48 protein-coding genes, 3 rRNA genes and 1 pseudogene (1 of these 52 running past the window's edge) are annotated in these 57311 nt (G+C 61.0%); 26 read left to right on the top strand and 26 right to left on the bottom strand.

The window, feature by feature from the left end; translation table 11 throughout:
• The 3 genes and pseudogenes from rpoD to rpsU form a co-directional block, all read right to left on the bottom strand.
• Positions 1 to 505 carry the 5' portion of an RNA polymerase sigma factor RpoD gene (gene rpoD, locus P0Y58_00260; GenBank protein ID WEK30658.1) on the bottom strand. 1346 nt of this gene lie to the left of the window's left edge, so 505 of the gene's 1851 nt are visible here — the first part of the coding sequence; the start codon lies at positions 503 to 505; its stop codon lies off the left edge, out of view.
• Between the two features lie 67 nt (positions 506 to 572).
• Positions 573 to 2554, bottom strand: a pseudogene (gene dnaG, locus P0Y58_00255) (DNA primase).
• A 302-nt stretch (positions 2555 to 2856) separates the two neighbouring features.
• Positions 2857 to 3072 carry a 30S ribosomal protein S21 gene (gene rpsU / locus P0Y58_00250; GenBank protein WEK30657.1) on the bottom strand — a complete coding sequence of 72 codons (216 nt, stop codon included), beginning with the start codon at positions 3070 to 3072 and terminating at the stop codon, positions 2857 to 2859.
• Between the two features lie 204 nt (positions 3073 to 3276).
• Here rpsU and tsaD point away from each other — a divergent pair, with 204 nt between their 5' ends.
• Positions 3277 to 4302 carry a tRNA (adenosine(37)-N6)-threonylcarbamoyltransferase complex transferase subunit TsaD gene (tsaD, locus tag P0Y58_00245; GenBank protein WEK30656.1) on the top strand — a complete coding sequence of 342 codons (1026 nt, stop codon included), beginning with the start codon at positions 3277 to 3279 and terminating at the stop codon, positions 4300 to 4302.
• A gap of 17 nt (positions 4303 to 4319) precedes the next feature.
• Here tsaD and plsY read toward each other — a convergent pair whose 3' ends face one another.
• A complete protein-coding gene (plsY, locus tag P0Y58_00240; protein WEK30655.1) occupies positions 4320 to 4889 on the bottom strand; it encodes a glycerol-3-phosphate 1-O-acyltransferase PlsY in 570 nt (189 codons plus the stop codon).
• Positions 4890 to 4963: 74 nt separating this feature from the next.
• Here plsY and folB point away from each other — a divergent pair, with 74 nt between their 5' ends.
• Positions 4964 to 5320: a dihydroneopterin aldolase gene (folB, locus tag P0Y58_00235; protein WEK30654.1), complete on the top strand. Its 357-nt coding sequence runs from the start codon at positions 4964 to 4966 to the stop codon at positions 5318 to 5320.
• Positions 5311 to 5820: a 2-amino-4-hydroxy-6-hydroxymethyldihydropteridine diphosphokinase gene (gene folK, locus P0Y58_00230; GenBank protein ID WEK30653.1), complete on the top strand. Its 510-nt coding sequence runs from the start codon at positions 5311 to 5313 to the stop codon at positions 5818 to 5820. The genes folB and folK overlap by 10 nt, the downstream gene beginning before the upstream one ends.
• 115 nt (positions 5821 to 5935) lie before the next feature.
• Here folK and P0Y58_00225 read toward each other — a convergent pair whose 3' ends face one another.
• The 11 genes from P0Y58_00225 to P0Y58_00175 form a co-directional block, all read right to left on the bottom strand.
• On the bottom strand, positions 5936 to 7042 hold the full coding sequence (locus tag P0Y58_00225; GenBank protein ID WEK30652.1) for a multifunctional CCA tRNA nucleotidyl transferase/2'3'-cyclic phosphodiesterase/2'nucleotidase/phosphatase: 1107 nt from the start codon (positions 7040 to 7042) through the stop codon (positions 5936 to 5938).
• A gap of 55 nt (positions 7043 to 7097) precedes the next feature.
• The gene (locus tag P0Y58_00220) at positions 7098 to 8666 is read right to left on the bottom strand and encodes a SpoVR family protein (protein ID WEK30651.1); all 1569 of its coding nucleotides are present in this window, start codon (positions 8664 to 8666) and stop codon (positions 7098 to 7100) included.
• A complete protein-coding gene (locus P0Y58_00215; protein ID WEK30650.1) occupies positions 8663 to 9937 on the bottom strand; it encodes a YeaH/YhbH family protein in 1275 nt (424 codons plus the stop codon). Before P0Y58_00215 ends, P0Y58_00220 begins: the two co-directional genes overlap by 4 nt.
• A 119-nt stretch (positions 9938 to 10056) precedes the next feature.
• Positions 10057 to 11979 carry a PrkA family serine protein kinase gene (locus P0Y58_00210; protein ID WEK30649.1) on the bottom strand — a complete coding sequence of 641 codons (1923 nt, stop codon included), beginning with the start codon at positions 11977 to 11979 and terminating at the stop codon, positions 10057 to 10059.
• 283 nt (positions 11980 to 12262) lie between these two features.
• Entirely contained in the window at positions 12263 to 12595 is a 333-nt protein-coding gene (glpE, locus tag P0Y58_00205; GenBank protein WEK30648.1) for a thiosulfate sulfurtransferase GlpE, read from the bottom strand.
• 14 nt (positions 12596 to 12609) lie between these two features.
• Positions 12610 to 13476 carry a symmetrical bis(5'-nucleosyl)-tetraphosphatase gene (locus tag P0Y58_00200; GenBank protein ID WEK30647.1) on the bottom strand — a complete coding sequence of 289 codons (867 nt, stop codon included), beginning with the start codon at positions 13474 to 13476 and terminating at the stop codon, positions 12610 to 12612.
• Complete coding sequence (apaG, locus tag P0Y58_00195; GenBank protein WEK30646.1) at positions 13476 to 13856, bottom strand: Co2+/Mg2+ efflux protein ApaG; 381 nt, start codon at positions 13854 to 13856, stop codon at positions 13476 to 13478. The genes P0Y58_00200 and apaG overlap by 1 nt, the downstream gene beginning before the upstream one ends.
• Positions 13857 to 14061: 205 nt before the next feature.
• Positions 14062 to 14862, bottom strand: coding sequence for a 16S rRNA (adenine(1518)-N(6)/adenine(1519)-N(6))-dimethyltransferase RsmA (rsmA, locus tag P0Y58_00190; protein WEK30645.1), 801 nt, complete (start codon positions 14860 to 14862; stop codon positions 14062 to 14064).
• Positions 14859 to 15848, bottom strand: a complete 990-nt coding sequence (gene pdxA / locus P0Y58_00185; protein WEK30644.1) for a 4-hydroxythreonine-4-phosphate dehydrogenase PdxA — start codon at positions 15846 to 15848, stop codon at positions 14859 to 14861. The genes rsmA and pdxA overlap by 4 nt, the downstream gene beginning before the upstream one ends.
• Positions 15845 to 17164, bottom strand: coding sequence for a peptidylprolyl isomerase SurA (surA, locus tag P0Y58_00180; GenBank protein ID WEK30643.1), 1320 nt, complete (start codon positions 17162 to 17164; stop codon positions 15845 to 15847). The genes pdxA and surA overlap by 4 nt, the downstream gene beginning before the upstream one ends.
• A complete protein-coding gene (locus P0Y58_00175) occupies positions 17145 to 19946 on the bottom strand; it encodes an LPS-assembly protein LptD (protein ID WEK30642.1) in 2802 nt (933 codons plus the stop codon). The genes surA and P0Y58_00175 overlap by 20 nt, the downstream gene beginning before the upstream one ends.
• 130 nt (positions 19947 to 20076) lie before the next feature.
• On the opposite strand from P0Y58_00175, the gene P0Y58_00170 reads away from it, so the two are divergent.
• The 3 genes from P0Y58_00170 to P0Y58_00160 are packed head-to-tail and all read left to right on the top strand — an operon-like array spanning position 20077 to position 22533.
• On the top strand, positions 20077 to 21096 hold the full coding sequence (locus P0Y58_00170; GenBank protein WEK30641.1) for a phosphotransferase: 1020 nt from the start codon (positions 20077 to 20079) through the stop codon (positions 21094 to 21096).
• Positions 21093 to 21764: a nucleotidyltransferase family protein gene (locus P0Y58_00165; GenBank protein WEK30640.1), complete on the top strand. Its 672-nt coding sequence runs from the start codon at positions 21093 to 21095 to the stop codon at positions 21762 to 21764. The genes P0Y58_00170 and P0Y58_00165 overlap by 4 nt, the downstream gene beginning before the upstream one ends.
• A gap of 1 nt (position 21765) precedes the next feature.
• Positions 21766 to 22533 carry a TerB family tellurite resistance protein gene (locus tag P0Y58_00160; protein WEK30639.1) on the top strand — a complete coding sequence of 256 codons (768 nt, stop codon included), beginning with the start codon at positions 21766 to 21768 and terminating at the stop codon, positions 22531 to 22533.
• A 35-nt stretch (positions 22534 to 22568) separates the two neighbouring features.
• Here P0Y58_00160 and P0Y58_00155 read toward each other — a convergent pair whose 3' ends face one another.
• A complete protein-coding gene (locus P0Y58_00155; protein WEK30638.1) occupies positions 22569 to 23567 on the bottom strand; it encodes an alpha/beta hydrolase family protein in 999 nt (332 codons plus the stop codon).
• A gap of 95 nt (positions 23568 to 23662) precedes the next feature.
• Here P0Y58_00155 and P0Y58_00150 point away from each other — a divergent pair, with 95 nt between their 5' ends.
• From P0Y58_00150 to trpE, 9 genes are all read left to right on the top strand, one after another.
• Entirely contained in the window at positions 23663 to 26050 is a 2388-nt protein-coding gene (locus P0Y58_00150) for a PAS domain S-box protein (GenBank protein WEK30637.1), read from the top strand.
• Between the two features lie 7 nt (positions 26051 to 26057).
• Positions 26058 to 26690: a response regulator transcription factor gene (locus tag P0Y58_00145; GenBank protein ID WEK33245.1), complete on the top strand. Its 633-nt coding sequence runs from the start codon at positions 26058 to 26060 to the stop codon at positions 26688 to 26690.
• Positions 26691 to 26985: 295 nt separating this feature from the next.
• On the top strand, positions 26986 to 28110 hold the full coding sequence (locus P0Y58_00140) for an ABC transporter ATP-binding protein (protein WEK30636.1): 1125 nt from the start codon (positions 26986 to 26988) through the stop codon (positions 28108 to 28110).
• Positions 28111 to 28150: 40 nt separating this feature from the next.
• Positions 28151 to 29185: an ABC transporter substrate-binding protein gene (locus P0Y58_00135; GenBank protein ID WEK30635.1), complete on the top strand. Its 1035-nt coding sequence runs from the start codon at positions 28151 to 28153 to the stop codon at positions 29183 to 29185.
• 60 nt (positions 29186 to 29245) lie between these two features.
• A complete protein-coding gene (locus P0Y58_00130) occupies positions 29246 to 30493 on the top strand; it encodes an ABC transporter permease (protein ID WEK30634.1) in 1248 nt (415 codons plus the stop codon).
• Positions 30494 to 30504: 11 nt separating this feature from the next.
• Positions 30505 to 31332, top strand: coding sequence for an ABC transporter permease (locus P0Y58_00125; GenBank protein ID WEK30633.1), 828 nt, complete (start codon positions 30505 to 30507; stop codon positions 31330 to 31332).
• A gap of 217 nt (positions 31333 to 31549) precedes the next feature.
• On the top strand, positions 31550 to 32224 hold the full coding sequence (rpe, locus tag P0Y58_00120; GenBank protein ID WEK30632.1) for a ribulose-phosphate 3-epimerase: 675 nt from the start codon (positions 31550 to 31552) through the stop codon (positions 32222 to 32224).
• Positions 32221 to 33039, top strand: a complete 819-nt coding sequence (locus tag P0Y58_00115; protein WEK30631.1) for a phosphoglycolate phosphatase — start codon at positions 32221 to 32223, stop codon at positions 33037 to 33039. The genes rpe and P0Y58_00115 overlap by 4 nt, the downstream gene beginning before the upstream one ends.
• Before the next feature lie 69 nt (positions 33040 to 33108).
• Positions 33109 to 34590, top strand: a complete 1482-nt coding sequence (trpE, locus tag P0Y58_00110; protein WEK30630.1) for an anthranilate synthase component I — start codon at positions 33109 to 33111, stop codon at positions 34588 to 34590.
• Between the two features lie 131 nt (positions 34591 to 34721).
• Here the strand turns inward: trpE and P0Y58_00105 are convergent, their stop codons facing one another.
• Positions 34722 to 36611 carry an autotransporter domain-containing protein gene (locus P0Y58_00105; GenBank protein WEK30629.1) on the bottom strand — a complete coding sequence of 630 codons (1890 nt, stop codon included), beginning with the start codon at positions 36609 to 36611 and terminating at the stop codon, positions 34722 to 34724.
• A 368-nt stretch (positions 36612 to 36979) separates the two neighbouring features.
• On the opposite strand from P0Y58_00105, the gene P0Y58_00100 reads away from it, so the two are divergent.
• From P0Y58_00100 to P0Y58_00085, 4 genes are all read left to right on the top strand, one after another.
• Positions 36980 to 37573 carry an aminodeoxychorismate/anthranilate synthase component II gene (locus tag P0Y58_00100; protein ID WEK30628.1) on the top strand — a complete coding sequence of 198 codons (594 nt, stop codon included), beginning with the start codon at positions 36980 to 36982 and terminating at the stop codon, positions 37571 to 37573.
• Positions 37574 to 37582: 9 nt separating this feature from the next.
• On the top strand, positions 37583 to 38632 hold the full coding sequence (trpD, locus tag P0Y58_00095) for an anthranilate phosphoribosyltransferase (protein WEK30627.1): 1050 nt from the start codon (positions 37583 to 37585) through the stop codon (positions 38630 to 38632).
• Positions 38629 to 39462: an indole-3-glycerol phosphate synthase TrpC gene (trpC, locus tag P0Y58_00090; protein WEK30626.1), complete on the top strand. Its 834-nt coding sequence runs from the start codon at positions 38629 to 38631 to the stop codon at positions 39460 to 39462. Before trpD ends, trpC begins: the two co-directional genes overlap by 4 nt.
• Positions 39463 to 39630: 168 nt before the next feature.
• Positions 39631 to 40335 (top strand): lipoate--protein ligase family protein, encoded by a 705-nt coding sequence (locus tag P0Y58_00085; protein WEK30625.1) that lies wholly within the window; start codon positions 39631 to 39633, stop codon positions 40333 to 40335.
• On the opposite strand, the gene crp is transcribed toward P0Y58_00085, so the two are convergent.
• Positions 40332 to 40976: a cAMP-activated global transcriptional regulator CRP gene (crp, locus tag P0Y58_00080; protein ID WEK30624.1), complete on the bottom strand. Its 645-nt coding sequence runs from the start codon at positions 40974 to 40976 to the stop codon at positions 40332 to 40334. The genes P0Y58_00085 and crp overlap by 4 nt on opposite strands.
• Before the next feature lie 190 nt (positions 40977 to 41166).
• Here crp and P0Y58_00075 point away from each other — a divergent pair, with 190 nt between their 5' ends.
• A complete protein-coding gene (locus P0Y58_00075) occupies positions 41167 to 41589 on the top strand; it encodes an OsmC family protein (protein WEK30623.1) in 423 nt (140 codons plus the stop codon).
• 38 nt (positions 41590 to 41627) lie between these two features.
• Here the strand turns inward: P0Y58_00075 and P0Y58_00070 are convergent, their stop codons facing one another.
• The 6 genes from P0Y58_00070 to hemJ all read right to left on the bottom strand — a co-directional run bounded on the left by P0Y58_00070 (position 41628) and on the right by hemJ (position 46054).
• Positions 41628 to 42668: a DUF2157 domain-containing protein gene (locus P0Y58_00070; GenBank protein WEK30622.1), complete on the bottom strand. Its 1041-nt coding sequence runs from the start codon at positions 42666 to 42668 to the stop codon at positions 41628 to 41630.
• 10 nt (positions 42669 to 42678) lie between these two features.
• Positions 42679 to 43326, bottom strand: coding sequence for a 2-polyprenyl-3-methyl-6-methoxy-1,4-benzoquinone monooxygenase (gene coq7 / locus P0Y58_00065; GenBank protein WEK30621.1), 648 nt, complete (start codon positions 43324 to 43326; stop codon positions 42679 to 42681).
• Positions 43327 to 43391: 65 nt separating this feature from the next.
• Positions 43392 to 43730, bottom strand: coding sequence for a histidine triad nucleotide-binding protein (locus tag P0Y58_00060; GenBank protein WEK30620.1), 339 nt, complete (start codon positions 43728 to 43730; stop codon positions 43392 to 43394).
• A 63-nt stretch (positions 43731 to 43793) separates the two neighbouring features.
• Positions 43794 to 44576, bottom strand: coding sequence for an SDR family oxidoreductase (locus tag P0Y58_00055; protein WEK30619.1), 783 nt, complete (start codon positions 44574 to 44576; stop codon positions 43794 to 43796).
• A 67-nt stretch (positions 44577 to 44643) separates the two neighbouring features.
• Entirely contained in the window at positions 44644 to 45600 is a 957-nt protein-coding gene (locus P0Y58_00050) for a nitronate monooxygenase family protein (GenBank protein ID WEK30618.1), read from the bottom strand.
• Between the two features lie 28 nt (positions 45601 to 45628).
• A complete protein-coding gene (gene hemJ / locus P0Y58_00045; GenBank protein WEK30617.1) occupies positions 45629 to 46054 on the bottom strand; it encodes a protoporphyrinogen oxidase HemJ in 426 nt (141 codons plus the stop codon).
• A 142-nt stretch (positions 46055 to 46196) separates the two neighbouring features.
• On the opposite strand from hemJ, the gene argC reads away from it, so the two are divergent.
• Both argC and erpA read left to right on the top strand, forming a co-directional pair.
• Positions 46197 to 47231 (top strand): N-acetyl-gamma-glutamyl-phosphate reductase, encoded by a 1035-nt coding sequence (argC, locus tag P0Y58_00040; GenBank protein WEK30616.1) that lies wholly within the window; start codon positions 46197 to 46199, stop codon positions 47229 to 47231.
• A gap of 148 nt (positions 47232 to 47379) precedes the next feature.
• Positions 47380 to 47730: an iron-sulfur cluster insertion protein ErpA gene (erpA, locus tag P0Y58_00035; protein WEK30615.1), complete on the top strand. Its 351-nt coding sequence runs from the start codon at positions 47380 to 47382 to the stop codon at positions 47728 to 47730.
• Positions 47731 to 47789: 59 nt separating this feature from the next.
• Here erpA and P0Y58_00030 read toward each other — a convergent pair whose 3' ends face one another.
• Together P0Y58_00030 and P0Y58_00025 are read right to left on the bottom strand one after the other, a co-directional pair.
• Complete coding sequence (locus P0Y58_00030; GenBank protein WEK30614.1) at positions 47790 to 48881, bottom strand: anhydro-N-acetylmuramic acid kinase; 1092 nt, start codon at positions 48879 to 48881, stop codon at positions 47790 to 47792.
• 3 nt (positions 48882 to 48884) lie between these two features.
• The gene (locus P0Y58_00025; protein ID WEK30613.1) at positions 48885 to 50306 is read right to left on the bottom strand and encodes a peptidoglycan DD-metalloendopeptidase family protein; all 1422 of its coding nucleotides are present in this window, start codon (positions 50304 to 50306) and stop codon (positions 48885 to 48887) included.
• 213 nt (positions 50307 to 50519) lie between these two features.
• Between P0Y58_00025 and tyrS the strand changes: the two genes are divergently transcribed.
• The 4 genes from tyrS to rrf all read left to right on the top strand — a co-directional run bounded on the left by tyrS (position 50520) and on the right by rrf (position 57267).
• The gene (gene tyrS / locus P0Y58_00020; GenBank protein ID WEK30612.1) at positions 50520 to 51719 is read left to right on the top strand and encodes a tyrosine--tRNA ligase; all 1200 of its coding nucleotides are present in this window, start codon (positions 50520 to 50522) and stop codon (positions 51717 to 51719) included.
• Positions 51720 to 52291: 572 nt separating this feature from the next.
• Positions 52292 to 53828: ribosomal RNA gene (locus P0Y58_00015) — 16S ribosomal RNA — on the top strand.
• Between the two features lie 278 nt (positions 53829 to 54106).
• Positions 54107 to 56999, top strand: a 23S ribosomal RNA gene (locus P0Y58_00010).
• A 152-nt stretch (positions 57000 to 57151) separates the two neighbouring features.
• Positions 57152 to 57267 (top strand): 5S ribosomal RNA (gene rrf / locus P0Y58_00005).
• Together the 16S, 23S and 5S rRNA genes form the textbook arrangement of a ribosomal RNA operon.
• Positions 57268 to 57311 lie beyond the last annotated feature (44 nt).

The following is a 57311-nucleotide window of genomic DNA, read 5'->3' as shown; positions in this document are numbered from 1 at the left end:
CGATGTAACCGCTGAGCACGTCGGACAGACGCCCACCCTCGGTGGTGACGCGGTCATATTCGCCGAGAATGTAATCGACAGTGCCCGGGAAGTGGGCGATAGCGCCCATCACTTCACGAATGCCTTCCTCGATACGCTTGGCGATTTCGATCTCGCCTTCGCGGGTCAGCAGCTCGACGGTACCCATTTCGCGCATGTACATGCGCACCGGGTCGGTCGTGCGGCCGATATCGGTTTCAACTGCCGCCAACGCAGCAGCGGCTTCTTCGGCCGCGGCTTCGTCGGTGTCGGCTTCCGCCAACAGAAGGGCATCCGCATCCGGAGCACTCTCGAATACGTTGATCCCCATGTCGTTGATCATGCGGATGATGTCTTCCACCTGTTCAGGATCTGAAATATCCTCAGGCAGGTGGTCGTTGACCTCCGCGTAAGTCAGGTAGCCCTGCTCACGACCGCGGGTGATCAACTCTTTGATACGAGACTGCTGTTGCGCTTTTCCGGACATAACACCCTATCCACTGAAGGTCTTGGCGGGCAAAAAACAAGCCGAGGATTATACCCGAGCATGGGCCTCACGCGCCAGATGAGGTCGGCGTTTGTGCGGGAACTATCGGCTCAGCAGGGCGAGGAGCTGGGTTTTTTCCTCGCTGGTCAATTCACTTTGACGTGATTTCCTGAGCAGTTGTTCCAGGCTGCGCTCGCGTTGGCGGGCGGACAAGCTAGTTATAGTGTCGAAAAACTGTTGTTCAAGGTTATCGGCCACGATCAGCCATTCCTTTTCTGCCAGGGCCCGTAGCAGGCGGCCCTGTTCGGTGCCGTGCCAACGTGCGATCAACTGCATTGAGCTTAGCCCAGGATTCTTCTGCGCGGCTTCGATCAGTGCGACCAGCAGCTGGCTGTACAGGTGTTGTTCGTCGGCGAAGTGGCTGGCATCTTCCACCTTGCCGGCCAGTAACGGGTGGTGCAGCAGTGTGCGCAGGGCAGCCAGGGTGGGTGGTTCGACCGGTGCCGGCACGCGTGGCGGTGCTTCGTCACGTTGCTGCCAGGGCTTGCCGCCCTTGCGGTTCTTGTCCCAGGGCTTGTCGCTCCACTGCTTCTTGCCGCCGCCCTTGTTCGGCTTCCACTCCTGTTCCTGGTGAACGGGGGCGAAGTCGTGCTGCGGCATGTCGCCGTAGTCGGGGGTGTAGCTGGCCATGGCGTCGTAGTCATAACCAGGGTCGTAGTCTGGCACGCTACTGGCCGCTGGCGCCTGTTGCGCCAACTGCTCGACCTGCTGGGGGTCGAGGCCGGTAATTTCCCTCAGGCGGTTGCGCATCAGCTGGCGCAAGTTGGCGCCGGGGACTTTTTCGATCAACGGCGCGGCCAGGGTGGCCATGTGCGCCTTGCCTTCCAGCGAGCGTGGATCGGCTTCTACGCTCAGTTGCTCGAAGAAGTAGTCCGCCAGCGGCTGAGCGTGCTGGTGGATACGGGCCCTGAAGGCATCGGTACCTTCGGCACGCACCAGGCTGTCCGGGTCTTCGCCCTCAGGCAGAAACAGGAAGCGCGCGCGTCGGCCGTCCTGCAGGTTCGACAAGGTCGATTCCAGTGCGCGCCAGGCAGCCTTGCGCCCGGCTTGGTCGCCGTCGAAGCAGAACAGCACGTTGGGCACCACGCGGAACAGGCGCTTGAGGTGCTCTTCGCTGGTGGCAGTGCCGAGGGTGGCCACGGCATTGCGCAGGCCTTGCTGGGCCAGGGCGATGACGTCCATATAACCCTCGACGACAATGATTTCGTCGAGGTTGCGGTTGTGCTTGCGCGCCTCGTACAGCCCGTACAGTTCCTGGCCCTTGTGAAACACCGGGGTTTCTGGGGAGTTCAGGTACTTGGGCTTGTCATCGCCGAGCACTCGGCCGCCGAAGGCGATGATGCGCCCGCGGCTGTCGCGGATCGGGAACATCACCCGGTCGCGGAAGCGGTCGTAGCGCTTGCCGCTTTCGGCGTTCTCGATCAGCAGGCCGGCGTCAATCATCACCTTTTGCTGCAAGGTGTCGGCGCCCAGGTGCTTGAGCAGGTTGTCCCAGCCGGGCGGGGCAAAGCCCAGGCAGAAATCGCGGGCGATCTCCCCGGTCAAGCCGCGGCCCTTGAGGTAGTCCACCGCGGCCTTGCGGGTCGGGTGGCTGCGCAGGGCCTGGCGGTAGAACTCCGAGGCGGCGTCCAGCAGCGGGTATAGCGGCGAGTCGGTTGGCTGGCGAGGCTTTTGGTCGCGCCGGCCTTGCTCGCGTGGCACTTCCATGCCAGCGGCGCGGGCCAGTTCTTCGACAGCCTGGGGGAAGTCCAGGTTGTCGTGGTCCATGACGAAACCCAGCGCGTTGCCGCCGGCACCGCAGCCGAAGCAGTAATAGAACTGCTTGTCGGGGCTGACCGTAAAGGAAGGACTCTTTTCCTTGTGGAACGGGCAGCACGCGGAGTAGTTTTTGCCGGTTTTTTTCAGCTGGACGCGCGAACTCACCACGTCGACGATGTCGAGGCGGTTGATCAGGTCGTCAATGAAACTCTGGGGAATCAGCCCGGCCATGGCAGTCTCGTCATCTGGCAACTGGCAAGTCTAATCGCTCACGCGCCGAATGGGGCGGGTGATGCTTGGGGAAGTGCGAGGGAGTGTGTGCTCGTCGCCAGCCCGTGAGGGCTCGTCAGTCGGACGTGCACGCCTGGTCATACAGCAAGAAAGACCAGCTCTGACGTTTCAGGCAGGTTGCCCATGTGCAGTTCGCGTAAGCTTGTGCCGGGCCTTGAGCTAGCTGCTCAAGTGTGAAGCGACCGCTGCCATTGCCCGGCGGTTAGCCGGGCAGGGCAGAAGCTTTGCGTAGAACGTCTGTATTAGTACAGACGAACGGCGCGGCGCTGTTCGCGCTGAACTTTCTTGGCGTGACGCTTAACAGCAGCAGCTGCTTTGCGCTTACGCTCGGCGGTCGGCTTCTCGTAAAACTCGCGGCTACGAACTTCAGCCAGTACACCGGCTTTTTCGCAGGAGCGCTTGAAACGACGCAGAGCTACGTCGAAGGGTTCGTTCTCTTTAACTTTGACGGCTGGCATCCAGAGCTACCTTAATTCATTACCGGGGTAGACGTGCTCCTGGCAAAACAAAGGTGTGCTGGAGAACGTCGGTTTTCAAGGGTTGCGGATGTTAACCTTTAGCAAGCCGGAATGCAAAGCCTCTGATCGAAAACCGCTGGTCGGCGTCCGACACGGGGACTATCATGCGCGCCTTCGAATTCAGCCCCCACAAGGGACGAGCCCATGCTAGTACTGGGATTGGAAACATCCTGCGACGAAACTGGCGTCGCATTATACGACAGCGAGCGCGGTTTGTTGGCCGACGCACTGTTCAGCCAGATTGACCTGCACCGCGTGTTTGGCGGTGTAGTGCCCGAGCTTGCCTCGCGTGACCACGTGAAGCGCATGTTGCCGCTCATCCGCCAGGTGCTGGAGGAGGCGGGCTGCGTTGCTACCGAGATCGACGCCATTGCCTATACCGCGGGCCCTGGCCTGGTCGGCGCATTGCTGGTGGGCGCCTCCTGCGCCCAGGCGCTGGCCTTTGCCTGGGACATTCCGGCGATTGGCGTGCACCACATGGAAGGCCATTTGCTGGCGCCCATGCTGGAACAGAACCCACCTGAGTTTCCGTTCGTCGCTTTGTTGGTTTCTGGCGGCCACACCCAACTGGTTCGGGTCGACGGGATCGGTCAGTACGAGTTGCTGGGCGAGAGCCTGGATGATGCCGCCGGCGAAGCGTTCGACAAGACCGCCAAGCTGATCGGCCTCAACTACCCGGGAGGCCCGGAAATCGCGCGTCTGGCAGAGCAGGGCGTGCCTGGCCGTTTCGTGTTCCCTCGGCCGATGACCGATCGCCCGGGCCTGGAGTTCAGCTTCAGTGGCCTCAAGACTTTCGCCCTGAACACCTGGCAGCAGTGCAAGAACGCTGGCGACGACGGTGAGCAAACCCGTTGCGACGTGTCCCTGGCATTCCAGCACGCGGTGGTGGAGACTTTGACCATCAAGTGCAAGCGGGCGCTCAAGCAGACAGGCCTGAAACGCCTGGTCATCGCGGGTGGCGTGAGTGCCAACAAGGCCTTGCGCGCGTCCCTTGAGGACATGCTCGGCAGCATCAAGGGCAACGTGTACTACGCGCGCCCGCAGTTCTGTACCGACAACGGCGCGATGATCGCTTACGCCGGTTGCCAGCGCCTGTTGGCCGGGCAGCAGCAGGACCTGGCGATCAGCGTGCAGGCACGCTGGCCGATGGAGCAGCTACCGCCGCTGTAAGGTCTGGGGCAGAGCGTTCAGAAATGCCGTTCGCGCCCGGCGAACAAGTCGCGCAGGTTGTTGCGGTGGCGCCACACGATCATCACTGTCAGCACGGTGATCGGCAGCAGGGCTTCGGGCTCGCGCCAGGCCAGCAATGGCAAGGTCAGTGGGGTGGCAATCAGCGCCGCCAGCGAGCTGGTACGGGTGAGGTAGAAGGTCAGCAGCCAGGCGCCGATGGCCAGTAGCGCGGCCGGGAAGTACAGGCCCATGAGCATGCCGGCAGCCGTCGCCACGCCCTTGCCGCCCTGAAAGCGGAAGTACAGCGGGAACAGGTGGCCCAGCACCGCGCAGACGCCCACCCAGGCTTGCGCCTGCAGGTCCAGCCCGGCAAGGCGAGCGAGCAATAGCGGCACAAGGCCCTTGCACAGGTCGCCAAGCAGGGTCAGGATCGCCAGTTTGCGGCCTGCCAGGCGTAGCATGTTGGTGGCGCCGGCATTGCCTGAGCCGCTGGAACGCGGGTCCGGGCTGCCCGAAAGGCGGCTGAGGAGAATGGCAAAGGACAGTGAGCCGAGCAGGTAGGCGAACAGCGCCAGTAACCAAAACATGCTAACTATTCCGGGCGAGGACGCCCTGATTCTAACGGCGCCAGTCGCCCTTGTCGTGCTGTGGAGAGAAGTGCTTGGACAGAGTGTTCATCGAAGGCCTGGAAGTCGATACCGTCATCGGTGCCTATGACTGGGAGCGGGATATTCGCCAGTGCTTGCGCCTGGACCTCAGCTTTGCCTGGGATAACCGCCCGGCTGCAGCAGGTGACGACCTTAGCCTGGCGCTGGACTACGCCAGCGTGTCGGCCCGTATCCAGGCGTTTGCCGAGCAGGCCCGTTTCGAGTTGGTGGAAACCTTTGCCGAGCGCCTGGTGGCAACCTTGATGGAAGAATTCCGTATCCCATGGGTGCGGTTGAAACTGACCAAGCCGGGCGCGGTACCGGCGGCCCGTGGCGGTGTTGGCGTGGAGATCGAGCGCGGATGTCTCTGAGCACGGTTTACCTGGGCCTTGGCAGCAACATCGACCGTGAAGCGCATTTGTGCGCCGGGCTCGATGCGTTGGCGGGCATCCTGACCGACATGCGCTGCTCGCCGGCGTTCGAAAGCCAGGCGGTGGGGATCAAGAGCGGGCCGTTCATCAATTTCGTAGTGACCGGTAAAACCGCGCTGCCGTTGATCGAACTGGACCGCCGGTTGAAGTTCATCGAGGCCGAGAATGGCCGTTATGCGCCGGACCGCAAAGGGCTGCCGCTGGATATCGACGTGCTGATGTATGACGATCTGCACGGTACCTTCGATGGGCTTGTGCTGCCCCGGGCCGAGATCCTGAAGAACGCTTTTGTGCTGTGGCCGCTGTCGTTGCTGGCCCCTGAACTGGTTCATCCGGGGGTGGGCAAGACCATGGCACAGGTATGGCAGGAGGCGCGAATCGACCAGGTCCTGGCCCCGGTCGCCTTTGAGTGGCGTGGGTTGCAGCTAACTCCGGCCTGACGGGCTTTCGCGGTCACTGTGGGAGCGGGCGTGCCCGCGAACACCGGCAAAGCCGGTGCCATCCATCGCGTCGGATTCTTCGCGGGCATGCCCGCCCCCACAGGTATTGTGTTGGTCAGGTAGGTTTGTAAGCCTCAAGCGCTTTCAGTCGCTCAGCTTTGAGCGCTTCACCCAGTGCCTGGCCAGTCAGCCCTGTCTGCACCAACGGTTTCACATCCACCGCTCGCGCCGCCGCTGCTGCGCCACGCAGATATTCGGCCTGTGGATAACCCGCTTTGCCCAGGCCCAGCGCAGTCATTTCACAAGCGCTGAGGAAATCCTCAAACCGCTGCGGCCGCCGGTACACATCAAACTTCTGCAGCAGCTCAAGCAGTGCCGTGGCGGGCAGCTCCAGCGCCTGACTCGCCAGTGCCAGACATTCTCCCGTCAACAGCGCCAGTTCCTGGCATTCCCGCGGCGCCTTGAGGCGCTGATTGACCACTTTGATTGCGGAGGGGGGCAACTGGTGCAACAGGCAGGCCCAGCGCACGTGCAGAGGCTGTTCGTGCGCAGCTGCTTGCTCCAGTGCTGCCAGTGCCTGGGTATCGTCATCAAGCTCAGGCAGCAGCTCCTGCAAAGCCCCACAGGCACGCAGTACCTGGAAGAATGCCTGCGGTTGCGCTTCCATCAGCGCGCGCTCGATTTCCTTCCAGCTGCGCTCGGCGGTCAGTGCTTGAAGCTCGCCCGAGGCGCTGATCTGGCGCATCAGTACAAGTGTTTCTTCGGCAACTCGGAAGCCCAACGGTGCGTAACGGGCAGCAAAGCGCGCAACACGCAATACGCGCAACGGATCTTCGGCAAATGCCTGAGAAACATGGCGTAAAAGGCGCCTTTCGAGATCATCTTTGCCGTGGTAGGGGTCGTACACATTGCCCGCTTCGTCCTCGGCCATCGCGTTGATGGTCAGGTCACGGCGGATCAGGTCTTCTTCCAGGGTCACGTCAGGGCTGGCGTGAAAAGTGAACCCGCCATAACCACGCCCGCTTTTGCGTTCAGTGCGTGCCAAGGCATATTCCTCGCCGGTTTTCGGGTGCAGAAACACCGGAAAATCAGCGCCCACCGGCCGATAACCGTTGGCGTGCATTTCTTCGACGGTAGCGCCCACCACCAGCCAGTCGATATCGCTGACAGGAAGGCCGAGCAGGCGGTCGCGCACGGCGCCGCCGACTTTGTAGATGTGCATGTGCAGCTCTCCATAACTGCCGACAGGATAACCCGTCGGCTGTTATGGCGTTGCACTAGAGGTGGTGAATGACAGCCAGATCCATGCGCCCGTAGTCGGCGCTTTCGCCGTGCTCGCCACGGGGTGGCATGTGGTGAGTTTTCATCACTTGCTCGCCCTGCACGGTCTCCAGGTGGATATCGAAGCCCCACAGGCGGTGCAGGTGCTTGAGCACTTCATCGGTGGACTCGCCCAGCGGTTTGCGGTTGTGTTGCTGGTGGCGCAGGGTCAGCGAGCGGTCACCACGCCGGTCGACGCTCCAGATCTGCACGTTCGGTTCACGGTTGCCCAGGTTGTACTGCGCGGCCAGCAGTTCACGAATGACCCGGTAGCCGGCTTCATCATGAATGGCAGGTACGAGCAAGTCGTCACGCTGATCGTCATCGAGGATGCTGAACAGCTTGAGGTCGCGCATCACTTTGGGCGAAAGGTATTGCAGGATGAAGCTTTCGTCCTTGAAGCTACTCATGGCGAACTTGATGGTAGAAAGCCAATCACTGCCGGCAACGTCTGGGAACCAGTGGCGATCTTCCTCGGTCGGGTTTTCGCACATGCGGCGGATGTCGGTGTACATCGCAAAGCCCAGTGCATAGGGGTTGATGCCGTTGTAATAGGGGCTGTCGAAGCCGGGCTGGAACACCACGCTGGTGTGCGACTGCAAAAACTCCATCATGAAGCCTTCAGTAATCAGCCCTTCGTCGTACAGGTCGTTCATCAGCGTGTAATGCCAGAAGGTTGCCCAGCCTTCATTCATCACCTGGGTCTGGCGCTGCGGGTAGAAGTACTGGGCGATCTTGCGCACGATGCGCACCACTTCGCGCTGCCAGGGCTCGAGCAGTGGGGCATTTTTCTCGATGAAATACAGGATGTTCTCCTGAGGCTCGGCGGGGAAGCGCCCTTCATCGCGTTCGTTACCTTTTTCTGCGCTTTTCGGGATCGTGCGCCACAAATCGTTGATCTGGCGTTGCAGATGCTCCTCGCGTTCTTTCTGGCGGCGGCGCTCTTCTTCTGCAGAGATAGGGTAGGGGCGCTTGTAGCGGTCCACGCCGTAGTTCATGAGGGCGTGGCAGGAGTCGATCAGGTCTTCCACGGCGTCGATGCCATGGCGCTCTTCGCACTGGGCGATGTACTGCTTGGCAAACACCAGGTAATCGATGATGGAACTGGCGTCGGTCCAGGTGCGGAACAGGTAGTTACCTTTGAAGAAACTGTTGTGGCCATAGCAGGCGTGGGCAATTACCAGTGCCTGCATGCACATAGTGTTTTCTTCCATCAGGTACGCGATGCAGGGGTCTGAGTTGATCACGATTTCATAGGCCAGGCCCATCTGGCCGCGGCTGTATGACTTTTCCGTGCTGAGGAATTGCTTGCCGTAGGACCAGTGGTGGTAACCCAGCGGCATGCCGACCGAGGCATAGGCGTCCATCATCTGCTCGGCAGTGATCACCTCGATCTGGTTGGGATAAGTGTCCAGAGCGTAACGCTCGGCCAGGCGGCTGATTTCCCGGTCGTAGGTCTGGATCAGCTCGAACGTCCACTCGGACCCGGTGGAAATGGGTTGGCGTCTCTGTGCTCTGGCGGTCATGTGGCTAACCTGCGCTGGAAGAGTTCACGGAAGACCGGGTAGATGTCGCCGGCCGAAACCAACTGCTGCTGGGCGAACGTGTCAGGGAAACCCTCGCCGATGCGCTCGTATTCGTACCACAGCGCCTGATGCTCACGGGGGGTAATCTCGACGTAAGTGTAGTACTGCACATGCGGCATGATCTGTTTGGACAGGATCTCGCGACAGATCGGCGAGTCGTCGTTCCAGTTGTCGCCGTCGGAGGCCTGGGCGGCGTAGATGTTCCAGTCGCTGGCCGGGTAACGTTCGGCCATGATCTCCTGCATCAGCTTGAGTGCGCTGGAGACAATGGTGCCGCCGGTTTCCCGGGAGTAGAAAAACTCTTCTTCGTCCACTTCGCGGGCACTGGTGTGGTGGCGGATGAACACCACTTCGATGCGGTCGTAGTTACGCTTGAGGAACAGGTACAACAGGATGAAGAAGCGTTTGGCGATGTCCTTGGTGGCTTGTGTCATCGAGCCGGATACGTCCATCAGGCAGAACATCACCGCCTTGGAGCTTGGGTTGGGCTGTTTGACCAGCAGGTTGTACTTCAGGTCGAAGGTGTCGAGGAAGGGCAGGCGGTTGATGCGAGCTTTCAGGCGTTCAATTTCCTGCTCGACCTCCTGGATGTCGGTAAAATTCGCTGGCTCTTCAACCTTCAACCGGGCCAGTTCCTTTTGCGCTTCACGCAGCAATGCGCGGCTGCTGCCGGTGAGGGCGATACGCCGGGCATGCGCTGAACGCAGGGTGCGCACAATATTGATGCGTGACGGGTTGCCTTCGTTGGCGATACCCGCGCGCACGGTCTTGAACGTGTCGGTACCGGTAATGTGGCGTTTGACCAGGTTAGGCAATTCAAGGTCCTCGAACATGAATTCGAGAAACTCTTCCTGGGTGATCTGAAACACGAACTCATCCATGCCTTCGCCGGAATTGCCCGCTTTGCCACGGCCACCGCCGCCGCCACCACCACCTTGTGGCCTGGCGATGTGTTCGCCGGCAGTGAATTCCTTGTTGCCTGGGTGCACGACGGTCTGTTTGCCGCCCCGGCCGTGATGAAGCACCGGTTCATCGATGTCCCGTCCCGGAATGCTGATCTGCTCGCCATGTTCCATGTCCATGATGGAGCGGCGGCTCACGGCCTCTTCGACGGCCTTCTTGATATGTTCACGGTAACGCCGCAGAAAACGCTGGCGGTTGACCGTGCTTTTGTTCTTGCCGTTCAGGCGTCGGTCTATAACGTAGCTCATGGTCCCTCCGGTAGCTGGGAACAGCTGCACGCTTCAAGCTACGAGCTGCACGTAACAACAGCTGCCGTCGCCTGCGGCTGAAAGGCCAGCCCCAGGCGAACGGCGTGTAGCTTGCCGCTTTATTGCGATTTCCTGACCCGCAGGTACCATTCCGACAGCAGACGAACCTGTTTGTCGGTGTAGCCACGCTCCACCATCCGGGTGACGAAGTCGTTGTGTTTCTTCTGGTCCTCTTTGCTGGCCTTGGCGTTGAAGCTGATGACCGGCAGCAGATCTTCGGTGTTGGAGAACATTTTCTTCTCGATCACCACCCGCAGCTTCTCGTAGCTCAGCCAGCTTGGGTTCTTGCCATTATTGTTGGCGCGTGCGCGCAGTACGAAGTTGACGATCTCGTTACGGAAGTCTTTCGGATTGCTGATGCCCGCAGGCTTCTCGATCTTCTCCAGCTCTTCGTTGAGGGCGATGCGGTTGAGGATTTCGCCGGTTTCCGGGTCGCGGTATTCCTGGTCCTGAATCCAGAAGTCGGCGTACAGCACGTAGCGGTCGAAGATGTTCTGGCCGTATTCGCTGTAAGACTCCAGGTAAGCGGTCTGGATTTCCTTGCCGATAAACTCGATGTAACGCGGTGCCAGGTATTCCTTGAGGTAGCGCAGGTAGCGTTCACGCACTTCGGCAGGGAATTGTTCCTGTTCGATCTGTTGCTCCAGCACATACAGCAGATGTACCGGGTTGGCGGCAATTTCGTGCGGGTCGAAGTTGAATACCTTGGACAGAATCTTGAAGGCAAAGCGGGTAGAGAGGCCGTTCATGCCCTCGTCGACGCCTGCCGAGTCCCGGTACTCCTGCATCGATTTGGCTTTCGGATCGGTATCCTTGAGGTTTTCGCCGTCGTAGACGCGCATCTTCGAGTAGATGTTGGAGTTTTCCGGCTCTTTGAGGCGCGAGAGCACGGTGAACTGGGCCAGCATCTTCAGCGTGTCTGGCGCGCAATGGGCCTTGGACAGCGAACTGTTGACCAGCAGTTTGTCGTAGATCTTGATTTCGTCGCTGACCCGCAAGCAGTACGGCACCTTGACGATGTAAATCCGGTCGATGAACGCTTCGTTGTTCTTGTTGTTGCGGAAGGTGTGCCACTCCGATTCGTTGGAGTGAGCCAGCAGAATGCCGGTGTAGGGGATCGCGCCCAACCCTTCAGTACTGTTGTAGTTACCTTCCTGGGTGGCGGTAAGCAGTGGGTGCAGCACCTTGATCGGTGCCTTGAACATTTCGACGAACTCCATCAAGCCCTGGTTGGCCCGGCACAGTGCGCCCGAATAGCTGTAGGCATCGGCGTCGTTCTGCGGGAATTCCTCGAGCTTACGGATATCGACCTTGCCGACCAGCGCAGAAATGTCCTGGTTGTTTTCATCGCCGGGTTCGGTCTTGGCAATGGCAATCTGGTTGAGAATCGAAGGGTAAAGTTTGACCACTTTGAACTTGGAAATGTCACCGCCAAATTCTTGCAGGCGCTTGGTGGCCCATGGCGACATGATGGTATTCAGGTAGCGCCGTGAGATCCCAAACTCTTCCTCGAGTATGGCCCCATCTTCGGTGGCGTTGAACAAGCCCAATGGTGACTCGAATACTGGCGAGCCCTTGATGGCATAAAACGGCACTTTCTCCATCAGCTGCTTGAGTTTCTCGGCCAGCGACGACTTGCCGCCGCCTACCGGGCCCAGCAGATAGAGGATCTGTTTCTTCTCTTCCAGGCCTTGGGCGGCGTGGCGGAAGTACGACACGATCTGGTCGATGCACTCTTCCATGCCATGGAAGTCGGCAAAGGCCGGATAGCGGCGGATAACCTTGTTGGAGAAGATTCGCGACAGCCTGGAGTTGGTAGAGGTGTCGATCAGCTCTGGCTCACCGATGGCCAGCAACAGCCGTTCGGCCGCCGATGCGTAGGCACTGCGATCCCCTTTGCACAGCTCGAGGTACTCCTGCAGCGAGAGTTCTTCCTGGCGCGTGGACTCGAAACGTTGTTGGAAGTGGCTAAAAATACTCATGACGTCACCTCGCTCGATACGTGGAGACGACGCCGGATCAGTCAGCTGATGCTGGCATGCAACCGGGTTCACCGATTGCTGTATACCCCCCAGAACACCCTGTAACGCTACCGATGACCCGCACGCCGGTGTACCGGCTCTCCCCTTTTTTGGATGGCCTGTGCTTAAGCGTAGTTGGTTATCTGCAAGGTCAAGGGCGAGGGAGGGAAGAAGTTGCGAACGACCGTTCGTCAGATAAGCCGCAAGCCCGCACGGGGCGCGGGCTGCAGTATTGATGAAAAAATTATTCTGCGGCGCCTTGGGCGGTCTCGGCGGGGAAGGTGTTGCGCCACAGTTCAAAGCCGCCGTCCACGCTGTACACGTCGGAGAAACCCTGGCCTACCAGGTACGCAGCAGCGCTCTGGCTGGAATTGCCGTGGTAGCAGACCACCAGCGTGGGGGCGTCGAGGTCGGCGCTGCGGATGAAGTCGGCAACCGAATGGTTGTCCAGGTGCCGGGCGCCGGTGATGTGGCCGGCGGCGAAGGCTTGCGAGTCACGAATGTCGACGACGACCGCACCTTCTTGCTTGCGAAGCTCCAAGGCCTGCTCGGGAGGGATGCGCTTGAATTCGCTCATGGGTACTACTTCCTTCAGGTGTGGTCATTGAGTGTAGTGGGTTGTGCCGGCTGGCGCAGGGTGCCGTCGTCGGCGCAGTCGCAGCGCTGGTATTCGCCGGTGTCGACGTTATACAGGGTCATGGCGCCGCCCCACACGCAGCCGGTGTCCAGGGCGATTACACCTGGCTCGTCGACGCGGCCTTCGAGGGCGGCCCAATGGCCGAAGATGATCTTGACGTGGCGCGAGCGGCGGTCCTTGTGTGCAAACCAGGGCTTGTACCCCTTGGGAGCGGTACCCAGGCCTTCCTTGCTCTTGAGGTCGAGCTTGCCCTCGGCAGTGCAGAAACGCATGCGTGTGAAGTAGTTGGTAATGACCCGCAGGCGTTCGATGCCGGTGAGGTTTTTACTCCACTTGTTCGGCTCGTTGCCGTACATGCCGTCGAGGTACAGCTTCAGGCGGCCATCGTCGCGCAGTACTTCTTCCACCTCCGCTGCAAGGCCAAGTGCCTGGCCGAGAGTCCACTGTGGCGGGATGCCGGCGTGCGCCATGGCAATGCCACGTGCCTCGTCGTAATGCAGCAGCTTCTGCTGGCGCAGCCAGTGGAACAGCAGGTCGGCGTCCGGTGCTTCGATAATCTCGCGCAGCGTGTCGCTTTTCTTCAGGCGCTCGACGTTGTGCCAGGCGGCCAGCAGGTGCAGGTCATGGTTGCCCAGCACGCAGACCAGCGACTGGCGGATCGAATACAGAAAGCGCAGGGTTTCCAGTGATTCGGGCCCGCGGTTGACCAGGTCGCCGACCAGCCACAGGCGGTCGGCGGCAGGGTTGAACCTGACCCGCTCTAGCAGGCACTTGAGCGGCTGCAGGCAGCCCTGCAGGTCACCGACGGCGTAGGTAGCCATCAGTGCAGCGCGCCGGGTACCGCCAGGCGGAACGGGGCGATCTCGGCGTCGAAGCGTTTGCCGTCTTCGGCGAACATCTGGTAACTGCCCTGCATGGTGCCCACGCGGGTAGTGATTACCGCGCCGCTGCTATAGGTGTGGCTCTGGCCCGGGTCGATGTTAGGTTGTTGGCCAACCACGCCGGAGCCGCGCACTTCCTCGACCTCGCCATCACCATTGGTGATCAGCCAGTGGCGTGACAGCAGCTTGGCCTTGAGCGAGCCGCTGTTGTGCACGGTGATGGTGTAAGCGAAGGCGAAACGACTGTTTTCGGGGTCGGATTGTTCTTTGAGGTAGCGGGTCACGACGCTGACGTCGATCAGATAGCGGGGATCGGACATGCAATGGCCTTGGGCGAGCTGACGCAATAATGCAGTCTAGGCCATTGGCAGGGGGAAGGGCTAGCGGTGTAGAGGGGGAGGATTTGTGTTGTCTGAACTGGCCTCTTCGCGGGCTCGCCCGCTCCCACAGGATTTCACCACATTTGCAGGGGGTGATTAACCTGTGGGAGCGGGCGAGCCCGCGAAGAGGCTGGCTCAGGCGAAATCAGGCTTGCTGGTCTGCCAACTGGTCGGCCAGGCGCACGAAGGCTGCCAGGTCGAGCTGTTCAGGGCGCAGGCTGCCGTCCACACCTGCGGCTTCGATAGCCGCGCTGTCGAGCAGACCTTTCAAGGTGTTGCGCAGGGTCTTGCGGCGCTGGTTGAAGGCTTCGCGAACGACGCGCTCCAGCAGCAGGTGATCCTTGGCCGGGAACGGCAGCACTTCGTGCGGCACCAGGCGAACGATCGCCGAGTCCACCTTTGGCGGCGGGTTGAAAGCACCAGGGCCAACGTTGAACAGGTGCTCCACGCGGCAGTGGTACTGCACCATGATCGACAAACGGCCCCAGTCACCACCGCCAGGGCCAGCGGCCATGCGCTCGACCACTTCCTTTTGCAGCATGAAGTGCATGTCGCGGATCAGCCCGGCGTGGCTGAGCAGGTGGAAGATCAGTGGGGTGGAAATGTTGTAGGGCAGGTTGCCCACCACCTTGAGGCTGCGCGGTGGCACGCCCAGCTGGTGGAAATCGAACTTCAGGGCGTCGCCCTGGTGCAGGCGGAAGTTGCTGTAATCAGCAAACTTGTGCTGCAGGATCGGCACCAGGTCCTTGTCCAGTTCCACGACGTCAAGCTGCGCACCACTGCTCAGCAGGCCTTCGGTCAGGGCGCCTTGGCCCGGGCCGATTTCCAGCAGGTGTTCGCCGGGCTTGGCGTGGATGGCACGCAGGATGCGGTCGATGATGCCGGCGTCGTGCAGGAAGTTCTGGCCGAAGCGCTTGCGCGCCCGGTGTTGGTATTGCTCGTTCATGGTCGGTTCTCGGCCATCTGGTAGGCGGTTTCCAGCGCGACGCGCAGGCTGCCGGTGTCAACGTTGCCGGTGCCGGCGAGGTCCAGGGCGGTGCCGTGGTCTACCGACGTGCGGATGATCGGCAGGCCCAGGGTCACGTTGACGGCGGCGCCGAAGCCTTTGTACTTGAGTACAGGCAGGCCTTGGTCGTGGTACATCGCCAGCACCGCGTCGCAGTGCTCCAGATATTTGGGGGTAAACAGGGTATCGGCCGGCAGCGGCCCGCGCAGGTCCATGCCTTCGGTGCGCAGGCGGGCCAGGGTCGGTTCGATGATGTCGATTTCTTCGCGGCCCAGGTGGCCGCCCTCGCCCGCGTGCGGGTTGAGGCCGCACACCAGTATGCGCGGGTTGGCAATGCCGAACTTGTCGCGCATGTCGGCATGCAGGATACGGGTTACACGTTCGACGCGCTCGGCAGTGATGGCGTCGGCAATATCACGCAGCGGCAGGTGCGTGGTCACCAGGGCCACGCGCAGGCCGCGGGTGGCCAGCATCATTACCACTTGCGCGGTGTGGGTCAGCTCAGCAAGGAACTCGGTATGCCCGGAGAAGGCGATACCGCTTTCGTTGATCACGCCCTTGTGCACAGGGGCGGTGATCATCCCGGCGAAATGCCCGTCCAGGCAGCCCTGCCCGGCGCGGGTCAGGGTTTCCAGCACGAACGCTGCGTTGGCTTTGTCGAGCTGGCCTGACGTTACAGGCACTGCCAGGGGGGTATCCCAGACGTACAGGCTACCCGCAGGTGCTGGCCGGTCAGGCCATTGGCCCGGGGCTACCGGCAGCAGGTTGACGGCCAGCCCCAGCTGCGTGGCCCGCTCGGCGAGCAGGTCACGGCTGGTGATGGCGATCAGGGGGTGCGGCTGGGCGTCTGCGGCGAGCAGCAGGCACAGGTCGGGACCTATGCCGGCTGGCTCGCCGGGGGTAACGGCGAAGCGCTGGGGCTTCACTGGGCGGCCTGGTCAGCGCCAGGCAGCTTGATTTCAACGTAGGCTTCGTCGCGAATCTGGCGCAGCCAGGTTTGCAGCTCCTCGTCGTACTTGCGGTTGCGCAGAACGCTCTGGGCCTGTTGCTCACGTGCCTGTTCGGTGCTGTCGGTGGCACGGCGGCCCAGCACTTCCAGAACGTGCCAGCCGTACTGGGTCTTGAACGGCTTGGTCACCACGCCTTGCTGGGCGTTGGCCATCTGTTCGCGGAACTCCGGTACCAGGCTGTTCGGGTCGATCCAGTTGAGGTCGCCGCCGTTAAGCGCCGAACCCGGGTCTTCCGAGAAGCTCTTGGCCAGGGTGGCGAAGTCTTCACCGTTGTTGATCCGCTCGTAGAGCTTCTCGGCCAACTGCTCGGTGGCGGCTTCGCTGCGTACTTCACTTGGCTTGATCAGGATGTGGCGTACATGCACTTCGTCACGCAGCACGTTCTCGCTGCCACCGCGCTTCTCCTCAAGCTTGAGGATGATGAAGCCGTTGGGAATGCGGATGGGCTGAGTGATTTCACCGACCGGCATGCTGCTGAGCATCTTGGCGAAGTCTGGTGGCAACTGGCCGGCTTTACGCCAGCCCATCTCGCCCCCTTCCAGGGCATTTTCGCTGGCAGAGCGGGCAATGGCCAGCTGGCCGAAGTCCGCACCTTGCTTGAGCTGTTGGTACACATCGCCAACCTGGCGTGCTGCCTTCTGGATGTCTTCCGAGCTGGCCGCTTCCGGGGTTGGAATCAGGATGTTGGCCAGGCGGTACTCTTCCGACATCTGCATCTTGCCCATGTCAGAGTTGAGGAAGTTCTTCACTTCCTGCTCCGACACCTGGATGCGTTCGGCCACGCGGCGCTGACGTACGCGGCTGATGATCATCTCGCGCTTGACCTGCTCGCGAGCGTCGTCGAACGACAGGCCGTCATGGGCCAGGGCAGCGCGGAACTGGTCCAGCGACATGCCATTGCGCTGGGCAATGGTGCCGATGGCCTGGTTCAGCTCTTCGTCGGTGATGCGGATGCCGGAACGCTCGCCGATCTGCAGTTGCAGGTTTTCGACGATCAGGCGTTCCAGTACCTGCTGTTCCAGGGCACCGGTCGGCGGCACGCCGCCGCCGCGTTTGGCGATGGTTTGCTGCACCTCGTGGACGCGCTGGTCCAGCTGGCTTTGCATGACCACGTCGTTGTCGACGATGGCCACCACGCGATCAAGAGGTTGTACCGCGGCATGCACCGCGCCACTCAGCAAAGCGGCACCCAGCAACACTGGGCGCAGACGATCAATAAGCTTGGTCTTCACGTTCACGGTAACCTTGAATGCCTTGGTCGAGGAAAGATTCGACCTTGTTGCCCACTACGCCACCGAGGCCTTTCAGAACGATCTGAAGGAAGATGCCGTGGTCGCCTTTTTCGTTCGCCGGAAGTGCCTGGCTGAAGTCGTCGTAATCAATCCAGTAACGGTTGATCAGGCGCAGCTTCCAGCAGCAGTTGTCGTACTCGAAACCACCCATGGCTTCCAGGGTGCGGTTACGGTTGTAGTCATGCTGCCAGCGGGCGATGACGTTCCACTGCGGAACGATCGGCCAGATGACCGAGAAGTCATGCTGCTGGATCTTGTAGTAGTCCTTGATGTAGTTCGCGCTGCCCGGGGTGCCGTAGTCACCACCGCCAACTCGCCACTGACCGGTAGTGGAGTCGTAGGAAATGGTGTCGTTACGGTAGCGGTAACCGAGGTTGACGATCTTGTTCGGATTGTCTTCAGGCTGGTAGTGGAACATCGCGCTGCCCGAACGGGTGCTGCGGCTGTCCGGGTCCCAGTTGAAGTCCGAATTGAAGCGCCAGTCGCGGTTGAAGTAGTAGTTGTACAGCAAGGCGTATGGCGACACGTCGGACTGCGAGTCGGTACGGGTGCGGTAGTTGATACCCGGCAACTGGACCTTGCGATCTTTGAAGTAATACGCCTGGCCAATACTGAAGTTCTGGCGCTCGAAGCCGTTGTCTTCGATCCAGCGGGTCGTCACGCCCAGCGAGAGCTTGTTCTCGTCGCCGATACGGTCGGTGCCACTGAAGCGGTTGTCGCGGAACAGCGAGTCGTAGCTGAACAGGGTTTCGCCCGAGTCGAACAGCGGGATGTCTCTCTGGTCCTTGTATGGGACGTTGAGATAGAACAGGCGCGGCTCAAGAGTCTGCTTGTAGTTGGTGCCGAACATCGACGTGTTGCGGTCGAAGTAAAGCCCACTGTCCACGCTGAAGATCGGGATGTCGCGGTTTAGCGAGCTGTTGTAGCTGCCATACGCCGGATTGGCAGATTGCGTGATCGCCTGCGCCTTGCCCTGGCTGTCCAGGTCGAGGTCGTAGTGGGTATACGCATATTTCAGTTTAGGGGTCAGGTAGCCATAACTGGCTTCCATCGGCAGGCTGATCGACGGTGCGACATTGAAGCGGTTGCCGTTGGCACGGGCAATGCCGCTGACGTTCTGGTCCAGGCGGCGGCCAGCTGCACCGGCGGAGAAGTCAGGATTGCCATCCTTGTCCCGCACGAAATCGTCCTTCAGGTCACGATCGAAGCGTACCGCTTCACTCTCGTAACCCATAACCAGACCACCCGGGTTGTAAGGCAGTACGCCATTGAGCGTAATCTGCGGCAGACGATCATACGGCGTGATCTGCGAGATGGTCGCCATCTCGTAGGCATGTACGTTCAACCGCGCGGTGTAGCTGTCGCCACGGTAAGTCAACGCACCTTGCTGGTTCAGGAAGTCCCGGCTTTCCACGCCGATCTGGTCGGACTCCAGGTCCTGGAAGTAGAACGGGTCGCTGATGTCGGTGTAATCCACCTCGGCCATCAGGCGCTCGTCCAGGCCGCCCTTGTGCTGCCAGTTGACCATCCAGCGCTGCTCTTTGTAGTCAGTCTGGTCTTTGCGGTCGTCGTTCTTGTCGTTCAGGTACGCGCCGCCGAACTGGCCTTCGCTCGAAGGCGTCAGGTAGCGGAACTCGCCTTCCATCAGCAGGCCGCGTTTGGTCATGTAACGCGGGTACAACGTGGCGTCGTAGTTGGGCGCCAGGTTGAAGTAGTACGGCGTGACCAGCATGAAGCCGGTGTCGCTGCTGCTGCTGAACGATGGCGGCAGGAAGCCGGACTGGCGACGGTCGTCGATCGGGAAGTAGATGTACGGTGTGTAGAACACCGGGAAATCCTTGACCCGCAGCGTAACGTTGGTCGCCGTACCGAAACCGGTGGCCGGGTTCAGGGTGATGTTGTTGCCCTTCAGCTGCCAGGCGTTGCTGCCCGGTTCGCAGGTGGTGTACGTACCGTCCTTGAGGCGGATGATGGCGTTTTCACCACGCTTGGCATACAGGGCACTGCCGCGGATGTGCGACTTGTGCATCACGTATTCGGCGTTGTCGACCTGGGCTTCGCCCGTGTCGAGCTGGATCTGTGCCTCGTCACCGACCACCAGCGAACCGTTGTCACGGATCTTGACGTTGCCCTTGAGCTCGCCACGGTTTTCGGTCTGGTAGAGGTTGGCCTCGTCGGCTTCGGCCTGCATGCTGCCCTGGCGCATTACCACGTCACCGGCGAGGGTAGCGATCTGCTGCTCCTGCTGGTACTTGGACACCTTGGCGTTGATGTAGGTCGGCGACTCGTCCTTGGGCGTGGTGTCGGCCATGCCCGGGCGGGGTGGCTCGACATACGCGCCACCGCAATACGGGCCGGTTTCGGCCAACTGCGCGGCAGTCAGCTTGTCACGCGGTACCCAGTCCAGGTGGCTGTAGTCTTCGCTGCGCGACTTCAGGCCACGGCCCTTGGCCTCGGTGACCAGCATCGGCTGGTCCGCGGTTTCGGCGTCGCTCGCGGCTTCTGTGCCGGAGCTGACGGCCGCACCCTCGTGCACCGGGCGCGGCGGCAGGTTGTTGACTGGCGCTTTGGGCTTGCAGTCCCAACCACCGGAGGCGGACACTTGGCAGTCGAATTGTTCGGCTGCCACTACGTATGAGGTGGCCAGAGGTTGCAGGGCCAGCAGACCGCCGGTTACCAGCAACGGAAACTTTCTACGAAACGCGGGGGATTTCAATGCCATCTTATTAGTCCGGGCTTCCTGCGTGCCATCTGCCCGCGTGTGGGGCCGCACGCCTCTCGATGGTCTGAAAAAGATGCTGGATAATAAAGCATGACCCGCTTGACGGCTAGGGCCGTCGGAGACCCTTGTAATGCCTGAACACGATGTACGCTTGCAACAACTGACGGTCTGGCTCGCTGAGCAGCTCAAAGATCTTTTCCTGAACAACGGCTGGGGCGAAGTGCCCGCAGGCAGCCTGACCGCGGCCAGCAGCGACGCAAGCTTCCGCCGCTACTTCCGCTGGCAGGGCGCTGGCCACAGCTTTGTGATCATGGATGCGCCCCCCCCGCAGGAGAACTGCCGACCGTTCGTCGCCATCGACCACCTGCTGGCCAGCGCTGGCGTGCATGTGCCGCTGATCCATGCTGAAGACCTGGAGCGCGGTTTCCTGCTGCTGGGTGATCTGGGCCACCAGACATACCTTGATGTGATTGATGCAGGCAACGCCGATAGCCTGTTCGCCGACGCCATCGAGGCCTTGCTGGCCTTCCAGCACCTGCCAATGGAAGCGCCGCTGCCCAGATACGACGATGCCCTGCTGCGCCGTGAGGTAGAGCTTTTTCCCGAGTGGTACGTGGGCCGTGAGCTTGGCGTGGCCTTGAGCGAAGCGCAGAAAGCCACCTGGCAGCGCGTCAGCCAGCTGCTGATCGACAGCGCCCTGGCCCAGCCCAAGGTGCTGGTGCACCGTGACTACATGCCACGCAATCTGATGCAGAGCACCCCCAACCCCGGCGTACTGGACTTCCAGGACGCGGTGTACGGCCCGGTCACCTACGACATCACCTGCCTGTTCAAGGACGCCTTTCTCAGCTGGCCGCAGGCACGGGTTGAAGGCTGGCTGCGAGACTATTGGCAGCAGGCCAAGGCTGCGGGCATCCCGGTGCAGGACGACTTTGATGAATTCCAGCGTGCCAGTGACCTGATGGGCGTGCAGCGCCACCTGAAGGTCATCGGCATTTTCGCCCGCATCTGCCACCGTGATGGCAAACCGCGCTACCTGGGCGACGTGCCGCGTTTCTTCGCCTATATAGAAGAAGTGATCGGCCGCCGGCCCGAATTGTCGGAGCTGGGTGAGCTGATTGCCGAGTTGCAGGCCGGAGCGCGTGCATGAAGGCAATGATCCTGGCAGCGGGCAAGGGCGAGCGCATGCGCCCATTGACCCTGCATACCCCCAAGCCACTGATTCCGGTGGCCGGCCAGCCGCTGATCGAGTACCACCTGCACGCCCTGTCGGCGGCGGGGGTTAGCGAGGTGGTGATCAACCATGCCTGGCTCGGCCAGCAGATCGAAGATCACTTGGGCGATGGCAGCCGGTTCGGGCTGAGTATTCATTACTCACCCGAGGGCGAGCCGCTGGAAACCGGTGGAGGCATCTTCAAGGCCCTGCCATTGCTGGGTGACGCGCCGTTCCTGCTGGTTAACGGCGACGTCTGGAGCGACTACGACTTCACCTGTCTGCTGGCCCCCTTGCAAGGCCTTGCCCACCTGGTGCTGGTCGACAACCCTGGCCATCACGGCCGTGGTGACTTCCGCCTGCTGGGCGAGCAGGTCGTCGATGGTGATGATGCACCCGGCACGCTGACCTTCAGTGGCCTTTCGGTGCTGCACCCGGCACTGTTCGACGGTTCTCAGCCCGGCGCCTTCAAGTTGGCGCCGCTGCTGCGCCAGGCCATGGCGGCCGGCAAGGTCACCGGTGAGCACTACCGTGGGCACTGGGTGGATGTTGGCACGCTTGAGCGCGTGGCCGAGGCTGAGCGTTTGATTGGCGAGCGCGCCTGACATGTGGTGGCCAGGCACGCTGATTGGTGTGGGGGCCGGTTTTGCTGTGGCCAGCATTCCGGGGGCATTACTTGGTGGGTTGCTTGGGCAGGCCATGGACCGCCGCCTGCGCTTGCAGGGCTGGGAAGACATGCGCGAACGCCTGGGCGGTCGCTCGGCCTTGCGCGACGATGAGTTGCTGTTCGTGATGCTCGGGCGCCTGGCCAAGTGCGATGGCCGGGTGGCCGAGCAGCATATCCGGCAGGCCCGCCAGGAGATGGTGCGCCTGGACCTGGCCGAAGCGGCCCGGCTGCGGGCGATTGCCGCGTTCAACCGCGGCAAGGCGGGCAAGGACCGGCTGGGCAGCCATTTGCGCCGCATTCGCGAGCAACCGCATGCGGCGGAAGGCACCCTGCGTGCCTGCTGGCGCATGGTCTGGGCCGACGGCAAGATGGGCAACAAGGAACGTGAACTGCTGCTGGACTGGGGGCACAAGCTGGGGCTGAGCCGCCGGCAGGTGCAAGCCATGTCGCTTGAGTATGAGCCGCGCAAGGCAACCGGAACGGAAGGGGTGGCCATGACCTATGCCGCTGCGTTGCGCTTGCTGGCGGTTGAAGCGGACACCGAGACGGATAGGGTCAAGCAGGCTTATCGCCGGCTGGTCAGCCGGCATCACCCGGACAAGCTGGCGGGCACTGGTGCCAGTGAGGCACAGGTGCGTGAAGCCACCGAGCGTACCCGTGAGTTGCACCAGGCCTATGCCATGATCCGCAAGCGGCGCGGCCTGTAACAGCGGGGCCGCGTTGCGCCCCCGGCGATCTCGGATCAGCCCTGTGGGCTCATCCACCCCCGGACCCGACGGAACAGTTGCTCCTGCTCGGCGGCTTTGTTACCCGGCATGGCAATCAGCGACAACTGCCGGTACTGGTTGTCTTTCTGCCGCTTGCTGGCCTGCAGGCGCTGCTCGGCCGCGTTGCGGTCGCTGCTACGGGTGACGTAGTAGATATCGGCAGTGGGCACCTTCAAGGTCGGCGCCAGGCTTTCCAGATCATGCTCAACCCGCGCCGGCGTCTGTGCGGCAACCATCACCAGTTTTTGAACCTGTGGCGGCTGCTTCTCGCTCAGGTAGCGGGCCGCCCAATACGCACCGCTCCCATGGCCGATCAGCACAATGCTGCGGGCGTTGCGTTGCTGGGCGAATGCCACTGCGGCATCCAGGCGGGCGAAGATGCGTTCGGCATCCGCCGGGTCGGCCTGCTCGCTGGCCTGTTCAGCGTCAGTGCTTTCTGCCACGTCGGCATCGGCCGCTGTGGCCTGGGCCACGTTGGCGTTGGCGTCGGCCGGTACATCCTTGGCCGGTGCGCTTTCGCCCTTGTCCTTCACAGGCTCGGCAGGCGGTGTGGCCTCAATTCTTGCTTGCGGGCTATCGGCGAGCAGGTCGGGCAGGCTGACGCTCAGGCTGTGCCAGCCAACATCGGGGAATTTCTGCCGCAGTGGGCCTACCGCGTTTGGCCAGTCGGCAGTCTCGCCTGCACCTGGAATGATGATAACGGCCCCTCGCGGGTCGTTGTCGTTGGCCGGTTTCCACAGGGCCAGGAAACTGTCGGCACCGGCCTGCAAGGTCTGCTGCTCGGCTTTCGGCACCAGCCGCTCCAGCGCCTGGGCATCTTCCTGGCTGCGCTCCAGCAGGGGCGGGCGCGGGGCTTCGGCGGCTGGAGCCTCGGTGGGGGTGGGTGGTGTTTCGGCATCGGCAGCCAAGGCGCCGAGTGGAAGGAGTGAGGCCAGGCAGCACATTGCCAGCGTCGTGCGATAAAGTGTGGACATGAGTCAACCCAAGGCCAGAATGATACCGGCAGCCTAATAGTATTTGCCCGTGACGGCCATGCTGCATGGCCGCCTTTGCCAAGACGAGCGTGTAGATGAAGCGAGTGCGTCGCCTGTTGGTTATCGGCTGCTTGTGGCTGCCCTTGATTGCACTGGCCAGACCCGAGGTGGTGCCCAGCGTTACGCTGGAGCCTGCGCAGCAGCAGTGGCTGGACACGCACCGCAGCTTGCGCGTAGGCCTGGTGCTGCAGGCGCCATACGCCCAGTTCGACCGGCGCCTGCAGCAACTGTATGGAGCCAACGTAGAACTGGTGGACAGCCTGGCGCAGGCACTGCGGCTGGACCTGACCTGGCGTAACTTCACCGACCAGGCCAGCCTGGAGCACGCCTTGCTGGCCGGGGAAATCGACTTCGCCCCGGGCCTTACCCAGACACCCGCCAGCCTGCGCCTTTGGTTGTTCAGCGACCCGTACATGCGCGTGCCGCAACTGGTGGTGGGGCCGCGCACCGGGGCCATGGCTGTGGAGCTGGAAAAGCTTGAGCCCGAGCAGCGGGTGGCGGTGCGCATGCCCAGCCAGCTGGCCGACTACCTGCGCGGCAACTACAGCAACCTCAACCTGCAGGGGGTGCCCAACGAGCGGGAGGCCTTGCAATTGGTAATAGGTGGCCAGGCCAGTTTCGCGGTGCTGGATGAAGCCCAGCTCAGCCGCCTGTCGCGCGAAAGTGAGTTCAGTGAGCTGGCGGTGGTCGGTGATATCGGCCTGCCGCAGCTGCTGCGCATCGGCTCGCGACGTGACTGGCCGCTGCTTGCCGATGTGCTCGAACGCGGCCTGCAAGCACTGCCGGCGAAGGCGCTGGAGCAGATGCACCAACGGTGGTTGCAGCCGAAATACCCACGCCTGAGCGAGTCACCTGGCTTTTGGCAGAACCTGGCCTTGCTGTTCGGTATGTTGCTGTTGTGTGCCTTGGCCACGCTGGTGTGGCAACGCCGGCAGCAGCGCCAGCTGGAGCGCAGGCTGCTGACCACGCGGGAAAGCCTGGTAGAGCGACAAGTACGTGAAGAAGCCCTGCGCCTGAGCCAGTTCGCCATCGACCAGAGCACGGTGGGCATTCTCTGGGTCAACTGGGACAGCCACGTACGCTACGCCAATCACGCCGCCGAGCGCATGCTCGGTTATGGCGACGGCGAACTGCTGGAGCGGCCGTTGAGCACCTTCGAGCCGAGCCTGAACATGGACCGCTGGCTGGATCTGTGGAAAGGCGCTCGCACGGGGGAGGGCGGTGTCGGCCAGTTCGAGGCACAGTGCCGGCGGGCCGATCACAGCCTTCTGCCGGTCGAGCTATCGCTGAGCTTTCTGCGCTTTCGTGATTCTGAATACCTGGTGGTCTACCTCGCCGATGTCACTGAGCGCCACCGTGCCCTGGCGGCATTGCGCGAGAGCGAGGCCCGGCTCAAGGGCATTGCCGGCAACGTGCCGGGGCTGGTCTTTCGCCTGGAGCGAGACCCGGGCGAGGGCGAGCTGGAGTTCCCCTACATCAGTGAGGGCAGCGAGGCCTTGGTGGGCTATGCGCCTGCCGAGATCCAGCACCCGCAGATGGGCCTGCGCAACCTGGTTCACCCCGAAGACCGCGCCGATTACCACCGGGTCCAGGACCTGGCCCTGGCCAGCGACCAGGACTGGTCCTGGCAGGGGCGCATCCTGACCCGTCAGGGTGACCAACGCTGGGCCGACATCAAGGCCAGCACCCGGCGCCTGGCCAACGGCCAGGTGGTGTGGGACGGTGTGGTATGGGACATCACCCAGGGCAAGCGGGCAGAGCTGGCACTGGCCCGATCCCAGGAACAGCTGCGCGAGCTGTCGGCCCACCTGGAAAGCGTGCGTGAGGAAGAAAAGGCCCGCATCGCCCGGGAAGTGCATGACGAGTTGGGGCAGATGCTGACTGTGCTCAAGCTGGAAGTGTCGATGTGCGAGCTGGCGTTTGCCGAACTGGACCCCGGCCTGAATGAGCGCCTGGCAAGCATGAAGCGCTTGATTGCCCAACTGTTCCAGCTGGTGCGTGATGTGGCCACGGCCTTGCGCCCGCCGATCCTCGATGCCGGCATTGCTTCGGCCATTGAATGGCAGGCACGGCGCTTTGAAGCCCGCACGCAGATCCCCTGCCTGGTACAAGTGCCGGATAATCTGCCAGCATTGAGCGATGCCAAGGCCACCGGCCTGTTCCGTATCCTGCAGGAGGCACTGACCAACGTGATGCGTCACGCCCAGGCGCACAGTGTAGTGATCGAACTGGTGCAAGAAGACGGGCAATTGCGTATGACGGTCAGTGATGATGGCCAAGGCTTTTGCCGCGAGCAGGCCCGGCCCACGTCATTTGGCCTGGTGGGTGTACGCGAGCGTGTGCTGATGCTGGGGGGCAGCATGGCGCTGGACAGTGAACCGGGCGAAGGCACCAGCCTGAGCGTGGCCATTCCGTTGGAGTAGGAGAGCAATCGTGATTCGAGTACTGGTGGCCGAAGACCACACCATTGTCCGTGAAGGCATCAAGCAGTTGATTGGCCTGGCCAAGGACATGCAGGTGGTGGGGGAGGCCGGCAATGGCGAGCAGTTGCTCGAAACCTTGCGCCACACGCCGTGCGAAGTGGTGCTGCTGGATATCTCGATGCCGGGCGTGAACGGGCTGGAGGCGATCCCGCGGATCCGCGCGCTGCACGATGCGCCGGCAATCCTGATGCTGTCGATGCACGACGAGGCGCAGATGGCGGCGCGGGCGCTGAAGGCCGGTGCGGCGGGCTATGCCACCAAAGACAGTGACCCGGCGCTGCTGCTGACCGCGATCCGCCGGGTGGCGGGCGGCGGGCGTTATATCGACCCGTCGCTGGCCGACCGCATGGTATTCGAGGTAGGCCTGACCGAGTCCCGGCCATTGCACACACTGCTGTCGGAGCGGGAATTTTCGGTGTTCGAGCGCCTGGCCCAGGGCGCCAACGTCAACGACATCGCCCAACAGCTGGCGCTGTCGAGCAAAACCATCAGTACCCACAAAGCGCGCTTGATGCAAAAGCTGAAAGTGAACTCGCTGGCGGAGTTGGTGAAGTACGCCATGGAGCACAAGCTGGTCTGATTGCGACATACACAATCGGTGAAGCTGTCGAGGTCCTTGTGGGAGCGGGCGTGCCCGCGAAAGGGCCTGACCTGCTGATCTCTATGGCTGCGCCGGCCTCTTCGCGGGCATGCCCGCTCCCACAGGTTTGGTGGAATACTCGGGCGGGCATTCCAATCCCGTCATCTTTGTAGGGGGATCCCTACAAGCAATCTTCCATCCGGATGATGGCATTCTCTCAGCACCCCCGATTTCCGGGCGCTTGCGCCTCTTCTACTCTTTTGCCTACGCAGTCATCCAACAAAAAGGTGCAGGCATGAGCGAGGCGAAGTCGAACGCTGCAACCAGCGAAACGCTGGTCAGCTTCCGTGGTGTGCAGAAGAGCTACGACGGCGAGTCGCTGATCGTCAAAGACCTCAACCTGGAAATCCGCAAGGGTGAGTTCCTCACACTGCTCGGCCCCTCCGGCTCGGGCAAGACCACCAGCCTGATGATGCTGGCCGGCTTCGAAACCCCCACCGCCGGTGAAATCCAGCTGGCCGGTCGCTCGATCAACAACGTGCCGCCGCACAAGCGGGACATTGGCATGGTGTTCCAGAACTACGCGCTGTTCCCGCACATGACCGTGGCCGAGAACCTGGCCTTTCCGCTGACCGTGCGCAACCTGAGCAAGACCGACGTCAGCGAGCGGGTCAAACGCGTGCTGAACATGGTCCAGCTCGATGCCTTCGCCAAACGCTACCCAGGCCAGCTGTCCGGCGGCCAGCAGCAACGTGTGGCCTTGGCCCGTGCACTGGTGTTCGAACCACAGCTGGTGCTGATGGACGAACCACTCGGCGCGCTGGACAAGCAACTGCGTGAACACATGCAGATGGAGATCAAGCACATTCACCAGCGCCTTGGCGTGACCGTGGTGTACGTGACCCACGATCAGGGCGAAGCGCTGACCATGTCCGACCGGGTAGCGGTGTTCCACCAGGGCGAAATCCAGCAGATCGCCGACCCGCGCACCCTGTACGAAGAACCCTGCAATACCTTCGTAGCCAACTTCATCGGCGAGAACAACCGCATCAACGGCACCCTGCTGGCCAGCGATGGCAAGCGCTGCCAGGTGCAGTTGCCGCGCGGCGAGCGAGTCGAGGCGCTGGCGGTGAATGTCGGCCAGGCCGGCGAGCCGGTAACCCTGTCGATCCGCCCGGAGCGCGTGCGCCTGAACGGCCACAGCGAAAGCTGCGTCAACCGCTTTTCTGGCCGGGTGGCCGAATTCATTTACCTGGGCGACCACGTACGGGTGCGCCTGGAGGTTTGCGGCAAGGGCGACTTCTTCGTGAAACAGCCGATTGCCGAGCTCGACCCGGCCCTGGCCGTGGGCGATGTGGTACCGCTGGGCTGGGAGGTGGAGCACGCCCGCGCGCTCGATCCGATTGCCGAAGCCCATTGATGGATTGCTTCACCAACCCTGTACTGTGGAGAGAATAAGAATGCGCAAGCAGTTGAAACTGACCGCCCTGGCCCTGGGGCTGTTCGCCGCTGGCCAGGCGATGGCCGCAGACCTCACCGTGATCTCGTTCGGGGGCGCCAACAAGGCTGCCCAGGTCAAAGCGTTTTACGAGCCGTGGGAAAAGGCAGGCAATGGCAAGATCGTCGCCGGTGAGTACAACGGCGAAATGGCCAAGGTCAAGGCAATGGTCGACACCAAGAGTGTGTCGTGGAACCTGGTAGAGGTTGAGTCGCCTGAGCTGGCACGCGGTTGCGACGAGGGCATGTTCGAGCAACTGGACCCCGCCCTGTTCGGCAACGAAGCCGACTACGTACCTGGCGCCATCCAGCCTTGCGGTGTGGGCTTCTTCGTCTGGTCCACGGTCATGGCCTATAACGCCGACAAGCTCAAGACTGCACCTACCAGCTGGGCCGATTTCTGGGACACCAAGCAGTTCCCGGGTAAGCGTGGCCTGCGCAAGGGTGCCAAGTACACGCTTGAGTTTGCCCTGATGGCCGATGGTGTCGCACCCAAAGAGGTTTACAAGGTGCTGGCTACCAAGGAAGGCCAGGACCGTGCCTTCAAGAAGCTTGATGAACTCAAGCCAAGCATCCAGTGGTGGGAAGCTGGCGCTCAGCCGCCACAGTTCCTGGCCTCGGGTGACGTGGTCATGAGCTCGGCCTACAACGGCCGTATCGCTGCCGTGCAGAAAGAGAGCAACCTCAAAGTCGTGTGGAATGGCGGCATCTACGACTTCGACGCCTGGGCGATCCCTAAAGGCGCCAAGAACGTTGAAGAGGCGAAAAAGTTCATCGCCTACAGCGTGCAGCCCGAGCAGCAGAAAACCTACTCCGAGAACATCGCCTACGGCCCGGCCAACTCCAAGGCTGTGAGCCTGCTGTCGGACGAGGTGAAGAAGGACATGCCGACCACGCCTGAGAACATCGCCAACCAGGTGCAGATCGACGTGGCCTTCTGGGCTGACAACAGCGAGCAGCTGGAGCAACGCTTCAACGCCTGGGCGGCGAAGAAGTAAGCGCCCGATGCATGGGGCTGCACAGCAGCCCCGATTTCAGCCTGTTTCGCGGAGTTCGCCATGGCCATTGCAGTGCCCCTCAAAGAAGGCGCAGGTTCAAGTCTCAAGCAGCGCCTCAAGCATGCCGAGCGGGTCAACCGCTGGAAGGCGCAGGCGTTGATTGCGCCGCTGGCGCTGTTTCTGCTGCTGGTGTTTCTGGTGCCGATCGCGGCGCTGTTGTACAAGAGCGTCGGCAACCCGGAAGTGGTCGGCGGCCTGCCACGCACGGTAGACATCATCACCCAGTGGGATGGCAAAAGCCTGCCGGGCGAAGATGTGTACAAGGCCCTGAGCCAGGACTTGGCCGAGTCGCGCAAGAACCAGACCCTTGGCGACCTTTCCAAGCGCTTGAACATGGAACTGGCCGGCTACCGCAGCCTTTTGACCAAGACGGCCCGGGCACTGCCATTCAAGGCGGAACCTGCCTCTTATAAAGACGCCTTGCAAGCCGTCGACGAGCGTTGGGGCGACCCGGCGTACTGGCAGGCGATACGCCGCAACACCAGTACGGTGACCTCGTTCTACCTGCTCGCCTCTGTTGACCACCGTATCGACGACCTTGGCGAGCTGGCGAAGGCTACCCCGGACCAGGCCATTTACCTGGATATCTTTGCCCGCACCCTGTGGATGGGGGTGGTGATTACCGCCATCTGCCTGGTGCTGGCTTACCCGCTGGCCTACCTGCTGGCCAACCTGCCGACCCGGCAGAGCAACCTGTTGATGATTCTGGTGCTGCTGCCATTCTGGACCTCGATCCTGGTGCGGGTGGCGGCGTGGATCGTGCTGCTGCAGTCGGGCGGCCTGATAAACAGCGCGCTAATGGCGATGGGCATCATCGATCAGCCGCTGGAACTGGTGTTCAACCGCACCGGTGTGTACATCTCCATGGTGCACATCCTGCTGCCGTTCATGATCTTGCCGCTGTACAGCGTGATGAAGGGCATTTCGCCCAGCTATATGCGTGCCGCGATCTCGCTGGGCTGCCACCCGTTCGCCAGCTTCTGGCGGGTGTACTTCCCGCAGACCTACGCCGGTGTTGGCGCTGGCTGCCTGCTGGTGTTCATCCTGGCCATCGGCTACTACATCACCCCGGCGCTGCTGGGTAGCCCGAACGACCAGATGGTCAGTTACTTCGTTGCCTTCTACACCAACACCAGCATCAACTGGGGCATGGCCACCGCACTGGGCGGGCTGTTGCTGCTGGCGACCGTGCTGTTGTACCTGATCTATAGCTGGCTGGTCGGCGCCAGCCGCCTGCGTCTGAGCTGAGGAGCCTTGCCATGTTGAGCCCCTATATGTCGCCCGTGGAGCGGGTCTGGTTCTACAGCCTGCGCATTCTTTGCGGCTTGATCCTGCTGTTTCTGATCTTGCCGGTGCTGGTGATCGTGCCGCTGTCGTTCAACAGTGGCAGCTTCCTGGTGTACCCGCTGCAGGGCTTCTCGCTGCAGTGGTACCAGGACTTCTTCGGCTCGGCCGAATGGATGCGGGCGCTGAAGAACAGCATCATCGTCGCCCCGGCGGCCACGGTGCTGGCCATGGTGTTCGGCACTTTGGCGGCCATCGGCCTGACCCGTGGCGATTTTCCCGGCAAGTCGCTGGTGATGGCACTGGTGATTTCACCGATGGTGGTGCCAGTGGTGATCATCGGTGTGGCGAGCTACCTGTTCTTCGCCCCGCTGGGTTTGGGTAACAGCTTCACTTCACTGATTCTGGTGCATGCGGTGCTGGGTGTGCCGTTCGTCATCATTACCGTGTCGGCAACCTTGCAGGGCTTCAACTACAACCTGGTGCGGGCGGCTGCCAGCCTGGGTGCATCGCCGCTGCTGGCCTTCCGCCGGGTGACCCTGCCGCTGATTGCGCCTGGGGTGATTTCGGGGGCGCTGTTTGCCTTTGCGACGTCGTTTGACGAGGTGGTGGTGACGCTGTTCCTGGCCGGGCCGGAGCAGGCGACCCTGCCGCGGCAGATGTTCAGCGGTATTCGCGAGAACCTGAGCCCGACCATTGCCGCGGCGGCGACCTTGCTGATTGCCTTCTCGGTGGTGTTGTTGTTGACCCTGGAGTGGTTGCGCGGGCGCAGCGAGAAGCTGAGAACCCAGCAGCCGGCCTGATGATGTACTGCCTTTGCTGGCCTCTTCGCGGGTAAACCCGCTCCCACAGGGACTGCGCAGTTTTCAAATGCTGCACAACTCCTGTGGGAGCGGCTTTAGCCGCGAAGAGGCCGGCACAGGTTGAAGCAACTGGTCGACACGGATTGATACCAATCAGCCCTCATCGCCTTGCCTGAGTTACAATGCGCGCCACCGTGATTCTGCCAACAGGTGCGCCATGCAGCCCTACGCTATTGCCCCCTCCATCCTCTCCGCCGATTTCGCCCGCCTGGGTGAGGACGTCGACAAGGTATTGGCTGCGGGTGCCGACATCGTCCACTTCGATGTCATGGACAACCACTACGTCCCCAACCTGACCATTGGCCCGATGGTGTGTACCGCCCTGCGCAAGTACGGCGTCACTGCCCCGATCGACGTGCACCTGATGGTCAGCCCGGTCGACCGCATCATCGGCGACTTCATCGAAGCCGGCGCCACCTACCTCACCTTCCACCCGGAAGCTTCGCAGCACGTCGACCGTTCGCTGCAACTGATCAAGGACGGCGGCTGCAAGGCCGGCCTGGTGTTCAACCCGGCCACCAGCCTGGATGCCTTGAAGTACGTGATGGACAAGATCGACATGGTGCTGCTGATGAGCGTCAACCCAGGCTTTGGTGGGCAGAAGTTCATCCCGGGTACCCTCGACAAACTGCGTGAGGCGCGTGCGCTGATCGACGCCAGTGGCCGTGATATCCGCCTGGAAATCGATGGTGGCGTCAACGTCAACAACATCCGCGAGATCGCTGCCGCTGGCGCCGACACTTTCGTGGCCGGTTCGGCGATCTTCAACGCCCCGGACTACCAGGAAGTCATCGCCAGGATGCACGCTGAACTGGCTCTGGCCCGCCCATGAGCGGCTTCGAGCAGCTGTTCCCGGGGACGCTGCCCAGGCTGGTGATGTTCGATCTGGACGGTACCCTGATCGATTCCGTGCCAGACCTGGCCGCCGCCGTGGACCGCATGCTGCTCGAAATGGGGCGCCCGCCCGCAGGCCTGGACGCCGTGCGCCACTGGGTCGGCAATGGCGCCCAGGTGCTGGTGCGCCGGGCGCTGGCGGGTGGCATCGACCACGCCGCCGTGGACGATGCGCTGGCCGAGCAGGCGCTGGCGCTGTTCATGGACGCCTATGCCGAAAGCCATGAGCTGACGGTGGTCTACCCCGGCGTGCAGGACACCCTGCGCTGGCTGCGCAAGCAGGGCGTGGAGATGGCGCTGATCACCAACAAGCCTGAGCGCTTTGTGGCTCCGTTGCTGGACCAGATGAAGATCGGCCGTTACTTCCGCTGGATTATCGGCGGCGACACCCTGCCGCAGAAAAAGCCCGACCCTGCGGCGTTGCTGTTCGTCATGCAGATGGCCGGGGTTACCCCGCAGCAGTCGCTGTTCGTCGGTGATTCGCGCAGTGATGTATTGGCGGCCAAGGCGGCGGGTGTGCAGTGCGTGGGCCTGACCTACGGCTACAACCATGGCCGGCCGATCCACGATGAATCCCCGAGCCTTGTGATCGACGATCTGCGAGCGTTGCTGCCCGGTTGCGCAGACCCTGCCACTGGGATAACGTTGGCGGACCTTCAAGCCTCACAAGACAGAGAGTCCACCGTGGCGGTTACTGGCAAATTCTGGATGAAAGTCATCAAGGCCCTGGCCCGTTGGCGTTGGCGCGCCTGACTTCTGCCTGCCGGCGCGTGCCGGCCCGTCCGTTTGCCTGACCTACTGCTGCTTGCCACGAGGCTACTCATGAACCGCGAAGAATTCCTGCGCCTGGCCGCTGCCGGCTACAACCGCATTCCCCTGGCCTGCGAAACCCTGGCCGACTTCGACACGCCGCTGTCGATCTACCTGAAACTGGCTGACCAGCCCAACTCGTACCTGCTCGAATCGGTGCAGGGCGGCGAGAAATGGGGCCGTTACTCGATGATCGGCCTGCCGTCACGTACCGTGATGCGTGTGCACGGCTACCACGTCAGCATCCTGCAGGATGGCGTCGAGGTGGAAAGCCACGATGTCGAAGACCCGCTGGCCTTTGTCGAAAGCTTCAAAGACCGTTACAAGGTCGCTGATATTCCTGGTCTGCCACGTTTCAACGGCGGCCTGGTCGGCTACTTTGGCTACGACTGCGTACGCTATGTAGAAAAGCGCCTGGGCGCCAGCCCCAATCCGGACCCGCTGGGTGTGCCGGATATCCTGTTGATGGTGTCCGATGCGGTGGTGGTGTTCGACAACCTGGCGGGCAAGATGCACGCTATCGTGCTGGTCGACCCGGCTGAAGAACAGGCCTTCGAGCAGGGCCAGGCACGCCTGCAGGGCCTGCTGGAAACCTTGCGTCAACCTATCACCCCGCGCCGAGGGCTGGACCTGAGTGGCCCGGAGGCCGCCGAGCCGGAATTCCGCTCCAGCTATACCCGCGACGACTACGAGAACGCGGTCGGCCGTATCAAGGAATACATCCTGGCTGGCGACTGCATGCAGGTGGTGCCGTCGCAGCGCATGTCGATCGACTTCAAGTCTGCGCCCATCGACCTGTACCGTGCGCTGCGCTGCTTCAACCCGACGCCATATATGTACTTCTTTAATTTTGGCGATTTCCATGTGGTCGGCAGCTCGCCTGAGGTGCTGGTACGTGTCGAGGACAACCTGGTCACCGTGCGACCGATCGCCGGCACCCGCCCGCGTGGCGCGAACGAAGAAGCCGACCGCGCGCTGGAAGACGATCTGCTGTCGGACGACAAGGAAATCGCCGAGCACCTGATGCTTATCGACCTGGGCCGCAACGACGTCGGCCGGGTGTCCTCGACCGGTAGCGTGCGACTGACCGAGAAGATGGTGATCGAGCGTTATTCCAACGTGATGCACATTGTCTCCAACGTCACCGGCCAACTGCGCGAGGGCCTGACGGCGATGGATGCGCTGCGGGCGATCCTGCCCGCTGGCACCCTGTCTGGTGCACCGAAGATCCGCGCGATGGAGATCATCGATGAACTGGAGCCGGTCAAGCGTGGGGTTTACGGCGGTGCGGTCGGCTACTTTGCCTGGAACGGCAACATGGACACGGCGATTGCCATCCGTACTGCCGTGATCAAGGACGGTGAACTGCATGTGCAGGCCGGTGGTGGCATCGTTGCCGACTCGGTGCCAGCGCTGGAGTGGGAAGAAACCATCAACAAGCGCCGGGCCATGTTCCGTGCGGTTGCGCTGGCTGAGCAGACCTCCGCCAAGTAAATCGATTGGGGCTGCTGTGCAGCCCTTCGCGGGCACGCCCGCTCCCACAGGTAAATCACACACTTCAAGGTTTGTGTAATACCTGTGGGAGCGGGCGTGCCCGCGAAGGGCCGCACAGCGGCCCCAATACTCTAGAAGTCCACACTGACCCCCAGGCTAACCCCCTGCTGGGTCAGATCATCACTCTTGCGCCAGTTGTAATTCCCGCGCAAATGCACCCCTGCCACTACTTCGTGGCTAACCCCCAGGCTCGCCCGGGTCAGATCGCTGTGCGGTGTATACCCGGTCAGGGTGAAGTCATTCGCCTGCAAGCTGGTCAGGTGCATCGTCACATCCTGCCGGTCATCCTCGAACTCATGCTCTTGCGCCACCTCAGCGAACAGCCGGGTACCCGGCAGCAGTTGCACACTGCCCAGCAGCCCGACACCCAAGCGGCGTGACGTGCGCTCCTGATCATCGAAGCCCAGCGCGGTCGAACGCCCGCTCTTCTCGTTGTAGCCATCCACCTTCGTTCGCGCGTAATCAGCGCTGATGAACGGCGCCAGCTGCCAGCGGCTGCTTTCGGCTGCCAGGTTGTAGCCTAGCCGCGCGGACATCGCCCAGGCCTCACCGTCGGTATCGCCCTTTTCACTGCGCTCGTTCACGCCAAGGGCAAAGGTGCGCTTGAGGTCGCTGTAGTCCAGGTGCCCGGCAGTCAGCGCGGCATCAGCCCACCAGCGGTCCTGGCGGTATTGGGCAAAGGCGCTGGCCAGGTAGCTATTCAGTTTGTAGTCCGAATCATTGGCGCCTGCCTCCAGTTTTTGCCGGTACACACCGCCGGCGAGGCCCAGCCGCCAGGCGTCGTTCAACCGGTAGCTGCCGCCCAAGGTCAGGTTGTAACCACGGCCATCACCGCTTGCCGCACTGCGTTGGCCGTCGAAGTCCAGGTCCTGGGCGCCGGTGGCGACAAAGGCCTGCCACTGGCCAACCGCCTGCCAGGGTGTCTGCCACTGATTACGCAATTCGTCCTGGTGGGCACGCAGGCTGGCGTGGGCCATTTCTGGCAGTAAGCTCAGTTCCCACGGTGCGGAGAGGATCGAGTAGCCGTAGTCGGCGATCAGTTGTTGCCCGGCTATGGTCGGGTGTACCGAGTCATTGAACAGGAGCTTGGTCGGATCAGGCGTGGTGCCATTGATGCCGTACACCGGGTTTTCCACGCAGCTGTCGCCGCTGTAACAGGTGCCGACCAGGTTCTGGCCGCTGGCCAGGCCAAACGCGGTCGGGTTTGCCAGGGCTTCGCCGAGCAGCACAGGAATATTCAGCGGGATGATTTCAGCATCGATCTGGTTCAGTTGGCTGATCAGCGATTGATTGAACACGCTCGACAGCAGCGACAGCGGGTTTTGCCCAGGAGTACCGCTGAAATTGGGTGTCTGGCCCAGGTCAGGCAGCAGCCAGACCATGATGTAGCGGGCGCCGCCCTGTTGCAGCGCCTGAGCACTGGCCGCCAGCCGGCCCCCGGCTGCCGCTGCGTCGACAGGGCTGTTCACCAACCCTTGGAGGAAATCGTTACCGCCCCCGGTCAGGTAGTACAGCGCATTGGGGTCGGCACGCAGGCCATTGGCCAGATAGCCCGGTCTTTCGCGCAGTACCAGCCCTGCACCCTGGTTCCCAGGTGGTATGACGGTCTTGGAGGTGCTGGTGATTGAATCCAGAATTTGCTGGGTGGTGTAGCCGCCCACAGCCCAGTTGTTGCCGTCGGGGCGGATGCCTACTGAAGTTGAAGGGTTCAGGTCGTCCGGGTTAACACCCAGGCGGCTGCCGAGGATCATCGGCGACACCGGTGCAAAGTTCCCGTTGGCATCACGGTTGGTGAAGCGGGCAGCCGAGGTGCCGCCCGTCAGGTCGGGAAACTGCCCGGCGTCGGCGAGGCTGTCGCCGAACACGATCAGCGTGGAATAGGGCGAGGGGGCGGCGAATGCCTGGCTGCAGGCCAGGGCCAAGGAGGCGAGGGTAAAGCGCAATACCGGGGCTTTTCGCATCGGGTAACTTCCTTTTCTTTGTTTTTATGAGGACAACCCGATCGACCTTAGCAAATCGCGGGGCATGCCTCCCAAGTCCATTCGTTTCCCCGTGTTTAAGGGCATATTGCGCCCGCCGCCCCGGTAGGCTACTGTGCCGGGACGTATGAGCGAGACCTATCCTGTGTTGATCGTCAGTAAACTCTTGATGCGCGTAATCAAGGCCCACGCCCGTTGGCGTTGGCGCGCCTGACTTTATCCCCTGCCGGCCCGCCCGGCCCGCCCCCGTTTGCCTTCTTCTTTAACTGCCCTCTGTGGCGAAGCCGTGCCTGTGGCGGCTGCAAGAAGGTTCGAATTCTGAAGTCAGTAAATTCAAGAGGTTTAACACCATGTTACTGATGATCGACAATTACGACTCATTCACTTACAACGTCGTTCAGTACCTTGGCGAGCTGGGCGCCGAGGTCAAGGTCATTCGCAATGACGAAATGACCATCGCCCAGATCGAAGCCCTGAACCCCGAGCGCATCGTCGTATCCCCGGGCCCGTGCACGCCGAGCGAGGCGGGCGTGTCCATCGAGGCCATCCTGCATTTTGCCGGCAAGCTGCCGATCCTGGGGGTGTGCCTGGGTCACCAGTCCATCGGCCAGGCCTTTGGCGGTGATGTGGTGCGTGCCCGCCAGGTGATGCACGGCAAGACCAGCCCGGTACACCATCGCGACCTGGGCGTGTTCACCAGCCTGAACAACCCGCTGACCGTCACCCGCTATCATTCGCTGGTGGTCAAGCGCGAAACCTTGCCCGAGTGCCTGGAAGTAACCGCCTGGACCGCCCATGCTGACGGTTCGGTCGACGAGATCATGGGCCTGCGCCACAAAACGCTGAATATCGAAGGGGTGCAGTTCCACCCTGAGTCGATCCTGACCGAGCAGGGCCACGAGCTGTTCGCCAACTTCCTCAAGCAGACCGGCGGCCGCCGCTAAGGATCGAACATGGATATCAAGAGCGCGTTGAGCCGTATCGTCGGCCACCTGGACCTTTCTACCGAAGAAATGCGCGATGTCATGCGCCAGATCATGACCGGCCAGTGCAGCGAAGCGCAGATCGGCGCTTTCCTGATGGGCATGCGCATGAAGAGTGAAAGCATCGACGAAATTGTCGGTGCGGTGTCGGTGATGCGTGAGCTTGCCGACAAGGTTGAGCTGAAGAGCCTGGATGGCGTGGTCGATATCGTCGGCACCGGCGGTGACGGCGCCAATATTTTCAACGTGTCCACTGCTTCTTCCTTCGTTCTGGCAGCAGCGGGTTGCACCGTGGCCAAGCACGGCAACCGCGCAGTGTCGGGCAAGAGCGGCAGTGCCGACCTGCTGGAAGCTGCCGGGATCTATCTGAACCTGACGCCAATCCAGGTGGCCCGCTGCATTGACAGCCTGGGCATCGGCTTCATGTTTGCGCAAAGCCACCACTCGGCCATGAAATATGCCGCCGGCCCGCGCCGTGATCTGGGGTTGCGTACCCTGTTCAACATGCTCGGCCCGCTTACGAATCCGGCCGGAGTGAAGCACCAGGTGGTCGGCGTTTTCGCCCAGGCCCTGTGCCGCCCGTTGGCCGAGGTACTGCAACGCCTGGGTAGCAAGCATGTGCTGGTGGTGCACTCGAAGGACGGCCTGGATGAGTTCAGCCTGGCTGCACCCACGTTCGTTGCCGAACTGAAGAACAACGAAATTACCGAATACTGGGTCGAGCCGGAAGATCTCGGCATGAAGAGCCAGAGCTTGCATGGCCTTGCCGTCGAAAACCCGCAGGCATCGCTGGAACTGATCCGCGATGCGCTGAGCCGGCGCAAGACCGAAAACGGCCAGAAGGCTGCTGAAATGATCGTGCTCAATGCAGGTGCGGCACTGTATGCCGCCGATCATGCAATGACCCTGGCCCAAGGTGTGGAACTGGCCCACGACGTACTGCACACCGGGCTGGCCTGGGAGAAGCTGCAGGAACTGGGTGCCTTTACTGCAGTATTCAAGGTGGAGAACGAAGCATGAGTGTGCCGACGGTGCTGGAAAGGATCATTGCCCGCAAGTTCCAGGAAGTGGCCGAGCGCAGCGCGCGCGTCAGCCTCGCCGAGCTGGAGGGCCTGGCCAAGGCCGCCGATGCCCCGCGTGGCTTCGCCAATGCGCTGATCGAGCAGGCCAGGCGCAAGCAGCCAGCGGTGATCGCCGAAATCAAGAAGGCGTCGCCGAGCAAGGGCGTGATCCGCGAGCACTTTGTGCCGGCGGAAATCGCGGTCAGCTACGAGAAGGGTGGCGCCACCTGCCTGTCGGTGCTGACCGATGTCGATTACTTCCAGGGTGCCGATGAATACCTGCAGCAGGCCCGCGCTGCCGTTTCGCTGCCGGTGATCCGCAAGGATTTCATGGTCGACCCTTATCAGATCGTTGAAGCCCGGGCCTTGGGTGCGGACTGCGTGCTGTTGATCGTCTCGGCACTGGATGACGTGAAGATGGCCGAACTGGCCGCGACCGCAAAAGAGGTCGGCCTTGATGTACTGGTAGAAGTGCACGATGGCGATGAGCTTGAGCGCGCGCTGAAAACCCTGGATACGCCGCTGGTAGGGGTGAACAACCGCAACCTGCATACCTTCGAGGTCAGCCTGGAAACCACCCTCGACCTGTTGCCGCGCATTCCGCGTGACCGCCTGGCGATTACCGAGAGCGGTATTCTCAACCGGGCCGATGTCGAGTTGATGGCGATCAACGAGGTTTACTCGTTCCTGGTGGGTGAGGCGTTCATGCGTGCGGAACACCCTGGGCTGGAATTGCAGCGGCTGTTCTTCCCGGATCAGGTGAAGAAGACTGTTCAGCATCTGGACTGATCAAACGAAGCCGGCGTCAGTGCCGGCTTTTTTGTAAGCCTGCAATGGCCTCTTCGCGGGCATGCCCACTCCCACAGGGTTCTTCACCAACCTGATGGCATGTGTGGTATCTGTGGGAGCGGGCGCGCCCGCGAAGAGGCCCTAAAAAACAACATCAAAGGTGGATCAATGACCGATCAACCCCTGGCCCTGACCGTCGAACAAGGCCTGCACGCCGAACAGGAACTGCTGGCTGCCGTGTGCCGTGGCGAACGCGACAGTGGGGTGCTGTTCTGGCGCCCCACCGACCATGCTCTGGTCATGCCCCGGCGCATGAGCCGCCTGGACAACTTCGAGGCCGCCTGTTCGGAGCTGGCGATTGCCGGTTGGCCAGTGCTGCTGCGCGAGACGGGCGGTGAGCCGGTGCCGCAGTCACATTCGACCGTAAACGTTGCGCTGGTCTATGTCGCCCCGCGCAGCGAAGGCGATCACGGACGCATCGAAAGCGCCTACGAGCGCCTGTGCCTGCCGCTGTGCGATGTACTGCGCGAGTGGGGCGGGGTGGCGTCGGTGGGTGAAATCGACGGGGCGTTCTGCGATGGCCGCTACAACGTCAACCTCAATGGCCGCAAGCTGGTGGGCACCGCCCAGCGCTGGCGTCAGGGGCTGGGCGGCAAGCGGCCGGTTGTGCTTGTGCACGGTGCATTGCTGCTGGACAACGAGCGGGAGTCGATGGTGGCGGCGGTCAATCGCTTCAATGAATGCTGCGAGCTGGAGCAACGTTGCCGCGCCGATGCACATATCGCCTTGCATGAAGTGGCGCCTGCGGCGCCCTGGTTCGAGCGCTTGTCGCAGGCCTACGCCAAGGTGCTTGCCGACCTGCCCAAGGATTAGCGGGTACCGTAGACCACCATGGTCTTGCCCTTTACCTGTACCAGGCTGCGTTCTTCAAGGTCCTTGAGGACGCGGCCGACCATTTCCCGCGAGCACCCGACGATGCGGCCTATCTCCTGACGGGTGATCTTGATCTGCATACCGTCGGGGTGGGTCATGGCATCGGGTTGCTTGCACAGTTCAAGCAGGCAACGGGCAACCCGCCCGGTGACGTCGAAAAATGCCAGGTCGCCGACCTTGCGCGTGGTATTGCGCAGGCGCTGGGCCATCTGGCTGCCGAGGGCATAGAGGATTTCCGGGTCTTGGCGCGCCAGCTCGCGAAACTTTTCGTAGCTGATTTCTGCCACCTCGCACTCGGTCTTGGCGCGTACCCAGGCGCTGCGCTGCTGTTGGCCGTCAACCGGCTCGAACAGCCCCAGCTCGCCAAAGAAATCACCATTGTTGAGATAAGCAATGATCATTTCACGGCCGTCGTCGTCTTCGATGAGGATGGTCACCGAGCCCTTGATGATGAACGACAATGTTTCGGCTCGGTCGCCGGCGCAGATGATGTTGCTTTTGGCGGTATAGCGGCGGCGCTGGCAATGCACCAACAGTTTGTCGATGTTCTTGATCTTGGCGGGTAGGGCGGAGGCAACCATCACGAAATCCTGTTCGATACGACCCATAGGCTTTTTATAAGGCTGTCTGGCGGGGTGCGCCATTCATTTGGCGCCAGCTTATCAGACGCCACCGGATGTTTCGGTACTAAACCGACACGTCTCGTGCTTTTCCCACAGCCGCACAAGGTCTAAGCTGACACCCTTTTCCGAATATCAGGAGTCCGGGTAGATGAAGGCACGTATCCAGTGGGCCGGTGAGGCCATGTTCCTCGGCGAATCGGGGAGTGGCCATGTCGTCGTGATGGACGGCCCGCCCGAAGCCGGCGGCCGCAACCTGGGTGTGCGCCCGATGGAAATGTTGCTGTTGGGCCTGGGTGGCTGCAGCAGTTTTGACGTGGTGAGCATTCTGAAGAAATCGCGCCAGGCGGTGGAAAGCTGCGAGGCGTTTCTGGAAGCCGAGCGCGCCGGCGAAGACCCGAAGGTGTTTACCAAGATTCACATGAACTTCGTGGTGAAAGGCCGTGGCCTGAAAGAAGCGCAGGTCAAGCGGGCGGTGGAGCTGTCGGCAGAGAAGTACTGCTCGGCTTCGATCATGCTTGAGCGTGCCGGGGTTGAAATTACCCATGGCTACGAGATTGTCGAGCTGGGTTAAAGCTGAGATTTTGGGGCCGCAAAGCGGCCCCGACAATATCAGCTCCGAAGCGCGGGAAGTGCAGCTTGCACCCATTCTGGCAGCCAGCCTCGCATCACCTGGCTCAAGCGCTCCCGCCGCTTCTGGTAAACCAGCCCCAGCCAGATAACCGCCAGCCCGATCAAGGTCACCACCACCGGGAACAGCAACGAATCGGCAAACACGTCGTACGAAAGATACCCCAGGTAAGCTGCTACCCCCAGCGCACCAAACACCATGAACACCGGCCGGCGCAGAAGCACCGCCATGCCCATCAGCGCAATGTTGATCAGGCAGTACAGGGCTTTGCCCAGTTCGCTGCCACTGTCCACCAACGTCAATCCGCCCCAGAATGCCGCCAGCCCGGCCAGGTAGCCCCAGCGGGCGTAATCTTCGCGCGTGCGGCCGTCCACCACCAGGAACACCACCAGCATTCCTAGCCCGAACCACAGAGAAACCTCGCGGCGCTGCTCCCAGCTGAACGGCGAGCCGAACACCCATTCGCTCAAGTCCATCGACATGAACCACAGTGCCACGGCTATCGGCATGACGACGAACGGGTAGGGGATCAGCCGCAGCATCAGCAAACCGGCAAGTACCGTGGCCGCTTCCATGGCCAGCCAGCCGCCCTGCACGTAGGTGTAGTACTGGTGATAGTTGGCTTGCGCATCGTCCAGTGGCCACCAGCCGGCCAGGCGTTCGATGGCAAAGACTGCCAGGGGCACGATACTGACCGCGACGGCCGCCAGTACCCCGGCAGCAACAGGTTGGGCCCGGCGCTGCAGGTTGAGGGCGAACAGGGTGATCAGCAGGATATAGAAGCTGGCGATGACCAGCAGTGCGCCGTCACCGATGCTCATCCAGGCCTCGGTGAGCAACCAGCCCATGGCTGCCATGATCAGCATGGCGCCAAAATAGAAGGCGACATGGGCCAGCTGGAAGCTGCCGCGTGCTGCCGGTTGCTGGCGCAGGAATGCCAGCAGGCTTTGGTCCTGGCCCGGCTGGAGAATGCCGGCTTGCACGGCGCGCGCCAGGTCCTTGGCGTCGAAACGATCCGTCATGGTGATGCCTTCAGATGCGGTAGGTGCTCTTGGTCATGACCTTGGCCAGCAAGCTCATGCCAAAGCGGACCGGGGCCGGGAAGCGATAACCACCGGCTTCCAGTGCAGACTCGGCGTGCTGCTCTTCGTCGATGCGCATCTGCTCGAGGATCGCCCGGGACTTTTCGTCTTCGTGCGGGATCTGTTCCAGATGCTCGTCGAGGTGCTTGCACACCTGGTGCTCGGTAGCGGCGACGAAGCCCAGGCTGACCTTGTCGCTGACCAGGCCGGCGAGTGCGCCGATGCCGAACGACATGCCGTAGAACAGGGGGTTGAGCACGCTTGGGTGACTGTTCAGTTGACGAATGCGCTGTTCGCACCAGGCCAGGTGGTCCACTTCTTCCTCGGCGGCATGCTCCATGGCCTTGCGTACTTCGGGGAGCTTGGCGGTCAGGGCCTGGCCCTGGTACAGCGCCTGGGCGCACACCTCACCGGTGTGGTTGATACGCATCAGCCCGGCAATGTGGCGGGTCTGCTGCTCGTCCAGGTCGACGTCCGGCTGCACAATGGCCGGCGATGGCCGGGCAGGTTGGCCGCTGAAGGGCAGCAAGGTGCGCATGGCCGTATCGGCCTGCAGCAACAAGCGGTCGAGCGGCGAGTAGTGACGTTCGGTAGCCATCGGGCACCTCCGCAAGAATGTGCCCGACAGTTTACCGCAATAGCGGCGGGGTCGCTTGCCGTGGATCAGCCCGGTGGCCAGTTCATCTGGCGCTGGCCAAGCACGTGCATATGGATGTGGTAGACGGTCTGGCCGCCTTTCGGGTTGCAGTTCATGACCACGCGGAAACCTTCCTCGCAGCCTTGCTCGACCGCCAGGCGCTGGGCGGTGAACAGGATGTGGCCAGCCAGGGCCTTGTCTTCTTCGGTCAGGTCGTTGAGCGTGCGGATGTGTTTTTTCGGGATGACCAGAAAATGTACCGGTGCCGCGGGTGCAATGTCCTTGAAGGCCAGGATCTGGTCGTCTTCGTAGATGATATCCGCCGGGATTTCCCGGTTGATGATTTTGAGGAATAGATCGTCCACAGCACTTGCTCCATGGTGAGGGTCGGGCCGAGTGTACTCAGCCGAGCGCCGCTCGCCCAGTGGCTATTCCATGCCGGCCGGGCAATAGCGGCGGTGGAGGGCACCGGCCAGTTTGCACACCAGCCATCGAGGCAGCAGGCGCGGGGCAAATGCCAGACAGCGGTTGCGCCGGCCAGGCATGATCAGTGCACGGTTCTTGTCCAGCGCACGCACGGTATACAGCGCCACTTCCTCGGGGCTGAGGCAGCGGGGTTTGCCATCGAGTCGCGCAATGCGCCGGCGCGAGGAGCGTACCGGGCCGGGGCACAGCACCGAAACCTTGATGCCGGCGCGTTTGAGTTCTTCGCGCAGGGCATGGGAAAAACTCAGCACGTATGCCTTGCTGGCGGCGTACGCTGCCATCCACGGGCCGGGTGCCACGCCGGCCAGGCCGGCGACGTTGAGGATCTGCCCACCACCCTGCACGGCCATCAGGTTGCCGATGGCGTGGCACAGGCGGCTCAGGGCCAGGACGTTGACCTCCAGCAGGTCCTGTTCGTCGGCCCACTCATGGGCCAGGAATGGCCCGTAGGTGCGCAAGCCGGCACAGTTGACCAGCAGGTCGATACGCCGTTCGCCTTCTTCCAGTTCCAGTACGAAGCCAGACAGGCGCAGCGGCTGGCTGAGGTCGCAGGCGCGCAGCAGCACCTCGACACCAAAGCGCTGGGTCAGCTCGATGGCCACGGGTTCCAGCGTTTCACGCTGGCGTGCCACCAGGATCAGGTTGCGCCCGCGCCGTGCCAGCGCTTCCGCCAGGGCCAGGCCCAGGCCGCTGGAAGCACCAGTGATCATGGCGTAACGGGTCATGCAAGGCTCCTGAGGGCGGAAGAGGGCGCCTAGTGTACAGCGTGGCCGGGCTAGGTGTTGCCTTTTGCTACAAGGTCCGGGCGCGCAGAGCCTGGCACCGTTCCAGGGCTTGCTGGTACTCCTTTTGGAGCCGTTGGATCAACGTATTGGCGCTGGGCAGGTCATTGATTTCGCCAACGCCCTGGCCCGCCGACCATACGGTCTTCCAGGCCTTGGCTTCGTCGTCGATAGGCTTGAGCTTGCCTGGCTCGTGGCCGCCTTTGAGGGCGTTCATGTCGTAACCAGCCTGTTCCAGGCTCGAGCGCAGGAAGCTGGCAGGGATGCCAGACACTGCCGGGGTGTGAATGATGTCGGCGGCATGTGCATCGAGCAGCATCTGCTTGTAGGCGTCCTGGGCCTGGCTTTCTTTGGTGGCGATAAAACGCGTACCCATGTAGGCCAGGTCGGCCCCCAGCAATTGGGCGGCGAGAATTTCGTGGCCGTGGTTGAGGCAGCCGGCCAGCAGCAGGGTCTTGTCGAAGAACTGGCGAATTTCCGCAGCCAGGGCGAACGGACTCCAGGTGCCTGCATGGCCGCCTGCACCGGCAGCCACGGCGATCAGCCCGTCGACACCCGCTTCGGCAGCTTTCTCGGCATGGCGGCGCGTGGTGACATCGTGGAACACGAGACCGCCGTAGCCGTGCACGGCATCGACCACTTCCTTGACTGCTCCCAGGCTCGTTATGACGATCGGCACGCGATGCTCCACGCACAAGGCCAGGTCGGCCTGCAGGCGTGGGTTGGTGGGGTGAACGATCAGGTTGACTGCATAGGGGGCGGGTGCTTGCAATTGCGCCAGGCCTGCCTCGATCTCCTCTAGCCAGGCCTTGAAACCGGCGCTGTCGCGCTGGTTAAGGGCCGGGAAACTGCCGACCACGCCGCTGGCGCAACACGCCAGCACCAGTTCGGGGTTGGAGATCAGGAACATCGGCGCCGCGACCACAGGCAGGCGCAGGCGTTGTTCGAGCGAGGCAGGTAGCGACATGGCAAGGCTCCTTGAACGAGTGGCTATGTCAGAACGGTTTGACCACCACCAGAATTACGATGGCCAGCAGGAACAGCACGGGCACTTCGTTGAACCAGCGATAGTAGACGTGGCTGCGGGTGTTGTTGCCGTTGGCGAAGCGTTTGCGTTGGGCGCCGCACATGTGATGGTAGCCGGTCAGCAGGATGACCAGGGTCAGCTTGGCATGCAGCCAGCCCTGGCTCAGCCAGCCGGGGGTGAGGTAGAGCATCCAGGCGCCGAAGACGTAAGTGGCGATCATCGCCGGGTTCATGATGCCGCGGTACAGCTTGCGCTCCATGGTCACGAAGCGTTCCTGGCTGATGCTGTCCTGGCTCTGGGCGTGGTAGACGAACAGCCGCGGCAGGTAGAACAGGCCGGCGAACCAGCAGACCACGCTGACGATATGCAGCGCTTTGATCCATAGGTAAAGCATGGAGGGAGTTCCTTCAGGTATTCACGGTCGTCAGATAGTAGTGGTCAAGCGCCCGAAGGGTCACCCGAAGAGTTGTTACAGGCGCTTCGCCCCCCTATTATCGTGCGCTTTCCAGACGGCTCGTTGATAAGGGGCAAGCGTTATGATCAAGGTCGGTATCGTCGGCGGCACGGGTTACACCGGCGTCGAACTGTTGCGTCTGCTGGCGCAGCATCCACAGGCCGAAGTGGCGGTCATCACTTCGCGCTCCGAGGCCGGCGTGGCGGTGGCGGACATGTACCCGAACCTGCGCGGCCACTATGACGGTCTGGCGTTCAGCGTGCCGGACAGCAAAGCCCTGGCCGCCTGCGATGTGGTGTTCTTCGCCACCCCGCACGGTGTTGCCCATGCCCTGGCCGGTGAACTGCTGGCGGCTGGCACCAAAGTTATCGACCTCTCGGCCGACTTCCGCCTGCAGGATGCTACCGAGTGGGGCAAGTGGTATGGCCAGCCGCACGGTGCGCCAGAACTGCTCAAGGACGCGGTGTACGGCCTGCCTGAAGTCAACCGTGAGAAGATCCGCCAGGCGCGCCTGATCGCCGTGCCGGGTTGCTACCCGACCGCCACCCAGCTGGGCTTCCTGCCACTGCTGGAAGCGGGCCTTGCCGACCCGTCGCGCCTGATCGCCGACTGCAAGTCGGGTGTGAGCGGCGCTGGTCGTGGTGCAGCAGTGGGTTCGCTGTTCTGCGAGGCCGGCGAAAGCATGAAGGCTTATGCAGTGAAGGGCCATCGCCACCTGCCGGAAATCAGCCAGGGCCTGCGCCTGGCGGCAGGCAAAGACATCGGCCTGACCTTCGTGCCGCACCTCACGCCAATGATCCGTGGCATCCACGCCACCCTTTACGCGAATGTGGTCGACACCTCGGTCGACCTGCAGGCGCTGTTCGAGAAGCGCTACGCCGACGAACCGTTCGTCGATGTGATGCCAGCCGGCAGCCACCCGGAAACTCGCAGTGTGCGTGGCGCCAACGTCTGCCGTATTGCCGTTCATCGCCCACAGGGGGGCGACCTGGTGGTGGTGCTGTCGGTAATCGACAACCTGGTCAAGGGCGCCTCTGGCCAGGCGGTACAGAACCTGAACATCCTGTTTGGCCTGGACGAGCGTATGGGCCTGTCCCACGCGGGCTTGCTGCCGTAAACGAGCTGCGATCGAACGATGGCCCGCCTTGCGCGGGCCATTTTGTTCGTCACGACTAAAGCCGCACAATTCTTGACCGATTTTCTCGGGAAAGCGGATAATGCGCGTCATCGAGTTTTAAGGCGGCAACTGCGCCGGGAGAGTCAACATGAGCGTCGAAACCTTCACCCCTACTGGTCTGGAATTCACCCATGGGGCAGCCCTGAAAGTGAAGAACCTGGTCGATGAGGAAGGCAATGAACGTCTGAAACTGCGGGTGTTCGTGACCGGTGGTGGTTGCTCGGGCTTCCAGTACGGCTTCACTTTCGATGAGGATGTGGCCGAAGACGACACCATCGTCGAGCGCGAAGGCGTGTCGCTGGTGGTCGACCCGATGAGCTTCCAGTATCTGGCTGGCGCGGAGGTGGACTACCAGGAAGGCCTGGAAGGTTCGCGCTTTGTGATCAAGAACCCGAACGCTACCACAACGTGCGGTTGCGGGTCCTCGTTCTCGATCTGAGGCCAGGTCACACGAAAACGCCGCGCAATTGCGCGGCGTTTTGCTTTCTGGCGTAGCCGCTATGCCGGGTAGATTGCGCCCAGTACCCGCAGGCCCTTGGCCGCCGTCACGCTTGGGCGGTTGGCACTGATGCCTTCCAGGCAGCAGTGAGCCAGCCAGGCAAAGGCCATGGCCTCGACCCAGTCCGGGTCTACGCCGTGGGCGCCGGTGCTGGCGACGCTGGCCTCGGGCAGCAACTGGCCGAGGCGGGCCATCAGTGCGCCGTTACGTGCGCCACCACCGCATACCAGCAATGCTTCGGTGCCCTGCTGGGCATTGCTGAGCGAGTCGATGATGCTGCGAGCGGTAAGCTCCAGCAATGTCGCCTGTACATCCACTTCATGGTAAGCGGGCAGGCCCGCCAGGTGGCCATCCAGCCAAGCTAGGTTGAACACCTCGCGGCCCGTGCTTTTCGGGCCGTTGCCAGCGAAGAACGGGTCGGCCAGCAGTGCACTGAGCAACTCCGCCTGCACGATGCCCGAGGCCGCCCAGGCACCATCGGCATCGTAAGTCTGGCCGCGCTTGCGCTCGATCCAGGCATCCAGCAGCACATTGCCCGGGCCGCAGTCGAAGCCATGGACCGGCTTGTCCTGTTCGATCAGGCTGAGGTTGCTGAAGCCGCCTACGTTCAGGATTGCCAGGCGCTGGCCCAGGTGGCCGAACAGCGTTTCGTGGAAGGCCGGGACCAGCGGCGCACCTTGGCCGCCCGCTGCCACGTCGCGCCGGCGGAAGTCGGCAACCACGCTGATGCCGGTAAGCTCGGCGAGCAGCGCCGGGTTGCCGATCTGCACGGTAAAACCGCGTGCGGGTTCGTGGCGGATGGTCTGGCCATGGCTGCCGATGGCGCGGATGGCGCCGGCCTGCAGCCCTTGACTGGCAAGCAGCTGGCGAATGCCTTCGCCGGCCAGTGTGGCCCAACGGTTTTCCGCCAAGGCTGCACGTGCGATCTCGTCCGGGCCACTGCTGCACAGGGCCAGCAGTTCCTGGCGTAGGTCGGCAGGCATCGGCAGGTAGTGCGTGGCGAGCAGTTCAAGCTGCTCGCCTTGCTCGGTCAAGGCGATGTCCAGGCCATCGAGGCTGGTGCCAGACATCACCCCCAGGTAGAGCGCCATGGACTAACGCTTGTTCGCTGCGAGCAGGGTGGCCTTTTCCTGATCCATACGGGCGATCAGGGGCTGGCTCTGCTGCAGGAAGCGCTGGCGCTCGCCTTTGGTGATCGGGTCGGCCATCGGCACTTTCTGGCTCAGCGGGTCGACGTGCACACCGTTGACCTGGAACTCGTAGTGCAGGTGCGGGCCGGTGGACAGGCCGGTGGTGCCGATGTAACCGATGATCTGGCCCTGCTTCACCGGGCTGCCAGTCTTGATGCCCTTGGCAAAGCCCTGCATGTGGCCGTACAGCGTTTTGTAACGGTTACCGTGCTGGATGATCACAGTGTTGCCGTAACCGCCACGGCGCCCGGCCAGTTCGATGCGACCGTCACCGGCAGCCTTGATTGGCGTACCGCGCGGGGCGGCGTAGTCGACGCCTTTGTGGGCGCGGATCTTGTTCAGGATCGGGTGTTTGCGGCCAGCGGAAAAGCGCGAGCTGATGCGGGCGAAGTCCACGGGTGTGCGGATGAAGGCCTTGCGCAGGCTGTTGCCGTCAGCGGTGTAGTAGGTAGTGTTGCCCTGCTTGTTGGTGTAGCGCACGGCCGTGTAGGTTTTGCCGCGGTTGGTGAAGCGGGCGGACAGGATGTTGCCGGTACCTACGACCTTGCCGTCCATCACCTTCTGCTCGAACACCACGTCGAACTCGTCGCCTGGGCGAATATCCTGGGCGAAGTCGATGTCGTAACCCAGCACCCGGGCCATGTCCATGGTCATGCTGTGGGACAGACCGGCGCGCTGGGCTGAAGCCGACAGCGAGCTCTTGATCACGCCATGGGCATAAGCGGTACGCACCAAGGGTTTGCTGATTTCACGGTTGAAGGTGTAGCCCTTGGCGGACTTGGTCAGGCGAATGGTTTCGAGGTTGCTGACCTTGCTGTGCAGGCTGGTCAGTTGGCCATCCTTGTCGAGCTCGAACTGCAGCACCTGGCCGTGCTTGAGCTGGCTGAACTGCTTGGCCTGCTTGTTACTGGCCAGCAGGTCGTGCACCGCATTGGCTGGCAGGCCGACTTTGGCGAACAGTGTGGACAGGGTGTCACCACGGGCCACGGTGACTTCGCGGTGGCCGGGCTCTTTAGGGGCCTCGGCGACTGGTTCGGCGGCAGGGGCTGACTGCTCGGCCTTCTGTGTCTCGGGGGTGGCTTCTTCGATCTGGGCGAATGGTGAGCCTTGCTCACCTTCGGCCTGCACCAGGGGTGCAGCGCGGGATTCGTCTTTCAACTGCTCGGCAGGGCTCTCCAGTTCGAGGTTTAGGGTGGTTTTCTTGGCTTCCACTTCGCTGGAAGGGAATACCAGCAGAGCCAGGCTGAGCAGGGCGGCAATGCCGCTGGCGGCCAACAGATGGCTTTTCGGATAAAGCGGGGGCGCTTTAGGCGGTTCGTTGGTCATGGGTAAGGTGACTTTGAAAAAAGTGAAATGGAAAAGATGAATGACATGATGAAGATGAAATAACTGTATAAAATATAACCAAATCCATTTTCACGCAAGGGCGCGTAGACGCCACAAGCCCGTGCCCGGGTCACATTCCTTTGCGAAACTTGTATTTGACCGCCGATCTTGTATGGTTGGCTCCCCCTGAATCTGAGCCTTGCGGGTTTGTCTATGAAGTCGGTTGAAGAGCAGCTGGCGCTTATAAAGCGCGGCGCGGAAGAAGTACTGGTCGAGTCGGAACTGGTGGAAAAGCTCAAGCGTGGCCAGCCTCTGCGCATCAAGGCCGGCTTCGACCCGACCGCCCCTGACCTGCACCTTGGCCACACGGTGTTGATCAACAAGCTGCGCCAGTTCCAGGAGCTGGGCCACCAGGTCATCTTCCTGATCGGTGACTTCACCGGCATGATCGGTGACCCCAGCGGCAAGAGCGCCACACGCCCGCCGCTGACCCGTGAGCAGGTGTTGGACAACGCCGAGACTTATAAGCAGCAGGTGTTCAAGATTCTCGACCCGGCCAAGACTGAAGTCGCGTTCAACTCCACCTGGATGGACAAGCTGACCCCGGCCGACTTCATTCGCCTGGCGTCGCAGTACACTGTGGCACGCATGCTTGAGCGCGACGACTTCGACAAGCGCTACACCACCAACCAGCCGATCGCCATCCACGAGTTCCTTTACCCGCTGGTGCAGGGTTATGACTCAGTGGCGTTGAAGGCGGACGTCGAGCTGGGCGGTACCGATCAGAAGTTCAACCTGCTGATGGGTCGTGAGCTCCAGCGCGCCTATGGCCAGGAAGCGCAGAACATCGTGACCATGCCACTGCTCGAAGGGCTCGATGGCGTGAAAAAGATGTCCAAGTCGTTGGGCAACTATGTAGGCATCCAGGAAGCGCCGGGGGTGATGTACAGCAAGCTGGTGTCGATCCCGGATACCTTGATGTGGCGTTACTTCGAGCTGCTGAGTTTCCGTTCGATGGAAGAGATCGAGCAGTTCCGCGCCGACGTTACCAAGGGGGCGAACCCGCGCGACATCAAGATCAAGCTGGCGGAAGAGATCGTTGCGCGCTTCCATGGTGAAGAGGCTGCGGCCAATGCTCACCGTGCAGCGGGCAACCGTATGAAGGAAGGTGAGCTGCCGGAAGACTTGCCGGAGATCGAAGTGGCTGCGGCGGAAGACCTGCCGATTGCTGCAGTGCTGAACCGTGCAGGCCTGGTGAAGAACTCGGCTCAAGCGCGGGACTTGCTGGGTGGCGGTGCTGTTAAGGTAGATGGTGCGGTGGTCGACAAGGACTTCATGTTTGTTCTTGGTGCTACCCATGTATGCCAGGCGGGCAAGAAGTCGTTTGGCCGGGTTACCCTCAAGGCTGAGTGAATGCCTGCAGGTGTAGCTATATAGAAGCGGGGAGGCCGGTAGGCCTCCCCGCTTTGTTTTTCAGCGATATTAGAGTTTCTTGAAATTAAAGGTTGACGGGGTTTCGAATCCCCTTATAATGCGCCCCACTTCCAGCGACAACGGAACGACAAACTCCTTGAGATTCAACGAGTTAGACGATTCGAAAGGCGCTGTAAGGGCTTCGATCGAAAGATCGGCGGCGGTGATAAAGGCAGTTGACAGCGGATTTAAACGCTGTATTATTCGCCTCCCGCTACGAGAGATCGCAGCGAGCCAAGTGTTTGAAGTTGAACGAGATTCTCGCAAAAAACTTCAAAATAAACGCTTGACAGGCTCTGAGGAAAGCGTAGAATGCGCGCCTCGGTTGAGACGAAAAGCTCTTAACCAAACGCTCTTTAACAAATTGAATCAAGCAATTCGTGTGGGTGCTTGTGAGTATGGACTGATAGTCAAAAAGATTATCAGCATCACAAGTGACCATGCGAGAAATCACATAGTCATTTGAGATTGCTGAGCCAAGTTTAGGGTTTCTTAAAAACCCAAGCAGTATTGAACTGAAGAGTTTGATCATGGCTCAGATTGAACGCTGGCGGCAGGCCTAACACATGCAAGTCGAGCGGATGAGAAGAGCTTGCTTTTCGATTCAGCGGCGGACGGGTGAGTAATGCCTAGGAATCTGCCTGGTAGTGGGGGACAACGTTTCGAAAGGAACGCTAATACCGCATACGTCCTACGGGAGAAAGCAGGGGACCTTCGGGCCTTGCGCTATCAGATGAGCCTAGGTCGGATTAGCTAGTTGGTGAGGTAATGGCTCACCAAGGCGACGATCCGTAACTGGTCTGAGAGGATGATCAGTCACACTGGAACTGAGACACGGTCCAGACTCCTACGGGAGGCAGCAGTGGGGAATATTGGACAATGGGCGAAAGCCTGATCCAGCCATGCCGCGTGTGTGAAGAAGGTCTTCGGATTGTAAAGCACTTTAAGTTGGGAGGAAGGGCATTAACCTAATACGTTAGTGTTTTGACGTTACCGACAGAATAAGCACCGGCTAACTCTGTGCCAGCAGCCGCGGTAATACAGAGGGTGCAAGCGTTAATCGGAATTACTGGGCGTAAAGCGCGCGTAGGTGGTTTGTTAAGTTGAATGTGAAAGCCCCGGGCTCAACCTGGGAACTGCATCCAAAACTGGCAAGCTAGAGTACGGTAGAGGGTGGTGGAATTTCCTGTGTAGCGGTGAAATGCGTAGATATAGGAAGGAACACCAGTGGCGAAGGCGACCACCTGGACTGATACTGACACTGAGGTGCGAAAGCGTGGGGAGCAAACAGGATTAGATACCCTGGTAGTCCACGCCGTAAACGATGTCAACTAGCCGTTGGAATCCTTGAGATTTTAGTGGCGCAGCTAACGCATTAAGTTGACCGCCTGGGGAGTACGGCCGCAAGGTTAAAACTCAAATGAATTGACGGGGGCCCGCACAAGCGGTGGAGCATGTGGTTTAATTCGAAGCAACGCGAAGAACCTTACCAGGCCTTGACATGCAGAGAACTTTCCAGAGATGGATTGGTGCCTTCGGGAACTCTGACACAGGTGCTGCATGGCTGTCGTCAGCTCGTGTCGTGAGATGTTGGGTTAAGTCCCGTAACGAGCGCAACCCTTGTCCTTAGTTACCAGCACGTTATGGTGGGCACTCTAAGGAGACTGCCGGTGACAAACCGGAGGAAGGTGGGGATGACGTCAAGTCATCATGGCCCTTACGGCCTGGGCTACACACGTGCTACAATGGTCGGTACAGAGGGTTGCCAAGCCGCGAGGTGGAGCTAATCTCACAAAACCGATCGTAGTCCGGATCGCAGTCTGCAACTCGACTGCGTGAAGTCGGAATCGCTAGTAATCGCGAATCAGAATGTCGCGGTGAATACGTTCCCGGGCCTTGTACACACCGCCCGTCACACCATGGGAGTGGGTTGCACCAGAAGTAGCTAGTCTAACCTTCGGGAGGACGGTTACCACGGTGTGATTCATGACTGGGGTGAAGTCGTAACAAGGTAGCCGTAGGGGAACCTGCGGCTGGATCACCTCCTTAATCGACGACATCAGCCTGCTGATGAGCACCCACACGAATTGCTTGATTCATTTGCTGATCAGAACTCAGTAATGAACATTCCCTGTGAATGTTGATTTCTGACTTTTGTCAGACCGTTCTTTAAAAATTCGGATATGTGATAGAAATAGACTGACACGCACTTTCACTGGTGTGTGATCAGGCTAAGGTAAAATTTGTGAGTTCTGCTCGAAAGAGCAACGTACGAATTTTCGGCGAATGTCGTCTTCACAGTATAACCAGATTGCTTGGGGTTATATGGTCAAGTGAAGAAGCGCATACGGTGGATGCCTTGGCAGTCAGAGGCGATGAAAGACGTGGTAGCCTGCGATAAGCTTTGGGGAGTCGGCAAACAGACTGTGATCCAGAGATCTCTGAATGGGGGAACCCAGCCAGCATAAGCTGGTTATCTTGTACTGAATACATAGGTGCAAGAGGCGAACCAGGGGAACTGAAACATCTAAGTACCCTGAGGAAAAGAAATCAACCGAGATTCCCTTAGTAGTGGCGAGCGAACGGGGACCAGCCCTTAAGTTGGTTTGAGATTAGTGGAAGGCTCTGGAAAGTGCCGCCATAGTGGGTGATAGCCCCGTACACGAAAATCTCTTGTCAATGAAATCGAGTAGGACGGAGCACGAGAAACTTTGTCTGAATATGGGGGGACCATCCTCCAAGGCTAAATACTACTGACTGACCGATAGTGAACTAGTACCGTGAGGGAAAGGCGAAAAGAACCCCGGAGAGGGGAGTGAAATAGATCCTGAAACCGTATGCGTACAAGCAGTGGGAGCCTACTTTGTTAGGTGACTGCGTACCTTTTGTATAATGGGTCAGCGACTTATATTCAGTGGCGAGCTTAACCGAATAGGGGAGGCGTAGCGAAAGCGAGTGTTAATAGCGCGTTTAGTCGCTGGGTATAGACCCGAAACCGGGCGATCTATCCATGGGCAGGTTGAAGGTTGGGTAACACTAACTGGAGGACCGAACCGACTACCGTTGAAAAGTTAGCGGATGACCTGTGGATCGGAGTGAAAGGCTAATCAAGCTCGGAGATAGCTGGTTCTCCTCGAAAGCTATTTAGGTAGCGCCTCATGTATCACTGTAGGGGGTAGAGCACTGTTTCGGCTAGGGGGTCATCCCGACTTACCAAACCGATGCAAACTCCGAATACCTACAAGTGCCGAGCATGGGAGACACACGGCGGGTGCTAACGTCCGTCGTGAAAAGGGAAACAACCCAGACCGTCAGCTAAGGTCCCAAAGTCATGGTTAAGTGGGAAACGATGTGGGAAGGCTTAGACAGCTAGGAGGTTGGCTTAGAAGCAGCCACCCTTTAAAGAAAGCGTAATAGCTCACTAGTCGAGTCGGCCTGCGCGGAAGATGTAACGGGGCTCAAACCATGCACCGAAGCTACGGGTATCATCTTATGATGATGCGGTAGAGGAGCGTTCTGTAAGCCTGTGAAGGTGAGTTGAGAAGCTTGCTGGAGGTATCAGAAGTGCGAATGCTGACATGAGTAACGACAATGGGAGTGAAAAACTCCCACGCCGAAAGACCAAGGTTTCCTGCGCAACGTTAATCGACGCAGGGTTAGTCGGTCCCTAAGGCGAGGCTGAAAAGCGTAGTCGATGGAAAACAGGTTAATATTCCTGTACTTCCAGTTATTGCGATGGAGGGACGGAGAAGGTTAGGCCAGCCTGGCGTTGGTTGTCCAGGTTTAAGGTGGTAGGCTGGAATCTTAGGCAAATCCGGGATTCTAAGGCCGAGAGCTGATGACGAGTTGCCATTAGGCGACGAAGTGGTTGATACCATGCTTCCAAGAAAAGCTCCTAAGCTTCAGATAACTGGGAACCGTACCCCAAACCGACACAGGTGGTTAGGTAGAGAATACCAAGGCGCTTGAGAGAACTCGGGTGAAGGAACTAGGCAAAATGGCACCGTAACTTCGGGAGAAGGTGCGCCGGCGAAGGTGAAGGACTTGCTCCGTAAGCTTATGCCGGTCGAAGATACCAGGCCGCTGCGACTGTTTATTAAAAACACAGCACTCTGCAAACACGAAAGTGGACGTATAGGGTGTGACGCCTGCCCGGTGCCGGAAGGTTAATTGATGGGGTTAGCGCAAGCGAAGCTCTTGATCGAAGCCCCGGTAAACGGCGGCCGTAACTATAACGGTCCTAAGGTAGCGAAATTCCTTGTCGGGTAAGTTCCGACCTGCACGAATGGCGTAACGATGGCGGCGCTGTCTCCACCCGAGACTCAGTGAAATTGAAATCGCTGTGAAGATGCAGTGTATCCGCGGCTAGACGGAAAGACCCCGTGAACCTTTACTATAGCTTTGCACTGGACTTTGAATTTGCTTGTGTAGGATAGGTGGGAGGCTTTGAAGTGGGGACGCCAGTTCTCATGGAGCCATCCTTGAAATACCACCCTGGCAACTTTGAGGTTCTAACTCAGGTCCGTTATCCGGATCGAGGACAGTGTATGGTGGGTAGTTTGACTGGGGCGGTCTCCTCCCAAAGAGTAACGGAGGAGTACGAAGGTGCGCTCAGACCGGTCGGAAATCGGTCGTAGAGTATAAAGGCAAAAGCGCGCTTGACTGCGAGACACACACGTCGAGCAGGTACGAAAGTAGGTCTTAGTGATCCGGTGGTTCTGTATGGAAGGGCCATCGCTCAACGGATAAAAGGTACTCCGGGGATAACAGGCTGATACCGCCCAAGAGTTCATATCGACGGCGGTGTTTGGCACCTCGATGTCGGCTCATCACATCCTGGGGCTGAAGCCGGTCCCAAGGGTATGGCTGTTCGCCATTTAAAGTGGTACGCGAGCTGGGTTTAGAACGTCGTGAGACAGTTCGGTCCCTATCTGCCGTGGACGTTTGAGATTTGAGAGGGGCTGCTCCTAGTACGAGAGGACCGGAGTGGACGAACCTCTGGTGTTCCGGTTGTCACGCCAGTGGCATTGCCGGGTAGCTATGTTCGGAAGAGATAACCGCTGAAAGCATCTAAGCGGGAAACTTGCCTCAAGATGAGATCTCACTGGGATCTAGAATCCCCTGAAGGGCCGTCGAAGACTACGACGTTGATAGGTTGGGTGTGTAAGCGCTGTGAGGCGTTGAGCTAACCAATACTAATTGCCCGTGAGGCTTGACCATATAACACCCAAGCAATTTGTGCAGGCCTCTGAACAAGAAGCGCCAAATTGTGGTGGTGAAGACGAAAGAACCGAAAGTTCAAACGTAACCCACAAATATCACATATCCGGATTCGCTGGGCTGTCCATCTGGACATTCTGGCTACAGAATTTCTTGACGACCATAGAGCATTGGAACCACCTGATCCCATCCCGAACTCAGTAGTGAAACGATGCATCGCCGATGGTAGTGTGGGGTTTCCCCATGTGAGAGTAGGTCATCGTCAAGATTCATTTCGCAAAACCCCTATCTGCGCATGCAGGTAGGGGTTTT

The organism is Candidatus Pseudomonas phytovorans (assembly GCA_029202525.1).
GTDB classification, from domain to species: domain Bacteria; phylum Pseudomonadota; class Gammaproteobacteria; order Pseudomonadales; family Pseudomonadaceae; genus Aquipseudomonas; species Aquipseudomonas phytovorans.
This window is presented reverse-complemented; position numbering and strand designations above follow the sequence as displayed.

Excerpts from the sequence above, each read along its gene's own strand:
- P0Y58_00105 (WEK30629.1), bottom strand. The coding sequence starts at position 36,611 with ATGCGAAAAGCCCCGGTATTGCGCTTTACCCTCGCCTCCTTGGCCCTG.
- rpsU (WEK30657.1), bottom strand. The coding sequence starts at position 3,072 with ATGCCAGCCGTCAAAGTTAAAGAGAACGAACCCTTCGACGTAGCTCTG.
- P0Y58_00125 (WEK30633.1), top strand. The coding sequence starts at position 30,505 with ATGTTGAGCCCCTATATGTCGCCCGTGGAGCGGGTCTGGTTCTACAGC.
- P0Y58_00150 (WEK30637.1), top strand. The coding sequence starts at position 23,663 with ATGAAGCGAGTGCGTCGCCTGTTGGTTATCGGCTGCTTGTGGCTGCCC.
- apaG (WEK30646.1), bottom strand. The coding sequence starts at position 13,856 with ATGTCCGATCCCCGCTATCTGATCGACGTCAGCGTCGTGACCCGCTAC.
- rsmA (WEK30645.1), bottom strand. The coding sequence starts at position 14,862 with ATGAACGAGCAATACCAACACCGGGCGCGCAAGCGCTTCGGCCAGAAC.
- P0Y58_00175 (WEK30642.1), bottom strand. The coding sequence starts at position 19,946 with ATGGCATTGAAATCCCCCGCGTTTCGTAGAAAGTTTCCGTTGCTGGTA.
- folK (WEK30653.1), top strand. The coding sequence starts at position 5,311 with ATGTCTCTGAGCACGGTTTACCTGGGCCTTGGCAGCAACATCGACCGT.
- trpE (WEK30630.1), top strand. The coding sequence starts at position 33,109 with ATGAACCGCGAAGAATTCCTGCGCCTGGCCGCTGCCGGCTACAACCGC.
- P0Y58_00030 (WEK30614.1), bottom strand. The coding sequence starts at position 48,881 with ATGGCGCTCTACCTGGGGGTGATGTCTGGCACCAGCCTCGATGGCCTG.
- trpC (WEK30626.1), top strand. The coding sequence starts at position 38,629 with ATGAGTGTGCCGACGGTGCTGGAAAGGATCATTGCCCGCAAGTTCCAG.
- tsaD (WEK30656.1), top strand. The coding sequence starts at position 3,277 with ATGCTAGTACTGGGATTGGAAACATCCTGCGACGAAACTGGCGTCGCA.
- P0Y58_00155 (WEK30638.1), bottom strand. The coding sequence starts at position 23,567 with ATGTCCACACTTTATCGCACGACGCTGGCAATGTGCTGCCTGGCCTCA.
- crp (WEK30624.1), bottom strand. The coding sequence starts at position 40,976 with ATGGTTGCCTCCGCCCTACCCGCCAAGATCAAGAACATCGACAAACTG.
- plsY (WEK30655.1), bottom strand. The coding sequence starts at position 4,889 with ATGTTTTGGTTACTGGCGCTGTTCGCCTACCTGCTCGGCTCACTGTCC.
- P0Y58_00100 (WEK30628.1), top strand. The coding sequence starts at position 36,980 with ATGTTACTGATGATCGACAATTACGACTCATTCACTTACAACGTCGTT.
- P0Y58_00075 (WEK30623.1), top strand. The coding sequence starts at position 41,167 with ATGAAGGCACGTATCCAGTGGGCCGGTGAGGCCATGTTCCTCGGCGAA.
- P0Y58_00165 (WEK30640.1), top strand. The coding sequence starts at position 21,093 with ATGAAGGCAATGATCCTGGCAGCGGGCAAGGGCGAGCGCATGCGCCCA.
- glpE (WEK30648.1), bottom strand. The coding sequence starts at position 12,595 with ATGAGCGAATTCAAGCGCATCCCTCCCGAGCAGGCCTTGGAGCTTCGC.
- P0Y58_00140 (WEK30636.1), top strand. The coding sequence starts at position 26,986 with ATGAGCGAGGCGAAGTCGAACGCTGCAACCAGCGAAACGCTGGTCAGC.
- P0Y58_00085 (WEK30625.1), top strand. The coding sequence starts at position 39,631 with ATGACCGATCAACCCCTGGCCCTGACCGTCGAACAAGGCCTGCACGCC.
- P0Y58_00055 (WEK30619.1), bottom strand. The coding sequence starts at position 44,576 with ATGACCCGTTACGCCATGATCACTGGTGCTTCCAGCGGCCTGGGCCTG.
- P0Y58_00130 (WEK30634.1), top strand. The coding sequence starts at position 29,246 with ATGGCCATTGCAGTGCCCCTCAAAGAAGGCGCAGGTTCAAGTCTCAAG.
- rpe (WEK30632.1), top strand. The coding sequence starts at position 31,550 with ATGCAGCCCTACGCTATTGCCCCCTCCATCCTCTCCGCCGATTTCGCC.
- trpD (WEK30627.1), top strand. The coding sequence starts at position 37,583 with ATGGATATCAAGAGCGCGTTGAGCCGTATCGTCGGCCACCTGGACCTT.
- P0Y58_00025 (WEK30613.1), bottom strand. The coding sequence starts at position 50,306 with ATGACCAACGAACCGCCTAAAGCGCCCCCGCTTTATCCGAAAAGCCAT.
- P0Y58_00160 (WEK30639.1), top strand. The coding sequence starts at position 21,766 with ATGTGGTGGCCAGGCACGCTGATTGGTGTGGGGGCCGGTTTTGCTGTG.
- P0Y58_00135 (WEK30635.1), top strand. The coding sequence starts at position 28,151 with ATGCGCAAGCAGTTGAAACTGACCGCCCTGGCCCTGGGGCTGTTCGCC.
- tyrS (WEK30612.1), top strand. The coding sequence starts at position 50,520 with ATGAAGTCGGTTGAAGAGCAGCTGGCGCTTATAAAGCGCGGCGCGGAA.
- erpA (WEK30615.1), top strand. The coding sequence starts at position 47,380 with ATGAGCGTCGAAACCTTCACCCCTACTGGTCTGGAATTCACCCATGGG.
- P0Y58_00070 (WEK30622.1), bottom strand. The coding sequence starts at position 42,668 with ATGACGGATCGTTTCGACGCCAAGGACCTGGCGCGCGCCGTGCAAGCC.
- P0Y58_00115 (WEK30631.1), top strand. The coding sequence starts at position 32,221 with ATGAGCGGCTTCGAGCAGCTGTTCCCGGGGACGCTGCCCAGGCTGGTG.
- P0Y58_00170 (WEK30641.1), top strand. The coding sequence starts at position 20,077 with ATGCCTGAACACGATGTACGCTTGCAACAACTGACGGTCTGGCTCGCT.
- P0Y58_00220 (WEK30651.1), bottom strand. The coding sequence starts at position 8,666 with ATGACCGCCAGAGCACAGAGACGCCAACCCATTTCCACCGGGTCCGAG.
- P0Y58_00215 (WEK30650.1), bottom strand. The coding sequence starts at position 9,937 with ATGAGCTACGTTATAGACCGACGCCTGAACGGCAAGAACAAAAGCACG.
- P0Y58_00050 (WEK30618.1), bottom strand. The coding sequence starts at position 45,600 with ATGTCGCTACCTGCCTCGCTCGAACAACGCCTGCGCCTGCCTGTGGTC.
- coq7 (WEK30621.1), bottom strand. The coding sequence starts at position 43,326 with ATGGCTACCGAACGTCACTACTCGCCGCTCGACCGCTTGTTGCTGCAG.
- P0Y58_00225 (WEK30652.1), bottom strand. The coding sequence starts at position 7,042 with ATGCACATCTACAAAGTCGGCGGCGCCGTGCGCGACCGCCTGCTCGGC.
- hemJ (WEK30617.1), bottom strand. The coding sequence starts at position 46,054 with ATGCTTTACCTATGGATCAAAGCGCTGCATATCGTCAGCGTGGTCTGC.
- argC (WEK30616.1), top strand. The coding sequence starts at position 46,197 with ATGATCAAGGTCGGTATCGTCGGCGGCACGGGTTACACCGGCGTCGAA.
- P0Y58_00210 (WEK30649.1), bottom strand. The coding sequence starts at position 11,979 with ATGAGTATTTTTAGCCACTTCCAACAACGTTTCGAGTCCACGCGCCAG.
- P0Y58_00200 (WEK30647.1), bottom strand. The coding sequence starts at position 13,476 with ATGGCTACCTACGCCGTCGGTGACCTGCAGGGCTGCCTGCAGCCGCTC.